Below are 57,671 nucleotides of genomic sequence, written 5' to 3'. Positions count from 1 at the left end.
GGCTGGTGTCGCTCATTTTATCAATCATCCGCTCCCTTATCTGCAGGGTGCTTAGGGCCGTTTTGCTGCCTTTTAAAATACGCAGTATATTGTATTGCTGAATAGTAATATCGGCAGGCTCCAGCAGCAGCCTTATTTTTTCTTGCAGCCAACTAGCTGTAAAAATTAGGTTCACAGTGGCTTTTTGATATTCGTTGCGAAAAGCAATTTGCTGTATTTCTTTTTCGATATTCATGGCAAGTATAGTCCACCTATTCCTTAGTAGGCGGCGTTTTTAGGTTTAAAGGTATGTGTTTTTGGGGGTTCACCACATAGGCACATAGTAAACATAGATTTATGTTGAAAAAAGAGAGAACACTTAGTTTTTTACTATATTTCCTATAAGATGCTGTACCCCAAAATTCAATATAAGCACTATGTTTTCTCTCTTTTGTCTTTTTCTTTCTATGTGTCCTATATGCCTATGTGGTAAGAATTAATTATCTATAAATTTAGTCTTCCCATACCGTAAGCCCTTCGCTGCAATTGGCACATATATCAATGTTTTTGCGGCTGGTCATTAGCTCGCTGCGGAATTGTTTGTAATTGCTATTGTTCCAAGTTTCCTTGAAACTTTGTGTTTTCAGGTTGCCAAGCTGGTGCGTGGCATCTTTGTCGAAACAGCAAGGCACTACCAAGCCATCCCATGTAATAACATTGGCGTGCCATAGCTTCCAGCAATGGTTTTGCAAGCCGCTTTTTGATTTCAGTTTACCGTCTTTCCCTTTCTTGTAACGGCTGTATTTTTCAATGGTTGGTATTAACTGGTTGGGGTCGTTTTCAAAATCATATACCTGAGCTGTTTTAAAACGCACTTGATCCACCCCTATTTCGGCACCTAGTTTTTTTATTTCTTCTATCTGGTGTTCATTGGGTTTTACTACTAAAAACTGAAAAAAGATAAAAGGTGTTTTGCTGTTGAGTTCTTTTTTCCATTTTACCACATTCCTTGCACCTTGCAATACCTTGTCTAAATTGCCACCTACCCTGTATTGCTGATATACATCTTGTGTGGTGCCATCAACAGAAATAATCAACCTGTTTAGCCCACTTTCCACTGTTTTCCTTGCTTTTTCATCGGTTAGGTAATGGGCATTGGTGCTGGTAGCTGTGTAAATGCCTTTGTCGCTGGCATATTTCACCATCTCCAAAAAATCGGGGTTAAGGAATGGCTCACCTTGGAAGTAGAAAATAAGGTACAATAATTCTTTATAAATATCGTCTATCGTTTCCCTGAAAAAATCTTTTTTCAACATGCCTGTAGGGCGTGTAAACTCCCTGAGGCCGCTTGGGCACTCGGGGCAACGCAGGTTGCAACTGGTGGTAGGCTCGAAAGAGATGGAGATAGGGTATCCCCACTGTACTGGCTTTTTCAGCAGCTTGCTATATTGGAAGCTTGCCATCACTTTAGTGGCGTTCCACAAGCGGCGGAAAGTCAATTTTTTAATAAGGTTGATGCTATCCTGCAAATTAAAATAAACCATAAACGTAAAATTAAGCTGCCTTGGGCTAATTGCAGCCAATAACAAGCCATACTTTCTTTTATCGAAAATAAATAAGTAACGTTTGCAACATAACTTTCCCCAATCGGGTTCATTCTAAAAGGTTAATTAACCGCAAAGGACACAAAGATTTTGCGCAAAGAAGCACAAAGGCAACCCTTTTTAAGGTAAACGTTTCACTTTAAGGACACAAAGTAGATTTCAAAATGGCAAATAAGATGAAAAAGGTGCATAAAAGTTTTTCGCTTTTTAGTGAAAAAACACCCTAGTGCCACCCTGCCCGCCACTTATCCCAAAAAGCCAGAACAAACACCCCACGGGCAAGAAGATGGGATGCAAAACGAGCACACTTATACAATTTCTATATTATTACTTTTTCCGGGTTTTTTATTAAAATAGTTTCAGTTTTGCCAATTTTCGGTCTTTTTTCCTATTCGCGATTTTTTGAAAAATTGTTCCCAAGCCTTTAAGTCATTGATTATCAACAATAACGGCAAAATTTTATGCGTATTTTGTGCCTATTTTGTGCCTATTTTGTGCTTATTTTTTGAGTGATCCGTGCATACTTTTTGCGTATTTCATGCTCATTTTGTGCGTACTTTTTGCGTATTTTACGGCCATCAATGCAAGGCTAATTTTTTAAGCTAAAACTATCTTAATATTAATAAAAAAAGAATTTTGATGCAAGTACTAGTTGATAGCTTGTAAAATACATTTAACCTGTTTTTTTAGCAAGTGCATTTCTGGCACAAAGATAAGGTTTTTAAAGATTGGAGAATATCGCCACAAAGCGAAAAACTTTTCTCTGTTGTACATTAACCAAAATTATACATGAGTAGTAACATAATTTATACACCCTTCCATGCTTTTTGTATTTAATATGCCACATTTGTACATTATCATTTCAAAATGGCTAAAAGCAAACCCCCTGTTACACGCAACCCAAGGAAACCTGCGGCGGCATCAACATATAGGAAAACCTGGATATATGGGCTGGTTACTGTATTGATGTTGATAACTGGCTTATTTATTACTTATGTAATAACTGTATGGAAGGCCCAAAAAGCAGAAGAAAGGGCAGAAGAAGCCATTTATAGTGCTTTTGGCATAGCCATACCAACGAACTACAGCATCCATGGAATTGATGTAAGCAGCCATCAAAATACCATTGCTTGGCCTTTGGTAAATACAATGCGCATCAACAACATAAGCATGGGTTTTGTATTTATAAAAGCCACCGAGGGGCTAAATGATATTGACAAAAACTTTGCAAAAAATTATAAAAACGCTAAGAAAGCAGGTATGGTTTGCGGGGCATACCATTTTTTCCTTTCTACAAAAAGCGGTGCGAGCCAAGCTGCTAATTATATAAAAAATGTACCGCTTAGCAAAGGTGATTTGCCCCCCGTGGTGGACATAGAAGAACTATACGGCGTGCCACCTGCGCTAATGCAGCAAAGGCTGAAAGAATGCTTGTCAATGCTGGAGCAGTTTTACAGAGTAAAGCCCATTGTATATAGTTATGTAGATTTTTACGAGCATTACCTTGGTAACTCGTTCAATAACTACCCGCTATGGATAGCCCACTACGAAGAACCAGAAAAACCACGCATAGGTAGGGACTGGCTTTTTTGGCAGCACAATGAGGCTGGGCATGTAAATGGTATTACCACCCCGGTAGATTGCAATGTGTTTAATGGCGACTCAACGGCTTTTAAAGATTTGCTGCTGCGGTAGCTGATTATTCATTTACCACAAAGGCACAAAGACTCAAAGTGGCACGAAGCTTTAAAGAAAAGAATTTAATCTTTTTTCTTTCTTAGTGCTGCTTTGAGCCTTTCTGCCTTTGTGGCTATTAACAAAATATTGAGGTAACAATAAACTATGCGTAGTATGGGCTTATCATAAAATAAACTACTGGGCCAGTAAGAGCAACATATAGCCATAATGGCCATGTAATCCTTGCGAGTTTTCTATGAGCTGGGAACTCGGCGGTCAAACCTCTGTATGCAGTAAACAATATAAATGGTAGGATAATAGTAGCTAAGAATATATGGGTACTTAAAATGGCATAATATATATACCTGATATTGCCTAGCATTTGCTTTTCATCGGCACTTACAATGCCATCGTGGTTGGCATCGCCAAACTTTGCCTCTGCTGCTAACAAATGGTGGGCAATATAGGAGACTAAAAAAACAATAGACAATACTAAGGCTGTAATCATTAATCTTTTGTGCAATAGGTAATTCTTGCCCAATTTTACAACTCCTAGAGCCGCTATTAGCAAAAATGCAGTACAAGTATTGATAAAAGCATTTAGCGTGGCAAAAAAATGAACGTTAAAACCAAGGTGAACAGACAGTTTAAATTTGCCAAGCAGCACTACTGCTGCAAATACTACCACAGAAAAAATACTGATTAACAATTTTGCCTGGCTATCATTTTTTTTGATTGTTGCGTCTAACATACTTATAGATTTCATATTTAGATTGAAATTTTTTATACTTTAAATCTATCACCCGTTTATTTTTTGCCTTTTTAGCATGTAAACAACAAAAAACACCACTGCTGTTATTACTATTGCCCACATCCATTTTAGGCTTATTATTTCTGCAAACACAGCACTTTTAGCATGTTTGTCTTTTTCCAACATTAGCAGCCCAATATCTCTAGCAAGTTGGCCTACGGCTAACGAATCTAACCCGTTATAATAGCCTCGTACAATATAATCCTTATCTAGCACTACAAAGCGATTGGTATGGACAAAATCAGAATCTATTGGAGTACCACTAAACTGGTCAACTTTAAGTTCTTCGAAAGCAAATTTTGAAATCTTTTTTTGATTGCCGGTAAGCATCCACCAATTATCATGGTTAACGCCAAATCTGTCTGCATAATCTTTCAATACAGGAACGCTGTCCCTGTCTGCATCAATTGAAAAAGAAACAAATTGTACTACAGAAGTATCAATTTTTTGCCTGATATCGCCCCCATTAATAAAAGAACGTTGCAGTTTTGCCATGTTTCGTGTAAGCCTTGGGCAAATACTGCCACATCGGGTAAAGAAGAAGTCGATAACGGTAATTTTGCCTGGTTTGTCGTAGAGGCTAACAGTATCACCTAGCTGGTTTATAAGGGTAATATTTGCCGTTTTGTGCCAAACTGTATCATTAATCCTTTTCCCATCCTTCACGCTTTCTACTACAGAGTCGAGCAAAAAATGGCGTGGCATATTCACTGCGCTTTCACTTGCTGTTTTTAAAACCATATAACACAGAACGGGTATTAAAATGGCAATGCACAACGAAAGAAAAGCTTTCTTATTCATCCAAATAATATTTTAGTGTGCATGAAGCAGAGGGAATTAAAAAACCATCGCCATTAAGCGATGGTTCTAAAATATTCATTTAACGATATACTATACATATTGTTTAAAAAGCTTTATTATTCCACTACTTTCTTTAAGCCTTCACCTTCCTCTTTCTTTTCAACGTTGGCAGGCGTATGTGCTTGCGCTTTTTTATAAGGGTCATAATTGTTCCTCAGGTTCTTGTATGAATTTCCTTCATATAAGAAAGCTGTAATAAACCATACAAATAACAACAGCGGCACACAAATGGTCATTATCAAGTTCTTTAGCTCATGCTTCAAGTGCATGAAATAACCAACTATGTAAAATGCCTTTACCATCATCAAAATAACAATAGTACCCTTAATTGCCAATCGTAAACCCGGCTGTGTTTCTGGATGAACGCTCATCATCCAAAAGCCTAAACCGAGCTCAATAAGGGTTAAAATGGTTAAATAACCAGTTACTTTCCAAATTTCTTTTACGGCCGAACCGTCGTCATGATGTACTTCTGCTGTATATTCCATAATAAATTTATTATACTTAAATCGTTAATAATGAATTAGATAAGATAAAAACAAGTGAATACAAATACCCAAACCAAGTCAACAAAGTGCCAGTACAAACCAGCTTTTTCAATCATCAGGTAATGGCCACGGTCTTCAAATTTGTCCATAAGCGTCATTACCAGCATGGTAATATTTATAATTACGCCGCTTAAAACGTGGAAACCATGAAAACCAGTAATAGTAAAGAAATAATTTGTGAAATTAGTGGAAGACTGAGTGCCATCGGCATTTAGGAAAGGGTTTGCACCCCACCAAGCACCTTCGCTATGCAGATGCCCCCACTCCCATGCTTGGCAACTAAGGAAGGCAATGCCACCAATAATAGTAAGGATAAGGTTTTTAACCACACCTTTTTTATCCATGCTATGCCCTGCATGAACAGCTAACACCATTGTTACAGAACTAACAATCAAGATAAAAGTCATTACACTTACAAATACCAACGGCGCATGTACCCCTTCTGGCGCAAATGGAAAACTCCTGAATACTTCATTAGGGTCTGGCCATCCATTAGACGAAAACCGAATGGTACCATAAGAGATAAGGAATGCTCCAAATGTAAAGGCATCGCTCATCAAGAAATACCACATCATTAGTTTGCCATACTCAACATTAAAAGGGCTTTTTCCACCACCCCACAATTTAGTGGGTACCGCTGTAGTTGTTATTGTACTCATAAGTTGTAAATAAAATTATCGCTACAAAAATATTAGCTAGTACTGAATAAATACGAATTAAAAGATTTTTTTTATAGATTATCTAGGCCAATTGAAAAATATAAAAAGGTAAATCCATAAAATATCCACAAAATGCCAGTAAGTACTTATTATTTCTAATGGCACGCTACTGTAATTTTTGATTTTACTGAAATATGCTTTAATAAAAAGCACCAAAATAGCAATGACACCAGCCAAAACGTGTACAATATGCAACCCCGTAATGATGCCTAAGAATGAAGTAGCCGAATTGCTTTTAACTCCAAATAAAGGTATTCCCCTTGATTCTAGATTATAAAAACCAACAAGTTGTAACGAGATAAATAGTACCCCTAAAAAAGCAGTAATACCAATTAATGTCCTATACTGCTTCATTTCCCTTGCAATAAATGCTTTCAAGCTTAGCTGAACGGTAATGCTGCTAATGATAATGGTAGCAGTACTATACCAAAAAACAAAAGGCAAAGAAAACTCTAACCAGTTGCTTTGGCTTCTTTTTACGATATAAGCGCTCGTTAAGCCCGCAAACATCATAATAATACTACCCATAGCTACCCAAAGGGTAAACTTATGCGGGTGTATCCGTTGTGGTTCCTTATTATTTGTTGCTGCCATCATCTTTACTAAATTTATAAACCCAGAATTTAATGTGCTTTATCTGCCAATAAACTCAAGAACACAATAGGCAAATAAATATAACTACTAAACATCACCCTTCTTGCCGCTTTAACACTCATCTCATTATATAAACGCACGCTTTGAAAAACAATAAACAGGTTGCAAGCAAGCAAAATCCAAAGGCTAACATTGCCAGCCAAATGATAATAATTGGGCAAAATACCCATTGGTATCATCAATACACTATACATAATGCACTGTATGGCTGTAAACTTTGTAGGCCCCTTATCGCTTGGCAACAACTTAAAGCCAACTTTGCTGTAATCTTGATGGGCTACCCATGCAATTGCCCAGAAATGCGGAAACTGCCAAAGGAATTGTATGCCAAAAAGTATCCATCCGCCTGCCCCAAAATCATCATTGCCAGCTACCCAACCAATCAAACAAGGTAAAGCACCAGGAAATGCACCTACCAATACGGCAATAGAGTTTATTTTTTTTAAAGGCGTGTAAATAAACGCATATAAAAAAAGGCTAAAGGCAGAAAGCAATGCAGCAGACATATTAAAATAGTACCACATCATTGCAACACCAAATATTCCTGACAAAGCAGCAAAAATATAAGCCTCTTGCTGGCTCATCCTGCCACTAGCTACTGGCCTAGTGCCAGTCCTTTTCATTTTGGCGTCTGTGTCTTTTTCCACAGCTTGGTTAATAGCGTTTGCACTACCTGTAACCAACATGCCAGCAATGAACAACAATACTACTAAAGACCAATTGTAAGTAACCAAATTAGGGGCAAACAAATAACAAATAACACAAGAAAAAACAACTGTAAAGCTCAACGTGAACTTTATCAACTGAAAATAGTCTTTCACCTTGGCTGCAATTCTGTACGAACTGGATGATTGCACATTTGTGGTGTTGGCCATTATCATTTGTCTAGTGAAAATTTATAAACGAAACCCAAAAACTTACTTTCTTAACAATAATGCCCTGAAACTTCAGGGCATTTATTTAACCTTTTATCTTTTTATTTATTTCTTTTTAATGATGGCTTTCATCAGCACCTACTGGCGTAGTCTGGCTAATAAATTCATGCCCATCTTTTCCATAGTCATAAGCCCAACGATATACTTCTGGTATTTCACCAGGCCAGTTGCCATGCCCAGGGTGTATTGGCGCAGTCCATTCCAAAGTATTTGAACCCCAAGGATTTTGAGAAGTAAGTTTCCTTCCTTTGAAAATAGAATAGAAGAAATTGCAGATAAACAAAAGCTGGGTAGCAAACACAATCATAGCCACGGTGCTAATAAACCTGTTTAAGTCTGTGAATTGTTTAAAACTTTCCCAGATACTATAATCATAATACCTACGAGGCATACCAGCAAGCCCTTCATAGTGCATTGGCCAGAATATAAGATACGCACCGCAGATTGTAATCCAAAAATGGACATAACCCAATGTATTATTCAAGAACTTGCCATACATTTTAGGGAACCAATGGTAAATACCTGCAAACATGCCAAACATACTAGCAACGCCCATTACTATATGGAAGTGAGCAATTACAAAATAAGTATCGTGCAAGTGAATGTCTAAAGCTGAATTGCCCAACCAAATACCCGTTAAACCACCAGAGATAAACAAACTTACAAAGCCTATTGCAAACATCATTGCTGGCGTAAACCTAATATTACCTCTCCATAGTGTTGTTAACCAGTTGAATACTTTAATAGCAGATGGAACCGCAATCAACAAAGTTAGCAATACGAAAATAGAACCCAAGAAAGGATTAAGCCCTGTAACAAACATGTGGTGTGCCCAAACCAAGAAAGCCAAAATTGCAATTGCAAACAAAGACCCAATCATAGCCATATATCCAAATATAGGCTTACGGGAGTTGGTACTCAATATTTCAGAAACCATGCCCATTGCTGGCAACAAAATGATATATACTTCAGGATGACCTAAGAACCAGAATAAATGTTGGTACAAAATAGCACTGCCACCTTCATTAGGCAATGCCCCCACCCCATTTACATATATATCAGACAAGTAAAAACTAGTACCAAAATTCCGGTCGAATATTAATAAGATAAAACCAGAAAAAAGAACTGGGAAAGACAAAACGCCTAATACAGCAGTAAAGAACAAAGCCCAGATAGTTAATGGCAATCTTGTCATGCTCATGCCTTTGGTACGCATGTTCAACACAGTGGCAATATAATTCAAACCACCTAGCAACGAAGAAACTACGAATAATGCCATGCTCACAATCCACAAATCCATACCCGTCTTAGAACCTGGAGAAGCATCGCCCAAAGCACTTAACGGCGGGTATGCAGTCCAACCACCACTAAAAGGCCCAGTTTCAACGAAAATAGAAGAAAGCATTACCAAGCCTGCTATAAAGAAGAACCAAAAACTAAGCATATTCATGAACGGAGAAGCCATATCCCTTGCACCAATTTGCAATGGGATAAGAAAATTTGCAAAAGTACCACTCAAACCAGCAGTCAATACAAAGAAAACCAATACAGTACCGTGCGTGGTAACCAAGGCATAATATGCTTCTGCACTAATGTGGCCACCTTTTGCCCATTTACCCAATATATCTTCCAACCATGGGAATGTGGAATCTGGGTAGCCGAGCTGCAGACGGAACAAAACACTCATCAAGCCACCCATTACAGCCCAAAACATACCAGTTATCAAAAACTGTTTAGCAATCATCTTATGATCCATGCTAAAAACATATTTCGATATAAAGCTATCATGATGTTCGTGATGGCCATGGTCGTGTAAATCGTGCACTGCATCATGTGCAGGCGCAATAATGGCTGAATGCCCCTGTAAAACAACTTCGTTACTCATAAAATTATCTTTACCAATTTATTACAATCAACTTACTTCAAAGTTGAAAATCTTAACTAAATAAACCTAAATTTTTACTTCTGCTTTTGCTGGTACTACTACTGGCACTTTAGCAGTTGCTGGTTTAGCAGAATCCATGGCTTGCTTAGCAGAAGGGTCTTTTTCCGGGAATGCTGCAAAATAGTAAGGCTTTTGCTTGGCCTGCCATGCATCAAACTCTGCTTGGGTTACTACTTGTATGATGCCTTTCATGGAATAATGACCATTGCCGCACATTTGGTCGCAACTGATTTCATACTGGAAATTTGGGTTCTTCGTCCTGTCCTGCATTTCCTTAGTAGTATATTTAGGCGTGAACCACATAGTAGTAGGAATACCTGGAACAGCATCCATTTTCATCCTGAAATGGACCAAACCTACGTCATGTATTACATCACGGCTTCCAATAATAAATTTTACAGGCTTTTCTTTTACTACATAAACAGTTTGTTCCGTTACAATATCGTCATGGGTCATTTTATCGTCCCAAACCAAGCCGAGACTGTTGGATGCATTATCAATATTTTTATAATACTTTTTACCTAATTCTTTATCAGCACCCGGATAACGGAATATCCAACCAAATTGTTTACCAGTAACTTCTATAACCTGAGCATCTTTAGGGGCTTCGCCAGTAAAAGAAAACCAGTTACGCAACCCAATTACAACCAACACGGTCAAAACAATAGCAGGAACAACCGTCCATAATAACTCTAGGTTAGTATTGTGCGGGAAGTAAAAAACTTTGTTGTTCTCTTTTTCTTGGTATTTATATGCAAACCAAAATAACAGTGCTTGCGTACCAACAAACACAGCACCAGTAACCCAAAGTGTTAACATTAACATTGAGTCAACCTTTTCGCCTTGCACGCTAGCAGCTCCCTGAACCAGCAATGTTTTTGGATAGTAAAGCTCATTGCAATACCAAACGCCAACCAAACCAGCTACCAAGAAAACTACCATTAGAAAGCCATTAATCTTGTTGCTTTGTTGCTTGCTATTTTTTTCGCCTTTCAATACAGCAACATATTCACTAGCTTTTGCTATCTGGAATATCACCAGGAAAAACAAAACTATAACAGCAATTACTAAATAAGTACTCATAAAAAATAAATATTTTTAAATTAGGTAGCTTCTATTGAAGCATAAAACTAAACTAGGTATGGTGTATGATACTTTCTTTCAAGAAAGGGTGGTACTTAGGTATCAATGGCTTGCTTGCCAGTGCACTGCTAACACCGAGTATCATCAGGCCTATGAAGAAACTCAAAATCCCGAAATCCAACCAGCCAAGCGTGATATGATTTTTGCTGATGCTACCAATTACCATTTGGTAAAAATCTATCCAATGCCCAAAAATAATCAATACTGCCATGAAGGTAACCAATGTATAATTCCTTTTAGCTGCACGCTTCATTAATATTAACAACGGACAAAGGAAATTGATTATCAAGTTGAAGAAAAATATTCCTTTGAATGCACCTTGAACCCGGGTTTTAAAATAAATAGTTTCTTCCGGAATATTTGCATACCAAATAAGCATGTATTGAGAGAACCATAAATACGTCCAAAATATAGAGAATGCAAACATGAATTTTCCAATATCGTGCAAATGCTCTTGTGTTGTATATTCCAAATAGCCTTTATTTTTCAAATAAATAACCCACAATGCCATCAAGCTGATGCCGCTTACAAAAGAACTAGCAAATGTGTACCAGCTATACATGGTACTATACCAATGCGGGTCAATGCTCATCATCCATAACCAAGGTATTGTAGAACCAACCGTCAAGCCAAACCAAGCCAAAAACATAGAAGCACGCACTGTATTTTGGAAAATGAATTTTGTACCACTCACATTATCAAATGCTTCCTTATCAGCCTCATTGCTAAGCAAACGCATCCTGTAACCCAACAAACTCCATAACCCAATAGCCAAAGTAGTCCAAATAGCAAAAAACTTGACATTCAAGAAGCCAGATTTTCCGCTTAATATGGTATCTTTTAATACCGCTTCGCTATCCAACCAATGGTAAACTTCATGTTTACCTGTAAAGACAACAAAAAGCAATACTACCAATGTGATAGAACCAAAAATAGGCACCATGGTAGAAATAGCTTCTGGCACACGCCTGAAAGTTTGCTGCCAGCCGCCCATTGCCAAAGTAGTAACACAAAGAAAAAACATACAGGCATTGCATATCAATGTCCAAAATATGGTATTGTACATGATAGTACCTATAAATACGGCTTGCTCGTGTTCATCTTTGCTCATGCCACTTTTTACAAATCCGAGTATCAATGCTAACAATCCAATCCCTATCAAAGAATAAGACCACGTTTTTAGCTTACTAGGAATTTCAAACTGTAATTTTACTGATGCCATTGTATGTCTTTTGAATCTGTATTGGCTATGCCAATATTAATTTAAGGAATTATTTTGATGCAGTTGCCATTGCAGCAGCAGGCTCAGCAGCTTTTACCTGCTTTGTCTTAATATATTTAATCACCATCCACCTTTGCTTGCGGCTCAATTGCGAAGCATAGCTTCCCATCAGGTTTTTGCCATAAGCCACAGAATAAAACATTTGCCCTTCTGGCATGTTCTGATACTTTACATCGCCAGCCAAATTAGCAGGCTTTGCAGGATAAGGTCCATTGCCATCTTTGTACAAAGGGCCGTTGCCATCCAAATTTTTTCCGTGGCAAATACCACAGTTTATCAGGTACAAGCGTTCTGCCTCTTTTAAATCAGTAATTGACAAACTATCAATCGGGCTTTTTGCTTGCTTTGCAGCTACGTAATTAGCCGTATCGCCTGCCGCATCTTTAGTATAGGGGAAAGGAAATTCTTCGCCTCTTGCGATAGTACCCTTTACAGGCTGGTTGTTGTAGTTAATACCAGCAGCAGCTAAATTACTATGATCAGCATAAGATTCATAAGCCCTGCTATACGCCATGTCGGGCATATAAATAGTTCCTGGGTCACGCTTTACATCGCTGCAACCAATTATAGTTAACAGCGAACCAATAATTCCAAATATGAATATGTATTTCTTCATTTTTACTAAAATTAAGCCGCTACTACTGTTTTGTTTTCGAATGGTAATTCATCAATATCATATCTGCCAACCCACCAATCTGGTTCTGCTATTTGCAAATCTGTTTCTATTGCTCCAGCGTTACTCAAAAAAACTTTTAAATCATCGGTATTTGTTTTGTCTGTACATTCTATCACCATTACAAACAAATCATCGGTAGCCCTCAAATGAAAATGGTGTTTTTTCACGAAAGGGGCCAATTGACATAGGTAACAAAAAGTAAGCACCATTCCCACAGCTGCAAACAATACAGTTAACTCGAAAGTAATAGGTATCCAAGCTGGCAATGCAAAGTGTGGCTTGCCACCAATATTCAAAGGCCAGTCTTTTGTAAAAATCCAGCTAATGCAGCTTAATGCAGTGGTAGTACCTGTGATGCCATAGATAAAACCAGCAGTATGCAAACTTGTTTCCCTCAAGCCCATTGCATGGTCGAGGCCGTGCACAGCAAAAGGCGTATAGATGTCATGGAGTTTGTACCCCGCAGTGCGTACTTTTTTTACAGCCGGGAACAAAGTGTCCTCTGTATCAAAGCATCCAACTACAAATTTCTTTTTTGCCATATTATTAATAATTGAGTTGCAAACCAACGGCAACAGCTCGGATAATAAAATTCATTTCGACCTCACCACAACCTCTCTCCGAAAGAGAGGGGAAAGCCCATACACTAGTGAGCGTATTCGTGTGCAAAATGCTCTGCACTTTGCACTTCCACAGTACCCATTTCTTGTTTGTAATTATCACCAGTAATCTTCAATACATACTTAATTTCTGCTACCGCAATTACAGGGAAATATTTGGCAAAAAGGAAGAAGCAAGTGAAGAACAAGCCAAATGTACCTAAGTAAAAGCCTATCTCGAATGTGCTTGGGCTGTAATAAACGCTCCAAGAAGATGGCAGGTAATCCCTATACAACGAAGTAACAATGATTACAAAACGCTCGAACCACATCCCAATGTTTACAATCACGCTCATAAAGAAGGTTACAAACAAGTTGCGGCGCATTTTCCTGAACCAAAATATTTGCGGGCTCAATACGTTGCAAGTCATCATGCCCCAATAGCTCCAGCCATAAGGGCTGAACAAATAAGCACGGCTATACCAGAATGTATACCCTTCATATTTGTTTTGGCTATACCAACCCATGAATAGTTCCGTTAAGTATGCAATACCAACTATAGAACCAGTTAATACAATTACTTTGTTCATGGCTTCAATGTGGCCAAGGGTAATATAATCTTGCAAGGCAAACACTTTTCTTACAATCAACATCAGCGATTGCACCATTGCAAACCCAGAGAAGATAGCCCCAGCTACGAAGTATGGAGGGAAGATGGTTGTATGCCAACCTGGTATTACAGATGTGGCAAAGTCAAAAGATACAATAGTATGTACAGACAATACAAGCGGAGTAGATAAACCAGCCAATACCAATGACAGGCTTTCGTGGCGCTGCCAGTGCTTAGTACTACCTGTCCAGCCGAAAGCTGCTGTGCCGTATAAACGCTGGCGTAATTTTGTTTTAGCCCTGTCCCTTACTGTTGCAAAGTCAGGCAATAAACCACTATACCAAAATAAAAGGGAAACAGTAAAGTAAGTAGAGATGGCGAACACGTCCCAAAGCAATGGAGAGTTAAAATTCACCCATAATGGGCCACGAGAGTTGGCATAAGGCAATACAAAGAAAGCCATCCAAACCCTACCCATGTGGAATATGGGGAACTGCCCTGCGCACATTACCGCAAAGATGGTCATCGCTTCTGCCGCACGGTTTACACCCGTCCTCCATCCTTGGCGGAAAAGCAACAAGATAGCCGAAATCAAAGTACCTGCGTGACCTATACCTACCCACCATACGAAGTTGGTAATATCCCAGCCCCATCCAATGGTTTTATTTAAGTTCCACTGCCCAATACCATAGGTAACTTCCCTGTAAACAGAATAGACACCAAACATCAACAAGCAAACTGCAATGTAGAAACCGATGTACCATAAACGGGTAGGCTTTGCTTCAATGGGGCGTATAATATCCTCAGTTACCTGATGATAATTCTTATTCCCTTTAACAAGAGGCTCCCTAAGCTGTGATTCGTACTTTAAGTGCATTTGTATATGATTATTTTTCAGTTGAGGATTTAAAACCCGTAATCCTTAGCGTAATATAATTATGAATAACTATTGCATCCTGTATCAGGATAACAACCGTCCTTTATCATTCTTTATGCTTTTGCCCCTTCTTTCTTTGCTTCTTTTCCTTCTTTCGCTTCCCCTTCTTCTATGTTCCTCACCTTTGCCAAATAAGTAACATTTGGCAATACATGCAATTGCTCTAAAGAAAGGAACAAGCGGTTAGGGTTGTCTGCCCTATGTGCCGTAACTGCACTTTTCTTATCGTTTGCATTACCAAAAATAATAGCGTTTGAAGGGCAAGCTTGCTGGCAAGCCACTTTAATATCACTGTCAACCATTGGCCTGCTTTCTTTCTTGGCATCCAATTTAGCAGTTTGCAAGCGTTGCACGCAAAAAGAACATTTTTCAATTACGCCTCTTGAACGCACCGTAACATCAGGGTTTAAAACCATTCTAGTTAAGTCGTCGTTCATATTCAACACCACATCGTTCAATACTTCTTTTTGGTTGTCTGGGAAGCTGTCTGCACCTGTATAATCGGCCCAGTTGAAACGGCGTACTTTATAAGGACAGTTGTTGGCGCAATACCTTGTACCAATACAACGGTTATAAGTCATTTGGTTTAGCCCTTCGCTGCTGTGGTTGGTAGCTGCTACAGGACAAACGTTTTCGCAAGGCGCATTGTCGCAGTGCTGGCACATCAATGGCTGGAACACCACTTTCGGGTTTTCCAAATCTGTACCGCTATAATACCTATCTATACGCAGCCAGTGCATTTCGTGACCACGCAATACTTCTGGCTTGCCTACAACAGCAACGTTGTTTTCTGCATTACAAGCTACCACGCAAGCGCCACAACCAGTACAGGTATTTAAATCCACACTCATGCCCCACTTAATACCCGGGCGGTCGTTCATGGAGTTAGGGTAAATAGTGCCTTGTGCTTGGTAGTTAGCCAACCCACCATAAGGTTTTGCTTCCGCTTCCCTGTCTTCTAATATTTCGTCAGGCTTGTGCTTATACTCAGCCAAGGTAATTTCTTTCATTACCTCTGTACGGTTGCCTTGGCTAGTATTATATATATTGTGCGTTTGCGTAAGTGCTACGGGGTATTTTTCTTTTGTATCAGTTAAAGCAACTTCTGAAACACTAAAACTTACAGTGCCATTCAACAAGGATGCAAAAGGGAAAACATTTGCTCCACGGGTAGTGCCTTCATCATTAACAACAGATTTGCCCAATTCTTTTGCACGGCCATACCCCAAAGCTATACCAACAGTATTGGGGTGTGTGCCAGGTATAATTAATGTTGGCAATTTTACAGAAATACCATTGGCTTTTATTTCTACCACATGCTTAGGTGGTTTTACCTCATAAGCATCAGCTTGGCCATTATTCTTTAAATCAATACCCAATAAAGTAATTGCCATTGCAGGAGAAACGATCAGGTAGTTGTCCCATGTTGCTTTGGTAATGGGGTCTGGCATTTCCTGCAACCAAGGGTTAGCAGCACCTTCGCCAGCACCTATAGCTACTTTTTGGTAAAGGAACAATTCAGTACCCGTTACTTTTTTATATCCACCAATTGCTGAAACAGCAGTAGCCACACTTGAGCTACTAAAACTTGAGGCAGAAGCAGCCACAACAGTAGGGTTTATAACGCCATCTTGCAAAGCCTTGTCCCAACTAGTTTCGCCACCAACTTTTGCTGACCAGTATTGTTTTACAAAGGCAAGGTAATCAACAGTTGAACCCGACCATTTCAACAAGCTATCCTGCCATTGACGGGTTTTGAACAAAGGGTAAATGGTAGGTTGTATAAGGGAATATTGGTTTGTTTTTATTTCTGCATCGCCCCAACTTTCCAAGTAGTGGTTATTAGGCAGTACATATTTGCACAATTGGGTTGTTTCGTCTGCCTTGCCGCTGAATGAAATGGTAACTTTTACTTTCTTAATGCCTTCAACAAATTTCTTGCTGTCGTACCAAGAATAAGCAGGGTTTGCTCCATAAACCAACAATGCACCTACTTTGCCAGCATTTAAGTCATCTACCAAAGTAGCAAAGTCGGCATCTACACCTTGTTTTGTATTGTAAGTGGCAGACCAATCAATTGTTTTGCCACCAGCTTGCAATGCTTCGTTAATAGCATTTACAACTATTTGCACGTTTACATCGTTGCTCCCGCTTACTACAAGGGCTTCACCTCTTTTAGCAAGCAATTCTTTTGCTGCTTTTTCTATGCCCTCTTTTAGTTTGGCATTTTCAATACCTGAAACAGCTTGACCATTGATAGCTGCTAACAAGGCAACAGCAATTGCACCTGTTTCTGATGGGCGGTGCAAGAAACGCTCGTCTGCATTGCTACCTGTAAGGCTCGATACACTTTCAAAGTGTATATGCTTGCTCATTTCAGGTTTGCTTTCATTTATTTTCTTGCCCGTTGAATATTGCTTTGCAAATTCAATAGGGCTAAGCCATGTGCCTAAAAAGTCAGCAGCAAGGCTTACAATTACTTTTGCATTGTCGAATCTGTAAGAAGGTATGGCTGTTTTGCCATAAGTAGCTTGATTGGCCAATAAAATACCGCTATATGAAACAGCATCGTACGTTACATGCTTGCTACCAGGATTTTTTGCCAAGAACTGGACAATAATTTCTTTGGTAGTTGGCGAAACAATAGAACTGGTTAATACTACTATTGAAGCACCACCTAAATCTTTAAGTGACCCTGCAATAGCATTGTCAATATCAGCAAAAGTTACTTCTTTCTGGTCGATGGAAGGGAAACGCAAACGGGCAGTATCGTATAAATCTAAAACCGAAGCCTGAACCCTTGCAGAAGTGCCGCCTTTGGTGATAGGACTAAGTTCGTTACCTTCTATTTTAATTGGTCTGCCATCCCTTACTTTGGCAATAACACTTACTGCATCGCCATCTTGTATGTAAGTAGTAGCATAATAATTAGATATACCCGGAACAATATCCTCAGGCTTATTGGCAAATGGGATTGCTTTTTTTACAGGTATCTCGCAACTGGCAGCTATTGCAGCGGCTGCAGTACTAAAACCTAGGTATTTCAAAAAGTCCCTTCTTGGGGTTTTGCTTTCTAGAAAGCCTTTGTCATCAGCTTCCATTGGAAGTACTTCCTGAAACTCATCGTTCACTGATTGCTTAAAGGCATCAGAATTATTCAATTCACCAAAGCTTTGCCAATGCTGTTTACTCATAATATAATAATTCTTCAATGTGCCATCTGGTTATACAGGAAAACCCTATCCACCCATCAACACATCAGCAGGTTTGCTAATTAATTAATTTTAATAATGACATTTTTGACACTCTGTACCACCAATCATTTCTACAGTAACACCTTTGGTACTATCTAACTTACCGCTTTTGAGGTCGGCATGGTATTTTTCGTAGATGCTGTAGAAGCCATTGTCTTTAAACTGCACTTTGGTTTCCCTATGGCAGTTTACGCACCAGCCCATGCTAAGCTCAGCAAATTGCTTCACTTCTCCCATTTTTTGTATTTCACCATGGCAGGTTTGGCAAGCCACTTGGCCAGCCTTTACGTGCTGTGCGTGGTTGAAGTAAACATGGTCTGGCAGGTTGTGGATGCGCACCCACTCAATTGGCTTGGCTTTTGTAGCGTCCCATGGCTTGCCTTCTTCAAAGCCAGCATATTTGTATAGTTCTTTTATTTGTGCAGTACCATTTACTTCCTCGCCTTCTTCCGTATAAAGTTTCTCGCCCTTGTATTCATTTATAGCCATGTGGCAGTTCATACAAATATTTACAGAAGGTATGGTAGCTTGCTTGCCTTGATACACGCCTATATGGCAATATTGGCAATTGATTTGGTTAATGCCTGCATGTACTTTATGCGAATAATAAATAGGTTGTTTAGGCTGGTAGTTTTTGGTACGCCCAAAACCGATAGCACCTTTAGTAGTATAGAATCCGCCTACAATAAATAGTATTACAACTATCATGGCGATGTAAGACTTGTTTTTCCAAAAAGGGATAGGCTCAGCCGAAATAACACCTTCTTTATCGTCAGCTAATTTCTTAAGATTGCTATTGACTTGTAATAAAACCAATGCTATCACAGCCAATATCAAAGTCAATAAGCCAAACAACAATGAATTATCGCTTTCGCCATTTTTTGCATCGTTAGGGTTTCCACCTGCGCCGGCAACAGAACCGGCAGCAGCTTCGCTAGCTGTTTTTTTCACATACCCCAATATCGCATCAATTTCCTTGTCGGCCAATTGAGGGAATAGGTTCATAGCCGTTTTATTGAACTCGTTGTACAAGTTATTGGCATATGGATCACCTGTTTTCAAAAAAGCTGCACTGTTGTGGATCCAGGCATGCAATTTGGTTTTATCTGGCCAGCGGTCTTCCACGCCAGCCAATGCAGGACCTGTCAGTTTTTTGTTTACTGCGTGACAAGAAGCACAATTCTGGGAAAACAAAGCCTTACCATCCTGAGCCTTAGCTGTATTGATAAACAGAACTGCCAAAAGCAGAATTGATGCTATCAGGATTGATTTGGAGAAACCTTTAAGAAATGCCATATTCACAGTCGGTTGATTCTAATGTGGAAAAAATATCCCTTTGAGGGTGCAAAAATATGACACGCGAATGACAAACCATCAACATTTGAAAAATTTTTTTCAGTTTTTTTCCTTTTGCCATTTATTTTGACTAATGAATTTTTTATTGAATAAACGCCTATATTATGCCGCTTTCAACAGACATGCAAAGGGGTATTATTTTGTAATAATTGACTAATTTCTGCAATAAATCTTTCATTTTTTATTAATATACACTTTAAGTACATAACTAAAAAAGGAAATAAAATAAAAAAAATAAATTTTTGTAAGCTGTTAGTTACAATTTTAATACACAAAATATGATGTAGATATATGCGAGTAAAAAGAAAGGAACCAAAATTTTTCGCTCCTTTTCGATCTTCTTTAAAAATGTGTAGGTACAAAAAAACATAAAATAGCCCCATATTTTCTCTCTTTTTTCTTTTGCTTGCCCATAATAAGTTTAGTATAACTGTTTTTTGGTAGTTTTATTGCGTGATTAAGAAAGATATAGCCCGAACCACTGCCAGGATTATAATGCAGGCACTTACCATTGTGATAGGCTTATGTTTTTTAATGGCTTGCATGGTGCCATGGCTTAGCCCAAAAAATTGCTGGTGGATTGGATTTGCAGGGCTGGCTGCTCCTTACTTAATTGGTTTATTGATATTCGCAATAATTTTTTGGTTATTGGTTAAACCTAGGTGGGCGTTATTGCCAATAACCTTATTAGTATTGGGCTACAAGCAGTTGGATGTAGTGTTTGCTTGGCATTTTAAAACTAGTTTTTCAGATGCTAAAAGCAATGATGCTATCAGGATATTGGATTGGAACGTGCGAGGCTTTAATGGCCTATCGGAAAGCGCAAGCAGCAAAAAAATAATACGTACAGAACTAGCAGAAAGCATCTTGAAACAAAACCCAGACATTATTTGCCTACAGGAGTTCAATCATTCTTACGGCACAGCTGGCCACCCAAACCTTCAGGCAGACAATATTGGGTTATTTACAAAAACGCACCCCTATTACTATTTCTCAAGGGATTATAAAACAGCAAACGGCTATGCCTCTGGCAGCATCATATTTTCGAAATACCCAATTATCGATACGGGCAAATTGAAATACCCAAAGGGTGAGAGCATCATTTTTGCCGACATGGTTATAGGTGGCGACACTTTGCGCATATACACCACCCATTTGCAGTCGTTCAAGTTTAAGAAAGGCGATTATGACAATATTGATAAAATTGCAGACAACGAGGATGATGCCCTGCTTGCATCTAAAAGCGTGTTCAATAAAATGAAACCCGCTTTCAAGCGAAGAGCCGAGCAGGCAGGCCTTGTAAAACAATGGCTGGGCAATAGCCCATATAGAAGCATTATCACAGGCGATTTTAACGACGTGCCCAATAGCTATACTTATTTTACCATAAAGGGAGATAGGCAAGACGCTTTTTTAGAAAAGTATTTTGGGTTTGGGCGAAGCTATATATCCCTTGCCCCTACTTTGAGGATAGATTATATATTGCCAGATACATCCTTCCTGGTACAGCAGTTTGACATGGAAGACGAGGGCCTAAGCGACCATATCATGCTAATAAGCGATGTAAAGTTAAAGTAGGCATATCATTTCGCTACAACAGTATCAATTCGCTCCGTTAAAAAGAAGATAAAGCTATTTGTAATCATTTCAACTGGTATGGGCAATAGTTATATTTGCTACAATGAAAAAAACTTTACCCATTATTGTTGTTTTAATCACGCTCTCGCTTTTAGGTTTGATTGTTCTCCAAGCGTCTTGGCTGAACAACCTGCTGGTTTTGAGGAGGGGGCAGTTGAACAATAAAATTAATGAAGCAGGGGTTGCTGTAGCGGTGGATTTGTTTAAGGGCATGGGCACAGCACCTAGCTTTAAACTGCAGCGGAAAATGAGTTTTGGCAGGTTTAGCAACGACATATCCATGCTGCTGAAACCGCCAACCATAGAAGAAAAATACAAGCTAGAAGACGTGCAGAAAAAACTACAAGCCGCATTTAACAAAGAAGAACTGCACCATATTAATTTTGAATTTGCCATTATCAACAGCTCGGAAGACTTTGAAATGCGTACCCCAAATTTCGAGAAAGCCTATTGGGATACCATTAGCAACAAAAGGCTTTTTGTAGGAATAGGCCCAGAAACCGCAGCCGACCTTGACGGGATTAGCTCGCCAGAGCACTTGATTATTATTGTACCCGATTTTACAAAGCAGGTTTGGGGCTCGCTGAGATGGATAATTGTAGGCGCTGCTGGGTTCATGCTCATCATTATCGCTGCTTTTTTTGTTACGCTCCGCACCCTTCTTAACCAAAAAAAACTAAGCGAGATAAAGAGCGATTTCATTAACAACATGACACATGAGTTCAAAACCCCGCTTGCTACGATTTCACTTGCGGTAGATGCTATAAAAAATGAAAAAGTACAAAACGACAAAGAAAAACTCGCCTATTTCACAGGCATAATAAAAGAAGAAAACAAGCGCATGAACCTGCATGTGGAAACAATATTGCAGGCTGCGCTGCAGGAAAAACAGGAACTGCAATTGAAAATAACAGATGTGCATGCAAATGAAGTAATCAAGCAAACGTTGGACAACTATGTATTGCAGCTGGCCGAGAAAAAAGGCACGGTAGAATACCACTTGAATGCCAAGACAGACTTGATAATGGCAGATAGGCTACATTTCTCCAACCTGTTCTCGAACCTGATAGACAATGCCATCAAATACGGCAATGAAAATTTACATATCAAAATAACCACGCACAGCACCCCCCGTTATTTCATTATTAATGTGCAAGATAATGGCATAGGCATGGCGAAGGAAAGCTTAAAGCGGATTTTTGAAAAATTTTACCGTGCCCACACGGGCAATGTACACAATGTAAAAGGCTTTGGCTTAGGAATGAGCTATGTGAAAATGGTAATTGATGCCCACAAAGGCAATATAAAAGTAGATAGCACGCTTGGGAAAGGAACAACTTTTACCGTGGAAATGCCTAGGGTACAGCCAGTGTAAGTACTTTTTTTACTATTCAAAAACAATCCCTTATTTTTATTTCTTTTTTCCCGCCTGTGTTCTTTTGCATAGGCGGGTTTTTTATTTAAAACCCATTTTAAAAAAATATTGATTGTTTTATATTTAAAACTGCCTTACTTTTACGTTATAAATATTATTGTCAATTATGAAAAAATTAGTTCTACCTATCATGGCTGTAACAGCCTTTTTTTCAATTGTTTCGGCACAAACTAGCAGCCGCATTTTTGCTATCACAGGCGATACCAAGGGAAATGTAAACTGGAATGCGGTAAGGGAAGTCAGCAGCAAAGACGGCTCCTTGAAGTCAACTTTTTACACCCCTTCTGCCAATCAAGCCCTACGTTATGTGTCCTCAATCAATAAAAACATCACACCTTCAGCAGAGCCTGCAATTTCTGCAATTGCTGCTACTGCTTATGATTCAAAAAACAATAGGCTGTATTTTACCAACATGCGTGGCAATACGCTAAACTATGTGGACTTGAGCCAGCAAGGCTTCACGGTGGTAAGCAATGCCGATGGTGCTTTTAACACAGGCGACAAGTTTAAAAGCGAAGCCGCAATCATTACCCGCATGACATTTGGAGCAGATGGTGCAGGATATGCCCTAAGCAACGATGGCGAACACCTGATACGCTTTACCACAGGCAGCAGGCCTATTATTTCCAATTTGGGAAGGCTGATTGACGCTAGCGAAAATGGAAATACCTCCGTGCATAACCAATGCACTAGCTGGGGTGGCGACATGGTGGGCGATGCTTTTGGCAACCTATACTTGATTACCATGCACGCTAGTGTTTATAAAATAAACACCCAAACCCTAGTTACAAAATTAGTAGGTACAATTAAGGGCTTACCCGCCGAGTTTACTACCAATGGCGCAGCTGTAAACGAAGATGGCGATTTAATTGTTAGCGGTGCTGCCTATACCGAAAGCTATTTTAAAATAGACTTTGGCACATTGCAAGTTGTTAGCCCAGTAAAAAGCGAAGGAGGGGTGTACAATGCGTCTGACCTTGCTAGTGCAAATTTATTGTACCAAGCCAAAGCAACAACAGTTGCCACTGCTGCAATAGCTGCCACTGAACAAGTAAGTGTCTACCCCAACCCAGCAGTGGGCAGGGCTTTCCAAGTAAAAATTACTAAACCAGCTTCTGAAAAGTATGCCGTGCAGGTTACAGATATTAGCGGAAAAGTAGTTTTGCAGAACAGTACAGCCGTTGGCAACCCGTCTTTAAAGGTAAATTTACCTGCAGGTACACCAGCAGGGGTTTATTTGCTAAAAGTTACCAATACTGCTAAACAAACGGTTTACAACAACAAGCTGGTTGTGGAATAACATACGCTTATAAATACAGAAAAAGAGGCAGCCTATTTTATTTAGGCTGCCTCTTTTTTTTAGCTGCACACCAAATGGCTAACTATCTTTTATATAGAGACGTTTTATGTAGAGACGTTGCATGCAACGTCTCTACATAAAACGTCTCTACTATTGTATCAATTTAAAACAATCCTTTAAAATATCAACTTGCAACTGTGATGCAGTAGCCGCAGGTTCGCCATCAATATGCAATGGGGCAAGTTTTAGGTTCTGAATAGAAAGGCTAGGCGTTTGGAAATACAGTACATTTTTAGTGCTTATTTCGTTTACTAGGCTTTGCAATTTATTGTTCCCCCTAATTTGCCGAAGCACTGCAAAAGGCAATTTTGCCTTGCTCATTTTTTGCACAATTACTACATCAAGCAACCCATCGCCAAGGTTGGCCTCTGGTGCAATGGTTACATTGTTGCCAAACTGGTTGCCATTGGCAATACTTATAAAATAAGATTCTGTAAAAAAAGTAAACCCATCTACTGTTATCTCAAATTGGTATGGCTGGGCTTTAAAAAAATTAATTAGGCTTTGTTGGGTGTAAGCAAGCAGCCCCCGGGAATTGCCCAATGCAAAATCATGAGCTACCTGTGCATCAAAACCCACGCCGCTAAGCATACACGAAAACTTATTGTTGATGGTAAATGCGTCTATATATTTTGGGTTGCCCGTAAACAAGTGGTTAATAGCGTCTTTTGGCTTCTTGGGTATGCCAGCCGCTAAGGCCAGCCCATTGCCAGAGCCAGTTGGCACAATGCCAAAATTAATGTCCACGGTTTTGTAAAGCGCACTTATCACTTGGTTCACCGTGCCATCGCCACCTACTATTGCCAAGTCGGTTATTTGCTCGGTCTCTATTTTGTCTTTCAAAAAGTCGTAATTGCCACTTGCATTGGTATCTATTATTTCAAATGGCACTTTGTGTGCAAGGGTAATATCGTTAATAAGTTGCCTTACACCTTCTTTTTTGCTGGTACCCGAAATGGGGTTTATTAGATAAATAATTTTACCAACTGGCATAAGCAATCTTTTAATTGAAGCGGCAAAAATAAGGCATACTTTGTATGGCGTTTCTTTTTTGCAGCTTTGTATGCAAGGTAGTGCCTCTATAATGGTATCAATTAACAAACACTTAGGCATAAAACATAAAACAGCAGTGGTTAAGCCTGGAATTTGAAAAAAATATAGATGGCTTCCTTTTAACCCGGATTTTGCAGTTGACTTCGTTATGAAAGGCTCAAATGCAATAAAGACAAGTATTTGAGCCGAATTTTTGGTCGAAAACATAGTGTACTATGGCAAGGCCAAAAAATCAAGCAAATGCTTGTGTTTGAAGTATTTGGGGCTTGCAATAGATTTCAACTGCAAAATCTGGGTTTAATGCAATAGTATTGATACTTTTTTATAGCTTTATATTTAAAAGGTTAGTTGTGCTTGCGTACTGTTGTCAAAAAAATAAATGCTTGTGCTCTTTATCCCATTTTAATAAATCCCTTTCACCTGCTGGGGTTCAATCATTAAAATCATGCAACTCTGTCCATCAGTGGCATAAAATAGTTTTAAAATAGTTTTAATGAACAATCGCTCGCTTAAATTCAGTTATGTGCTTTCGCTTACGGCCATCGCTTTGATTTTGATTATGAATTATATAATCGTAAATCACCAAATGATTAAAACCGAGCGTACAGGTAATTTTATCAAGATAGCCATAGAGCAAAAGAGCCTTTCGCAGGAAGTAGCTTTAAATTGCTTCCAGCTACTAAATGGGGAAGGCGATAGGCAAAGCATATTGCTGCAGCTAGAAAGCAATATACGCTTGCTGGAAAATGGGCACAACCGCTTGATGAAAGGCTTTGCAAGCCTTGATGCTGTTAATAATTCGGCCAAACGGCAAATTTATAACCAAATAAACCCCGCTTATCAAAGCCTGCTTGCCAATGCCAAGCAATTGGATGCAAATAACTCAAGGAAGGAGGAATTGCTTTTGACCATCTCCCAGCAAGAGGCCACTTTTTTAAAAGGAATGGAAATGACTGTTAATGAATACAGTAGCGAGGTGGAAGCCGACCTAAAAAAAGTGCAGCAACTAAGGCTTTTATGCACCTTGGGTTTATTGTCAGTTATTGTTTTTGAAGCATTGTTTATACTTAGGCCAATAGGCAAAAGGATTAACAAATATATTGCTGAGATAGAAAACCAGAACCAGCGCCTGCAAAACCAAAATATAGTATTGCAGGTTGCCAATGAAAAAGTAGAACAGATAGAATTGCTGTTTAAAAAACTTTCCATTCACATTCCCGGCGTTATTTACCAGTTCCAGCTTTTTGATGATGGACGTTCTTATTTCCCATACATTTCAGAGAGGGCAACGGAAATTTTTGAGCTATCGGGCGAGGAAATATTCAGCGGCGGAAAAAAAATTTTTTCTTATGTCCACCAAGATGATGTAGAATTATTTAGCAAGGCAAGGCAATACTCGAAAGATACGCTTGCACAACTTGATTGTGAGTTCAGGATTGTGCTGCCAAACAAAGGGCTAAGATGGATACATACGCAGTCAACACCAGAACGCTTGCCCGAAAGTGTATTGTGGCATGGCTATGTACAGGACATTACAGAACGCAAAAAAATTGATGAAACACTTGCCAAAAGCCAGCAACTGCTTAGCCAGGCAGAAACAATTGCAAAAATTGGAAGCTCGGAAGTCGATTTTAAAACAGGGAAATTTTTATGGTCCGATGAGTTTTACCGCATACACGGGTTGAAACCACAGGAGTTTGAACCCACGCCAGAGCTTAGCGAGCCTTTTTTGCACCCAGACGACCGCTATAAAATAAAGCTGTTTGAAGAAGCAGCAGTAAACAAGGTTGACCATCTGGAATTTGATTCAAGGATAATAAGGACTGATGGCGCAATTAGGGATATTAGCTCGTATTGGAAATATACATACGACTCAGATGGTATTCCCCTAAAAATGTATGGGGTTGTACAGGATATTACAGAGAAAAAACAATTAGAAGCAGCTTTAAAACAAAGCGAAGCTCAATTCAGGGGTGCATTCCAATATTCTGCCATTGGTTTTGCATTGGTAAACCCCGATAAAACCTGGAAAGAAGTAAATGAGAGCTTTTGCAGCATGTTGGGCTATACAAAGGAAGAATTATTAAAACTAACTTTTGAAAAAATAACGCACCCAGACGATCTTTCGCTGGACTTGCAGTATTTGCAAGAGCTGGCAGAAGGCAAAAGGGATAGTTACCAAATGGAAAAAAGGTATTTCCATAAAAATGGCAATATTATATGGGTGCTGCTTGCCGTGTCTATGATAAAAGATGAAAATGGGGGGGCTATGCAATTTATTGCCCAAATCCAAAATATAACCGAGCGGAAAGTGGCAGAAAGGGAACTTGCAGAAAGCAAGGCAGCGTACGAGTCGTTGTTCTATCAAAATACTGCGGCGGTGTTTTCATTAGACCTAGAAGGCAACTTTACTAGTGCCAATAAAGTGCTGACTGAAAAAGCAGAATGTAACATAGAAGCTATTTTAAAAATGCATTTTGTAGATTTTGTTTATCCACAAGACCTTGCACAAACAATTGCTAACTTCCAGTTTGCGAAGCAAGGCATTGCCAAGGAATTTGAAATACGCATTGTAACAGCTACAAAAAAAATACTGTCTATTTCATTAATTAGTATGCCTATTGTTGTAAACAACACGATAAAAGGCGTTTATGTAATAGCCAATGATATTACTGCTCAAAAAGAGCAGCAGGAGCAAATAGTAAAAATAAAGGCAAACCAAGACGCGTTGATTAATAGCACAGACGACTTGATGTGGCTAATTGATAATAACTTCAACCTAATTACCTCAAACAAATCTTTCTCAGAAAAAGTATTTACCAGTATGCGCAAGCACCTGCAAGAAGGCGATACGGTATTGCACCCAGAATTTGGGAATAAAGTGAATGAAAAATGGAGAATTATTTATGAACGCGCATTGAAGGGTGAAAAATTTAGTTTCAATGATGGTGAATACAATAGTTTAACCAAGCTGCCCGAATATAACCAGGTAACCCTGAACCCCATGTTTAATAACATGGACGAAGTGTATGGGGTGGCTTGCTATTTGAAAGATATTACCAATTATGTAAACCAGCAAGCCGAGGTAGTAGCTACAAGGAACGAGTTGCTAAACATCATGGACTCTTCCCCAGATGTTATCTGTACCATAAGCAAGGAAGGGCGGTTTTTAAACGTTAGCGCAGCATCAAAAAGAATTTGGGGCTATGCACCTGAAGAGTTGAGTGGCAAGCCATTTATAGATTTTGTTGCCGAGGAAGACCGGGAGAAAACCATCTTAATTGAAAAGGACATTAAAGCAGGCAACCCAGTTACTAATTTTGAAAACTGCTATATACGCAAAAACAAAGAAATAATACCTATAGTATGGGCTTGCAGGTACGATGAGGCAGCCCAAATAATATATTGTGTAGCAAGGGATGCAACGGACAAGCAAAAACAAGAATTGGCCATGGAAAAACTAAATAGTCAATTGACAACAAGGGCACAGGAACTATCAGAGTCTAATTTAGAGCTAGAGCGTTTTGCTTATGTGGCTTCGCACGACTTGCAGGAACCATTGCGCATGGTGAGTAGCTTTTTGCAACTATTACAAAAGCGGTACAATAATAGTTTAGATGCAAAAGCAAACGAGTATATCAATTTTGCAGTTGATGGTGCCAAAAGGATGAAGGAATTGATATTGGACATGCTGGAATATTCGCGTATAAATACCGGCGAGGTGGTTTTTGAGGAGATTAACCTAAATGATGTGTTCCAAGAAATAGCCGTTACGCTTTCCCCAAGCATAAATGGCAACAATGCCACCGTTATTGCTTCCCGGCTTCCTGTAATCCATGGCATAAAATCGCAAATCATGCAATTGCTGCAAAACCTTATTGGCAATGCGTTGAAATACAAAGCCGAGGGCGTGCCGCCACATATAAGCGTAATAGCAACCAACAAAGGCACTGAATGGGAAATAATGGTAAAAGACAATGGCATAGGCATTGCACCACAGTTTTTTGAAAAAATATTTATTATTTTCCAGCGGCTGCACAATAAAAGTGTCTATACTGGCACAGGCATAGGGTTGGCGATTTGCAAAAAAATTGTTGACAAGCATGGTGGCAGGATATGGGTAGAGTCTGAAGTTGGCAAGGGCAGCCAGTTTTATTTTACCATTCCCAGCAAAGAAGCTATTGTGTAGGGGGGTACTTGCGGTTGCCCCTATGGGCCTTTTTTATTACAACTTTAATTTTTAGTTTTTGTTATTATAGTAACTTGCCAATAAAATATAGATAGGGAGGCACTGGCTAAAATGACTGGCTATTGTTATCTAAAAAAATGTTCCTTAAAAAAATAACACATGAAAGGCCTACGCTTTATAAAATTTGACCCGAATGAAAATACAAAAAGCAAGTTTGAGCAAATGCTCGATTTGTTTACCCAATTGCTCACCTATACCAATGGCGATGCTGGCGAAGCACTAAGCTGGATGAACCAACTGGACAAAAAATACCAGTTTTCTAACAATGAATACGGCATTGGCGACTTTATTGAAGACCTAAAACAAAATGGTTACCTAGACGAGAACCCTGTTGATGGGAATATAAAAATAACCAGCAAAACCGAACAATCGATCCGCAAGAAAAGCTTGGAGGAAATATTTGGCAAACTTAAAAAATCACGCCAAGGCAACCACCAAACATTCAAGCCCGGGCAGGGCGATGAAATAAGCCCCGACAGCAGGCCATTCCAGTTTGGCGACATGCTGGAGCAGATAGACTTTACCGAGAGCATACGCAATGCCCAAATAAACCATGGGGTAGAAAGTTTCAGGATGCAGGAAGATGATTTGCAAATAAGGGAAAACGACTTTAAAACACAAACATCAACCGTGCTGATGATTGATATATCGCACTCTATGATTTTATATGGTGAGGACAGGATAACCCCTGCCAAAAAAGTAGCTATGGCACTAAGCGAGCTTATCCAGACAAAATACCCCAAAGACACATTGGATATAGTAGTGTTTGGCAACGATGCCTGGCCGATAGAAGTAAAAGACTTGCCCTATCTGCAAGTAGGTCCCTACCATACCAACACGGTAGCTGGCTTGGAACTGGCCATGGACATACTAAGGAGAAGGAAAAATGCCAACAAGCAAATTTTCATGATTACCGACGGCAAACCAACCTGCCTAAAAATTGGCGGCAAATACTACAAAAACAGTTTTGGGCTTGACAGGAAGGTGGTAAACCGTTGCATTAACCTAGCCGCACAGTGCAAAAAACTAAAAATACCCATTACTACGTTCATGATAGCCAGCGACCCTTACCTGCAAAAATTTGTGCAGGAATTTACAGAGATGAACAATGGCAAAGCATTTTTTGCCAGCCTAGACAAATTAGGGGCATTTATTTTTAAAGACTTTGAGAGTGGTAAAAGGAAAACGGTGTATTAATATTGTAATGGGAGTTATGGGCAAAAAAAACGGCTTTATCACCAGCATCTTATCTGGGAGCGGAAGTACCGGGACAGCATACTAAAAATATACTATAGTTTTGTGGGTAGAACAAAGCTATAGGGTGTATTTCAAAATTTCGTTTTTTTTGTTGTTTTCAATTTGGCAGAATCACAAATTATTTAATCCTGCTTATATATAAGTCAATACATGCTGTTTGCTCAGGGTAAACGCATCAAAATTCTTTTTACTCGAATCTTCGAGTTTGACACCAGTCTTGGCATAAACCACCTTATTTTATCCGGTTTTGGCGTAGCCAAAATTGAAAAAAATGCGCAGCATATTTTTTTCAAAGGATAAAATAGAGTGGCGTTGCCAAAGCTACCCTCGCCTTTGGAGAGGGGCTGGGGGTGAGGTTGAAGCCCGCTGGCTTTGAGGCAAAAGGACTAAAAAGAAGCATTTTAGGATAAAAAAGGTAATTAGGCATGGAATATTTTTGATGCGTTTGCCCTGGCTGTTTGCTGCCCAGCGAGCATCCTATATGGGGGAAATTTTGGATGCCCATGGGGGCATATTTCCCCCATATAGGATTTTTATTTTGGGCTATATACATATCCATGCTTACTTTACATTAAAACAGGAACTAGGGCATCTTGCCCTTTCCTCCTGCAACGGATGGTTGGCTTAGGGAAATGATAATCCACCATTAAAATCTTATCAGTTTCTTATCAATAAACTATCATTTTACTTTAATAAGACTATCATTCCATTATCAATAACCTATCATAAAATTCACATAAATTATCATAAAAAATGAGGCTCAAAAAAACACAAACAACTGAATATCAATGAGTTACAGGCAAAAAAGGAAAACAGCAAAAAAAAATTAACCACCGAAAAACAAAAAACCAAGCAAGTGCTTGTCTTTCAACTAGTGGGGGCTTGCAATAGATTTCAACTACAAAATCCAGGTTAAACCCGGATTTTGCAGTTGACTTCGTTAAGAAAGGCTCAAATGCAATAAAGACAAGTATTTGAGCCGAATTTTTGGTCGAAAACATAGTGTACTATGGCAAGGCAAAAAAATCAAGCAAATGCTTGTGTTTGAAGTATTTGTGGCTTGCAATAGATTTCAACTACAAAATCCGGGTTAAAGCTTCTTCTAAATAAAAAAGGCCAACAAAAAGAGAAGATTTGAAATGCACCCAAGCTAGAACAAATTTTTTCCATAGGGATGTCTATACTTTTCGCTACACGGTAAATGCCGTTTTAAGTACTACTAAACTGTTATATTTGTAACCCTTTATTAAATAAATATAGATGGTGCAGTACAATAGGTTTGTTTTGGATAATGGCTTGCGGGTGTTGGTGCATGAAGATACGAGTACCCCAATGGCAGTAGTGAATGTGATGTACGATGTAGGGGCAAGGGACGAAAACCCTGAAAAAACAGGATTTGCACACTTGTTTGAACACTTAATGTTTGGCGGTAGCACGCATATACCCGACTATGACGAGCCATTGCAACGTGCAGGTGGCGAGAACAATGCCTATACCACAAACGACCTTACCAACTATTATTGCAGCCTTCCTGCCGAGAATATAGAAACAGCCTTTTGGCTGGAAAGCGACCGTATGCTAAGCCTTGCCTTTAGCAAAAAAAGCCTAGAAGTGCAACGGAAAGTAGTGTGCGAGGAGTTTAAAGAGCATTATATCAACAAGCCTTATGGCGATGTTTGGTTCAAGATGCGGCAACTTGCTTTTACCACCCACCCTTATAAATGGATGACTATTGGCCAAGAGCTGAGCCATATAGAAAACGCTACCATTGACGATGTAAAACAATTTTTCTTTAAGCATTACCGCCCTGTGAATGCTATTTTGGCAGTGGCGGGCAATGTAACTACCGAGCAGGTAAAAGCATTGGCAGAAAAATGGTTTGCTCCTATACCCATGGGCGAAAAATATGAACGCAACCTGCCTGCCGAACCCACGCAAACAGAAGCAAGGCAGGCTTCGGTATATTCCGATGTGCCACTAGACTGCCTTGTAAAAACATGGCATATAGATGCCCGGCTAGAGAAAGGGTATTATGTGGCAGATTTAATTACTGAAATATTGGGTGGTGGAGGCTCGAGCCGCTTGTACCAAGCATTGGTGAAGGAAAAACAATTGTTTTCTAACTTAGACTGTTACCATTTTGGCAGCATAGACAAAGGGCTACTAGCTATAGAAGGCAAACTGGTAAAAGGCGTGAATATGGAGGCTGCAAATACTGCCATCAACGAAGAATTAGAAAGGATACAAACTGAGTTGGTGGACGATAATGAATTGCAGAAAGTGAAAAACAAAACAGAAAGCGTTATTGCTTTTGAAGACATGAGCATCATGAGCCGTGCCAGCAGCCTTGCCAATTATGAATTACTAGGTGATGCCAATTTGATGAACACTGAACTAAAGAGGTACCAGGATATTACAACCGCAGATATAATGGAGTACAGCCGCATTATTTTTGACCATAAGAATAGCAACACGCTTTATTACCATAGTAAGAATTAATTTATTTGCTATTGTATGAATAGCTGAGAACAGACCTTAGAAGAATAATCATGTTAAACAGAAAAAAGAGCCCTAAAATAATAGATACAGTAGAGCTAAGCCTACAGTTGAAACCATATACAAAATTTACTTTGGACAATGGCGTGGAGGTTTATAACATCAATGCTGGCGCACAGGAAGTGGTGATGGTAGAAATGGTTTTTTTTGCAGGCAATTGGCACGAGGAAAAAAACATTGTGGCAGCTACTACCAACTTCATGCTGAAAAATGGCACTAAACGAAGGACTGCTTTTGCCATCAATGAACACTTCGAGTTTCATGGGGCTTACCTAAACCGGAGTTGCCAAAATGAAACAGCCACATTTACCCTGCACACGCTTGGCAAGCACTTGCCTAAGCTGTTGCCCGTGATGGCAGAGTTGCTAACAGACAGCATTTTTCCTGAGGAAGAATTGGCTATCTATAAGCAAAACCAAAAGCAAAGGCTGGCCATTAACCTAAAAAAATGCGACTTTGTTGCCAACCGCCTAATAGATACCTACTTATTTGGGCAGCAGCACCCTTATGGCCGCTTTACCTCCGTAGAAGACTATGACGCTTTGCAAAGGAAAGAACTAGCTGCTTTTTACGAGCAGTTTTATACCCATGGAAAATGTATCCTTTTTGTGGCGGGCGTGTTGCCATCAGACATAGAAGAACAATTAAACAATGCTTTTGGCTGCTTGCCCCTCAACCAATCAATTCTGCCAGAACACAGTTTTGAAGCAAAGCCATTTGCCGAGAAAAAGCACGAGGTAATAAACGATGCTAGTGGCGTGCAAGGTGCTATACGCATAGCCAGCCCATTCCCCAACAGGCACCACCCCGACTTTTCCAAGGTACAGGTGCTGAACAATGTTTTTGGCGGCTTTTTTGGGTCACGGTTAATGAGCAATATCAGGGAAGACAAGGGTTATACTTACGGCATACATTCCTATCTCCAAAACTTGATACAGCAAACTGCTTGGTTGGTTAGCACCGAGGCTGGCAGGGATGTTTGTGCCGCTACCATAGCAGAAGTATATAAGGAAATGGCCCGCCTGCGGGACGAACCAATTGATGCGGAAGAATTGCACTTGGTACGCAACTTTATGATGGGCAGCATATTAGGCGACCTAGATGGCCCTTTCCAAATTATTGCCCGGTGGAAGAATTATATTTTAAATGGCCTTGATGGGCAATATTTCTACAATGCACTAAATACCATTAAAACAGTACCTGCAGAAGAGCTACAGGTACTGGCAAAAAAATATTTGAACGAAGAAGATTTTTATGAGCTGGTAGTGATATAAGTGGTAAGTCATAGGGCGGAAGTGCTACTTTTTTTAATTTGGTAACTTTCCAAAAGTTACCAAATCTAACAGTTGCTAAAAACCCTGCAAGGGTTGAACAACAGTAGCCACGGGCGAAACCCGTGGTATTCTTAATGGAGCGCACCCATTACGTTTTATCTGCGGTTAAAAGCAAGTAGCTCATTCGTACAACATTACTTTTGATAACAAGCCATAATGTACAACAGGCTTCAAAGCATATTGCTTTGAAGCCTGTTTTTATTGTATTTGTTTCAATCTGAATAAAATCTGCCTTAGAATATTACCTTATCAGGTTTACCGAACCTGTTTTCGTGGAAGGCGTGCCGTCTTGTGCCACGGTTTGAACTACATAAATGTAAACCCCCATTGGTTGGTCTTTGCCTTTAAAAGTGCCATCCCAGCCTATATCGCCAACAACGTTTGAATGGTAAACCATTTCACCCCATTGGCTAAATACCTTCATGTCGTAGTTTTTGACATAATTGGTATAAATCTTAAAATAACGGTTCTTGCCATTAGGCCCAGGCGTAAAAGCATTTGGCACTAAGACACCAGATTTAGGATAGTTGCCAGTACCTGTACCCGTAGAAATTTCACAGCCAAGCAACCCAATAGCCTTCACTATGATACTCCGTGAAGGATTGGTAGATATGCCGGGGATACTATAAGTTGTGCCTGTTTGGGTAATAGGTGTACCGCCGTCAACCGATACCTGATAGCTTACAGCACCAGGCACCGGAGCCCATTTAAACCGCATAAAGTTAAACGAAACACTGTCTAGCTTCACAACAGCAGTATCTAGTGGCCCCACTATTGTTACCAATTTTGGCGTATCCACATAGCATCCAATATCGTCTATTGCTCGCAGCGTTACTTTATATGTACCCGTGTTGGTATAAGTAAAACTAGGGTTCTTTACAGAATCGATTTTGCTGTTAAACCCAAAATCCCATTTCCAACCCACGATGCTATGACCAGAAACATCGGTGCTTTTGTCCGTGAATTTCACTACTGTATCTATACAATTTCTAATGATTGTTGTAAAATCGGGTTTGATAACGCTCGACAATACATTCACACTAAATGGTGGAAACGCTACAGAATCTGATGCAGCCGTGCAAGGGTCGGTACCCAGTGCCAGCAAATCGCTACTGAATGCAGTAAGCAACACAGGATAACTGCCCGCTGCGGCAAATTGATAAACAGCCGGTTGGTTATTTACATTTTTTATGGTATAGTAATAAATGGAATCGTTGCCCACTTTGCGCACGCTGTCTGGCACAGGGTTTTTCTGTAGCACAGGCGTGTTGGGAGATATGTTTGCGTTGCCATTAAAACTCCAGCGCAAACTATCTGCCCTGAACGTAACCGCCGCAGACAAATTGAGCGGCAAGCCGGCACAGGTACTAATACCTGCAGAGCCAGCAGATGACTGAGGCGGCCCATAAGTGTTTTTAAGCGAAACACTAGCTACAGTGGTAAGGTTGTTCAGGTTGGTGCCTGCATTAAAACCATAACTTTCTCCTTTGTCCATGCCATAAGAAATAGCATTGAACTGTGAGTTGGATGTGAGGGTATATTGGCTACCTGCATCAACTTGGAACTTTGCAAAATAATAATTGCTATTCCCAGGATATGGCTTAAATGCACTATCAATAGTAGTTAAGCTATCGGCTGAAAGATATGCTGCCCCTGGCGTATAACTGCTGGCACCTGTGTCAACCAGTATAATGCTCGTGTCGTTGAACATCTTGTATTTCAGCCCGAATGAAGTCCTTAATGTTGCACCAGCCGTATCGGCCAAGTTCACTTTGTTTATGTCTGAAAATATTTTAAAGCTTTTTACGCCTTCTTTCTTAATGATAACATTGATGTAATTACCGCCACTTGCACCGTTTTTAAACCTTGGCGAAAGCACCGTAACATTGCTAATTGCTTGTTGGATAGGGCTAAGCACTATCATTTCAGGGTCGCCTTTGCCGTTGTTGCCAATGGCAGGCGCACCGCCAGCATTTACATCGGCTGATATGGCTCCTTCTACTATAAACTGGGCTACATTAATTGCTTTGCTGCCCGAAATATCATAATACTGGTTACCAGACATTTGGTAGTAAAGGTTGTTTACAAGTGTCGCAGGGTCTAGAGCAGTGCCGTTCACTTTAACCACCGTTTTAGGATCCTGTACATAAATCCTGAAATAATTAAACTCCATTGTTTTTGTAGGCACAGTCAAGTATTCTTTGCCCCAAGCCACCGTAGGGAACATTTGCTGCATCATATTGTCGGAACCACTATTGTTGCTTGGGTCTGTTGTTTGTGGGTAGGTAGTTGATGTATCTACCAAGCACCTGCCATTGCCGCCAAATACCGCAATTTTTTTATCACAACTTGTTTTAACTGTTGTGCCAGAAAGGTCGCCACTAAATGCATTGCCAGCACCTATGCCCTTGCCAGTACCAGTTAGCACGCTCATGGCATTGAATACCTGCCCACTATCCAAAGTGATGTTGAAAGGTATATTTTTGGGATATTTTACCGACCCAGCGTTGTTATCTTTAAAAATCGTGGCTGTGGATGAATCTGCAATATCTGCCGTAGGGGTGATAGTTATTTGCGTATTGTTGCTTTTAGCAATCACAAAGAAGAAAGAATTAGGAAGGGGTTGGTTGGAAAAACCACCAAATGCCTGCACGGTATAAGCAGAATTCCAAGTATTAGTTGGGAAGTTCATGCAACCTGCTGCTGTATTGTCTTTGGCAGCAGTATAGGTCCAAGCAGATACTGGCACACCATTGGTGCTTTGAATATGCACAGCCCTGCCAGTGATGCCAGTATAATAAAGACGGCTATCGGGCAAGTGAGCAGCATTGTTTTTACCATCACCTTGAGGGAAACCTGTAATTTCTTGCACGGTATGTGCAGGTACCGATACTATCTGCGGAGCAAATGAAGGCACGCCCGGTATATCCACCTGCACCACGGCATCTTGGTCGCCAGCGGCTACATAAACTGACATGGAAGTGCGATTGCCCGAAACGTCTGACATTTCCTGTAAGTACCCATAACCAGTCCAAAAATCTACACCTTGGTTAGAAGCAACATCTGGAGACTGTACCGAAGTACCTGTAACATTTAGGTTGTCAATACCTACAACAGTTGCCCCGCCACCTGATAAGGTAACTGTAAAATTTTGAGTACCGAATACAGTTGGCCTGAAACGGATATAAACCAGGGTGGCTGGCAATGCTCCCCCTGAATATTTAAACGCTACAGAAGGCCCAAAACCACCACCGCTGGTAGTAGATATTTCATAACCTGCTGGCACAGATACATGGATAGAATCTGAAGCGGGTGTTAGCGCACTAGCAGCTACTGTAAAAGATTTTTCGCCAGAAATGGTATTGATAACCACATTGCCAAAATCAATGTTCAGCGGCGTAGCCGTGATAGAAGCTATTGGAGGGGCAGTGGTAAAAACAACATCGCTGCTATACCCTGTGCCAACTGAGTTTTTTGCATAAGCCCTTACATGATAGGTGGTGCTTGGCGTAAGCCCAGTTAAGAAGCTGGTGTATGGGCTAGTGGCACTTGCACCATTTATATAAGTAAAATCACTGGTGAATGGCGTAGCCCCTGCTTTCCAGCAAATGCCTTTTTCTGTTATGTTAGCTGCACCACTATCTGTAATGGAACTAGTAGTATTTGCCTTTGTTGGGCTTGTTGGGTTGATAACTGGTGTTGCAAGAACAGGCAGCGTTGGTGGCAACGCATTGAAAATAATTGCTTTTCCATATATGGTATCTAGGGGCGTGATAGCATAAGCCCTAACTGTATAATTTATGCCAGACGCAAGTCCAGTAAAAGAAACTGTGTAACTAGTGCCGTTAGTAGCATCTACCACTTTTGTATCTGTTACTGTTGGGGTAGCACCAGACTTTAAGCATACGCCCCTTTGGATATAAGCAATAATGCCTGTGCCACTGGTTACGCTTGCCGCAACATTTGCGGCATACTGGGTAATGGAAGCAGTAACAACACTATCAGTTGTAACTGTTGGCGATACTGCTGGCGGCGAGGTGGTAACCCCTGTAAACACGGCATTTTTTACATATACCGTCCTGTTGTTTTTAGGTGGGGTATTGTCGCCATAAATATATAAACGCACTACATAAGTATGCTCGTTCAAAAGGGCAGTGTTCAACCCGTTGAATGAAATAGGTGTAGTGCCAGCCAAGGTTTGCTGCGACGTGCCAAACATTATCCACGAACCTTTGCCGTCAACTTGGTATGCTAGGGCAAAAACGCTTTCGCCGCTGCTGTTCGATTTTTTTGCTGAAAAAGCAAATGAATTTAAGATAGCGTCATTATTTGGAGCAGGGGATATTGGGAAATCAATATTGTACCCTACAGTAGTATCAGTAGGCCAATCGCCAGCCGTGGAAACCAACTGGCACTTAAAACCATCTGTATTGTGGCCGCCATTGGCAACAAACATAGCACCAGGCACCATGGGGCCAATGTTTATATTAGCCTGTTGTACCCCTGCTTTTACACCTGTTTTATTAGCAGTCAAGGCCCATGTTGCAGTAAACTGTGCCAAAATGGTATTTGTTGCAAACAAACCGGCTATCATTAGCACTAATGCAGCTACCGTTTTTCCAGCCAAGCGTTGTGATAATACTTTTTTCATAATATATATAAATAATTATACCAATAATTAAATGATTTGACCTTTTGAGATTTGGCAACTTTTAGAAAGTTACCAAATCAACAAGCCCTTTTAACAACCTATAAATAAGATATTTTAAATTCTACCCTTCTGTTTACTTTTCGTGCTTCTGGGTTGTCTTTTCCATCTGCTGTTGTTTCAGGCACTATAGGGCAGCATTTACCATAACCTTTAATCGTCAGGCGGCTTGCTTCAATCCCTTTCTGCACCATGTATTCCATACAGGCTTTTGCCCTTGCCTCACCTAGCTTCACATTGTATTCCACAGTACCTATTTCATCGGTATAACCACCAATTTCTATGGCTAGGTGCGGCTCCCTTTTCAGCAACCCAGTCAGGCTATCCAGTGTTACAAACATTCCCTTATCCCTCAGCTTAGCCTCGTCAAACCCAAACGGACCAACTTCTGTTCTTTTAGGCTCGGCTTTTACTATTTCCGGCTTAGGGGTGTCTATAATTATTTTCACAAGGCATATACCAATATTGGCAAGCGTGTCCATATCATCCGAAGGTTGTGTTGCTGTTATTTCTGCACTGTTGTACCCATCTTTTGCTGCCTGTATTTTTATGGCTTGGCTCAACCCACTTTCAAAAAGGTACTTGCCCTGGTCGCTGCTTTGCTGCGATGCAAGTACTACTTTACTGGTAGCATTGTCCTTGGCACTTATCACTGCACCCTCAATAGGTAAATTTGTTTGGCAGTCCGTTACTACGCCCGAAACATATTTCCTGTATAGCTTGTCGGCAGAAAACAATTCAAGGCAGCAGGCAGATGACCTGTCTGAGCTTAAAAAGGCATTCTTCAATAATTTGCCAGTTCCAGTATTGTAAAAATAAATATCGTCTTTTACCGAGTTAATGGGAGACCCTAGGTTTTTTGGCTCTACCCAAGCAGCCCCGATATTCCCTTTGCTTTCAAAAAGGTCAAAGCCGCCCATGCCTACCTTGCCATTGGTAGCATATACCAGTGTGCCAGATGGCTGGTGGTAAAAAGGTGCTTCATCGTCTGCTGCCGTGTTGATGCTGCTGCCAAGGTTAGTGGCTTTGCCAGCCTGTGCGCTTGCATCAAGCGGTGCATACCAAAGGTCGAACTTGCCATAGCCACCCGGTTTGTCAGAAGCAAACAAAAGTGTTTTTCCATCTGCCGAAACATTTGGCTGCTGCGAGCTGTAGCCTTCTTCGTTCACGCTTGTGCCTAGTTTTACAGGCTCGTCCCACTTGCCATCTTTTTTATGGCTGGTGTAAATGGCGGCCATATTCTTCCCGTCTTTTTTTACCCAGCGGGTAAAGAAAACCTGGTTGCCATCGGCAGTAAAGGAACTTACCCCTTGTTCAGCATTTTCAGGTAGTGCAATAGTTGTTTTTTCTAAACTGCTACCTGCTGGTAACTGATATATATTATTGACGTATGGGCTTTTCTTTTTATTTTTCAGCAATGCACTGTCTGGCCTTGTGGAAGTAAATACAAAAGTACTGCCATAGCCAGATGGTGCATAGTTGGCCCCTTGTGGGTTGTAGGTACTACCGAGTTTCTGAACGGTATATAAGGCAGCGTCTTTACGCTTTTGGTGCCCTTGTATAAACTTGCAGTTGGCCAGTTCTTTTTTGGCCAGCTCGGTAGTGGCATCGCTTGGAGTATGTTCTTGCAAATAGCTTTCAAACTGCTTTTGAGCCTCGGCATACTTGCCATCGGCACGCAACGAAATGCCATAGTTTAGTTTTGTGTCAGGATAAAGTGTTTTGTCGAAGTTTACAGCCTCGGCATACCTTTTTTCTGCTTTGGCAAAATCATTTATCTTAAAATAACTATCCGCAATGCGGTAAACAACCTGATCATAGCTGCCCGGCTTTGCCTTGGCTGGCTTTGCAGTGCTTGCTTTCGTTACTTGGTAAGGGTCGAAGCCTGCGGCATCTTTCTTGCCTTCTAGGTATTTTTCGTAATAAGTGGCGGCAGAAAAATAATCTTTCTTGGCATAAAAATTATCTGCGTTCTTTTTATAATCGTAGGTAAACTGTGCCTTTGCCATCACGCAACAACTAAGGGCAAGGGCGAACAAGGTTGGTTTATAAAAACGGGAAGCGTATAAGAAAAAAGTTTGCATAATATAGGGGATGTAGGCTCAATAAATAATGGTTAAGTAAAAGCTACCTTGCAGGTTACAACCTCGGGCATACAAAATGCTCGCTCGAATATTTTTTCGATTTATGTCCGGTGTAAGAAAGGGAGAACTCGAAACTGTTGGTACCGCTCACGGCTTTGCCAAGGTCTGAATTGTTGATGTCGTAGCTAAACCCAAACACAAGGCTATTGTAATACAAACCCAGAAACGGCGAAATAGCATCTTTAACCCGGTAGTTTACACCTAGCAATAGTTCAGTTGCTTCGGTTGCTTTTAACTGCGCATAGGCACCGACCATTTTTTCCTCGGCACTGCCTTGCTTCAAATACAACAAATTGGGCGTAAGGCTTAGCACTTCTGACAATGTAAGTTTTACCCCCCCATGTACCGTGTAGCGCAAAGGCAGTTTCTCGCCAGTACTGCTAGAAAGCAAGGGGTCTTTGGGCTGGGTAATATGGAAGGCCGAAAAGCCTAGGTAAATATTTGCTTTTTTAGCAGGGTCTGCGTCAAAATAAACCGCACCTGCGCCAGCATCAAAAACAGTAGCGGATGTTTTGGGAAATGCTTCCATCGTGCCGCCATCGAAGCTGCCATTGGTTAAATTAACTTGGTCGCCAAATTGTAGTTTTGAAGGGTTTATTTTGCGCTGCACAATGCCACCCTGCATCCCCACTGCAATGCGTTGGTAGCCTTGGCTGCCAAACTTGATGCCTGTGTAAGCGAGAGACACATTACCCGTAAGGTAGGTATAGCCGCCATCGCCAGCAGTTTGCTGTAAAATGCTGCCCCCAATGTTTATGTTTTTGTTGGTAACGGCTTCGCCAGCCAAGCCTATGGTAGAAAAACCATTGGCTATGCCGCTCCATTGGTTGCGGTAGATGGCTGAAACACGGTAGTCGCCATCAATAGCCCCTGTTAAAGCAGGGTTCAGCCACGAGGGGTACACGTAGTATTCAGAAAAATGGGGGTCTACCTGTGAGTATGCACGTTGCAACGGCACTAGGCAAACCATCATCAAAAAACAAAAGGCGATTTTTTTCATACAGGCGTTCGTATTTTATGGTAATAGCAATCCAGTAACACATTATTGCTGTGTTGCTCGTAGATTTATTGTTATGGGCTAAAGCAAAAACATTTTCATTTGAGTTGAAGCAACCATCCCAAGCAAACCTTATGCAAGCATATCAATAATGCAGCCGAAAAACATTCCCGGCTAGGGTACAAGATTACGCAGTTTGATTTGGCGAACTATCCTGCACAATGCTGCTTTGAGCGAGGTGCTGGTGAGCGCCAGCCTATTAGCATTACTTGCAACCTTGATGGGGCAAAGCGAAACCTTTTATCACCCATTATAAGGGGCATTGCTACCTTGTTTTGGCTGGCTTTTGGCGCCCTGAATTTAATTTTTAGGTGTTCCTGCATCATAACTCATTGAAATACAGTGCTTTTACGTTTTTTTAGATGCGTGTTTTGTGAGTGTTTTGTGAGTGTTTTGTGAGTGATTTATGAGTGATTTGTGAGTGATTTGTGAGTGATTTCCGAGGAAAAGTGAGTGATTTCTAGGTGTTTTTTGAGTGCGGATGTTGTTCATAATAATGTTTTTTTTGTATGTTAAAAATAAGCCCCACGGGGTAGAGAGCTAAGTTTAGGCTAACCACAAAAAACCTCGGAGGTAGGCTGTTCAGAATAGGCTCTAAACACTTCGTACATTTTTAAGCTATTCATTCGCTTTCTGCATCGTCGTCATTTCGAGGCACGAGAAATCTAATCGCAAATAGCGTTTCTATTGTTTTATAAGGCTAAATCCTTCATAAAAATCAGTCGCTACTACATCCGGTTAGATTTCTCCTATCGTCGAAATGACGGGGATGGGGTGCTTTAAACGCAATAATTCAAATATAAAGAGAACCCAAAACTGTACTCAAATACCCCGTTAATTCTGTACAGCCTACCTCGGAGGTTTTGAATACAGCGATTGAACCAAGAAAAACAAGAGCCATATACTACAAAGTTGGGATTGCTTTGGGACCCGTGCAAAAGGACAATCCTATATGGGGGAAATTTGGGATGCTCATGGGGGCATATTTCCCCCATATAGGATTTTATTTTTGGGCTATATACCTATCTATGCGAATTTTACAGTAAAGGAGCAACTAAGGCATCTTGGCCTTGCCTCTCGCATCGGATGTTAGTTGGCTTAGGAAAATGATAATCCACTACCAAAATCTTTTCAGTTTCTTATCAATAAATTATCATTCCATTATAGTAAAACTATTATTCCATTATCAATAAATTATTATAAAATTTACTTAAATTATCATAAAAAAAGAGGCTAAAAAAAACATAAACAACTGAATATCAATGAGTTATAGAAAAAAATAGAAGTAGCAAAAAAAATAAATCACGGAAAAAGAAGGAAAATAACCCATTTAAAATCTTCGCTTAGGTCTTCAATTTCCCCTGTTTCCTTCTCCACCTCCCTTTGGAGAGGGCTGGGGTGAGGTTGGGTGTAGGGGGCGGTTTAGGTATTGTAAGACAAGAAAATTAGTGATGACTTGAAATGCACCCACAATCAGGGCAAACGCATCAAAATTTATTTTAGGCCTAATCGCCTATTTAACCCGGATTTAATTCAAAAATGCCACTTTTTAGTCCTTTTGCCTCATAGCCGGCGGGCTTCGTCCAGGCAACGCCACTCTATTTTATCCTTTGAAAAAAATATGCTACGCATTTTTTTCAATTTTGGCTGTGCCAAAACCGGATAAAATAAGGCGGCTTATGCCAGGACTGGTGTCAAACTCGAAGATTCGAGCAAAAAGCATTTTGATGCGTTTGCCCTGCACCCACAATAAAACCTTCAATACTAATATAAAGAACTATGTTTACTATACCGCACATATAATATTTAGCCATTGTTGGTAGGGGCAACTATGTTATAACAGGTTAGTGCATCACCCATCTGTGAATCTTTTAACGTCACCATGCAATGAGCCTACAACATTTTAACCTCCTGCTTGCTGATGACGACCAGGACGATTGCCTTATTTTCAAAGACGCATTAGATGGATTAATTTTCCCTTTTGAAGTACACGTTTCCATCGTAAATGATGGGGAGCAACTGATGCGCTTGCTTGCAAAGCAAACAACAGTACTGCCTCATGCCCTTTTCCTAGACCTGAATATGCCCCGCAAAAACGGCATTGAATGTTTACTGGAAATAAAGGCAAACGAAAAATTAAAATCCCTCCCCGTTATTATTTTATCTACTTCTTTCGAGCAAAAACAGGGCGACTTCCTTTTTAAAAGCGGTGCCCAATACTATATCCGAAAGCCGATTGACTTTACGCAATTAAAAAAAGTGCTGCAGCAAGCACTTACATTGATAGCGGAAGAGCATATTCCACCACCTTCAAAAGATAACTTTTTACTTACAGGCACATAATACATCCACCCATGAAAGAAGCCAAAGATGGCGCAAAAATAAAATCAGCCAACCTTTTTCCGGTGGTGGGCATAGGCGCATCTGCAGGTGGGCTTGAGGCCTTTAAAAAATTGCTGAAAGCCATACCCGAAAATTCTGGCATAGCCTACGTGCTGGTGCAGCACTTGGACCCCACGCACGAAAGCATGTTGCCCAGCTTGTTGCAAAAGGCTACCAAACTGCCCGTGCTTGAAATTACGGATGACATTAAAGTGCAGCCAAACCATGTTTACATTTTGCCCAGCAATAAAATGATGGTGGCCAATGACGGTGTATTAGAGCTTAGCCCCCGCACCACCAATAAAGGCGAACTGAACCTGCCTATAGATTTGTTTTTTAATTCGCTAGCAGAAGTGCACCAAAGCCGTGCCATAGGCGTGGTACTTTCTGGTACTGGCAGCGATGGCACCAAGGGCTTGAAAGCCATTAAAGAAAATGGCGGCATCACCTTTGCGCAAGACGAGGAATCTGCTGCTTATGAGGGTATGCCCAATAGTGCCGTGCTGGCAGATGTGGTGGACTTTATACTGCCGCCAGAAAAAATAGTGCAAAAAATACTGGAAGTTACTGCTATGCTTGGCAAAAGCGATAGCGTAACAGAAAGCCTGTCGCAGCAATATGAAGATATGTTCCGGCAAATTATCGCCGTGATACGCCTGAGGAAAGGGACTGATTTTACTTACTACAAGCAAACCACCATCCGCCGAAGGATACTCCGCCGGATGACGCTCAATAAAAACGAAGACCCCGGTGCTTACGTTACCTTCCTAAGGGAAAACAAAGCCGAGCAGGACATACTGTACCAGGATTTGCTGATACCGGTTACTTCTTTTTTTAGGGACCACCATGTATTTGTAAACCTATTGGAATCGGTTTTTCCACAAATAATAAAAAACAAAAATACAACCGACCCCATACGGATATGGGTGGCCGCCTGCAGCACGGGGCAAGAAGCCTATTCCATCGCTATTGCTTTAAAGCAATTTTTGGGAACCGGTGAAGAACGGGTGCAAATATTTGCCACCGACTTAAATCCACAGGCTATTGCAAAGGCCAGGACGGGCATTTATGGAAAAAGCGAGCTAGATGGGCTATCGACGCAGCAATTAAAAGATTTTTTTACGAAAACAGATGGCGGCTACCAGGTAAACAAACAAATAAGGGATATGTGCCTGTTTGCCGCCCACAACTTTTTAAAAGACCCACCTTTTGGCAAGGTGGACTTTATAAGCTGCCGCAACGTGCTGATATACATGGAGCCTTATTTGCAAAAAAAAGCATTGACCACTTTTCACTATGCACTAAACCCCAAAGGTATTTTGCTGCTGGGCAAATCGGAAACCAGCACGGGCGTGCCAGACCTTTTTTCACCTTCTGGCACCCATGAAAAGATATTTACCCGGAAAGACGTGCCGGGCAAGTATATGCTTACTGCAAGCAATAGAAGCGAACAGGACATGCAAAAAACCTACGACAGTGTTAAAGGCGAAAACCTGCGTACCGATTTCCAAAAAACGGCCGATGACATTATACTCAGCAAATACACCCCTGCCGGAGTGGTGGTAAACGATGCCATGGACATAGTGCATTACCGTGGCAAAACGGCCAGCTACCTAGAACAAATGCCCGGCAAACCCAGCCAAAACCTGTTGCAATTGGCAAAAAATGGGTTGGCTTTTGAACTCCGCAACCTTTTGTACAAAGTAAAAAAAGAACAAGCCACTGTTTTAAAAGACAATATACTAATAGTAGAAAACGGCCACCAACGGAACATAAGCATAGAGGCAATGTTATTGCCCGATACCATTGAACCGCATTATTTAATCCTTTTTCATGATAATAGGTCGGCCAATAGCCAGCAGCTGCTGGTTGGCACTAAAAAAAGCATTTCGGGCAAGGCAAAAAAAGATGCCAACAACCTGCGCATAGAGCAACTGGAGAAAGAACTGGCGCAAACCCGGGAAGATATGCGTGGCATAACGGAGGACCAGGAGGCCGTGAACGAAGAACTTCAAACAGCCAATGAGGAGCTGATGAGCGGCAGCGAGGAACTGCAAAGCTTGAACGAAGAACTGGAAAGCAGCAAAGAAGAGCTGCAAAGCACCAACGAGGAACTAACCGTGGTAAACCAGGAAACAATTGGGCTGAATGAACAAATAACAGAGGCAAAGGACTATGCAGAAGCCATTATAGCCACTATACGGCAGCCCATGCTGATACTGGACAAAACCTTGCATGTAAAAACAGCCAACAAAGCCTATTACGAACTGTTTAAGGCAAAAGAGGCAGATGTGGAAGGCAAATTAATTTTTGATATAAGCAACAAGCAATGGGATATACCTAAATTAAAATCGCTGCTGGAAAAAATATTGCCCGACAAGTCGTATTTTAACGATTGTGAAATAACAAAAGCCATCTCACTTAATGAGTCCCGCACATTCTTGATGAATGCAAGGGAAATAATTAAGGAAAAGAAGACAGAAAAATTAATCCTGCTGTCTATTGAGGATGTAACCGAAAAAAACAATGCCTGGAAAAAAATAGCAGAAAGCGAAAAAAAATTCAGGTTGCTTACCAATGCGATGCCCCAGAAAATAACCAATGCTGATGCAGCAGGCAACGTTACTTTCTTTAACCAACAATGGCTGGACGATACAGGATATACATTTGAAGAACTGAAAGACTGGGGATGGGAAAAAGCAATGCACCCAGACGATCGTGAGCTTACAAAAAAAAACTGGATAAATGCTGTTGCCACAGGCAATATGTTTGACATGGAATGCAGGATAAAAAACAAAAATGGGCAGTATAGGTGGCATTTGAGCAGAGCCGTGCCTATTAAAGACGAAAATGGAAAAATAACCATGTGGGTAGGCAGCAATACCGACATACAGGAGCAAAAAGAATATGAAGCAACACTAGAGGCAGCCGTAAAGGAACGAACCAAGGAATTGGAACTAGCCAATAAAGAGTTGGCCATTCAAAACAAGGAAAAGGAAAAAAGGGCGGCAGCCTTAATTGTTGCCAATGATGAGCTTACCTATCAAAATGAAGAGAAGAAAAAGCGGGCAGCCGAATTAACCATTGCAAATGATGAGCTTACTTATCAGAATGCGGAGAAGGAAAAAAGAGCGGCTGAACTAGCTATTGCAAACGATGAGCTTACTTATCAGAATGCTGAAAAAGAAAAAAGGGCAGCTGAACTAGCCATTGCAAACGATGAGCTTACTTATCAAAATGCAGAAAAGGAAAAAAGGGCAGCCGAACTGGCCATTGCCAATGAGGAGCTTACTTATCAAAATGCGGAAAAAGAAAAAAGAGCCGCAGAGCTAGGTATAGTAAATAACGAACTAGTGGCTTTTACCTATGTATCTAGCCACGACCTTCAAGAGCCGCTCCGCAAAATACAAACCTTAGCAAGCCGTATCCTAGACAATGAGCATAAAAACCTATCCCCAACTGGCAAAGATTATTTTGCTAGGATGCAGTCCTCTGCCGGAAGGATGCAGCAACTGCTGCAGGACCTGCTGGCATACGCCCGTGTAAACAATGCTGAAAGGGTGTTTGAAAGCATAGACCTGAATATTATCATGGAAGATGTGATACACGGCTTGAAGGAAATTATTGAGGAAAAACACGCTACCATAGAGGCCTACGATTTGTGCGCTGCAAATATTATCGCCTTCCAATTTCACCAGTTGATGCAAAACTTGATTACCAATGCGCTCAAGTTTTCAAGGCCGGGCATACCGCCGCATATTGTTATCAAAAGCGCCATTGCAAAAGGCCGTGTACTAAACAAGCAAAATGCCGCTTTGGCACCAGGCAGGCTTTCGCCTAACAAAGATTATTGCCATATATCGTTTGCCGACAATGGCATTGGCTTTGCCCCCGAGTATAGCGATAAAATTTTCCAAGTATTCCAACGGCTGCATAGCAAGGACGAATATACAGGCACGGGCATAGGGCTAGCAATAGTGAAAAAAATTGTTGAAAACCACTATGGTGTTATCACTGCCACAGGCGAAGTGAACAAAGGTGCCACATTTGATATTTACACGCCTTATAATGTAGATTAGATAAGCTACTATTGTTTTTTTACCGAGGTAATATCATCAATGATATAAGCATATCTTTTTTTGCCATCGATGGTTTCACCAAGGTAGCTCGCTATTGATTTTAGGTAACGGGTGCCATGCTCATCAATGCGTTCATGTTCAAAATGCACGGGTTTGCCTGTTGCTTCCGCTTCTTTGTATCGTTCTATCCATTTGGCAATTACTTCTTTCGATGCGCCCATTTCAGAGGCATAGCGGTTGGCTATTTCTGCTTCGCTTATGCCCAGGAAATCGGTAACGCATTTGTTTACTTTTACATAAAAAACATCGTCCTCCGTTAGTTCCACTACGCCAATCATCACAGGCGCATTGTCGTAAACATTGCTTAGCAATGCTTCGTTTTCAATAATAATATTTTCCCTTTTTTTCTTGCTGTCTATATCTTGCAATGTACCATAAAGCCTTTTGCATTTGCCATTCGAAAATTCTGCCACGCATTTTATTTCTACCCATTTCTCGTTGCCTTTAAAGCTAATCACTTGCAATTGCAAATCGAATGCAATCCCATTTTTTATTGCCTTGGCAATGGCATTTTCAAGCAAGTCCCTATTTGCCCCTTCCTTATAAAAGCCAATCATTTCTTTTAAGCTCAATTTGTAAAAAGGAGGTATTTCATATACGCTACTGGCAATGTTTGAGAAAAAATTATTGCCCGTAAGGAGGTTTATTTCCCAATTGCCAATACAGGTAAGGCTATTTAATGTTTCAAGGAACACTTTGGCATAAGCTAGGTCGGCCTCTTTTTGCTGGCGGAATTGTAAATAGGTTTTAATAAACCAAAACACAGCCACAAATAAAAATGAATTACAAGCAAGCAGGGCATAAAGGGTATTGTAAAACTGATTGATGATTGTATTGTTTTCTTGCTCCCTCTCTTTTAGTAATTGCGTTTCTGCTTCTTGTATAGTAGTAATGAGCCTGCTTACTTTGTATGTATAAGCCTGCCCTTTTTTAATATAGTCAATCATGCCTAGCGTTGGCGTGCTGTGCAGCTTGGCTAATTGGAAAACAACATTTAGTAAAATAAGCCTGCTATGCACTAGGCTTTTAAGCGTATCTATCCTTGCTTGCTGTTTTGCATTTTTTTTAGTAAGGCTTTTTAACTTGCCAATATCGGCAAGCAGCTTGCTGTAGTTAGCGGTATCCCATTTTGAAAAAGAAGTGTCCCCTGTAATAACAAAGCCCCTGTTACCGCTCTCAATGTTCCTTAATGCAGAAACTATTTTTTCCGATTGATAAAACACTTCCGCTGTATGCTTTGCCAAAACATCTGTTTCTTTATATTTTTCGCTGGCTTTAAAGGTAAAATAGCCTACCAAAACCGTTGCAGAGAATAAGAATGCAAAAACGATAAATATTTTCCGTTCAAAAGATACGTTCATTCAATATTTATTTATAAACAGCTAATAAAACTAAACCTTCTTTTTTCAATTAATTACTAACCCTTTGCCAATTTTTTTATATGATTGGCTTTATTATTCTTTATATGGCAATTATAGGGGATAAAAGTAATAATTCAATAAAAGCAAAGCGAAAAATTTACTTTGTAAATGCATTTTATAAGGCTGGATACTAAACTTTGTTTATCTAGTACCTATATTTTGGCTTAGTAAGCCCTGATTCTTTACTTGAATGCCCCAAAGGGCAACTACCAAATCCAAAAAATTATTTTATTGAAATAAAAAAATATTTCGTTGGTAATAATATTCCTGTTACTTTTGTCCTGTTAGTTTTGGTTGCGGCTCCGGTTTCTACTGGGGCCAATTTTTTTTCTGACAAATATTAGCCACGCAAATACAAATAAATTTCACTGGTTAAAGATTGCCTCAACTGTTTAAAACTACCACATTCAAATCCTTTACACCGCTTCTAGTAGGCCTCGGTTTTGTTCTTTCCTGTGCTTGAAAAAAGTAGGGGTTACACCTGTTATTTTTTTAAACTGGTTTGATAAATGAGCCACGCTGCTATAATGTAGCTGGTAAGAGATTTCGGTAAGGTTCAGCTCGTTGTACGAAAGCAATTCTTTCACCTTCTCTATCTTATGGAGGATAATATAGTGCGCAATGCTTACGCCAGCCGACCTAGAAAACACATTGGAAAGGTAAGTGTAATCGTACCCTGTTTTTTGGCTGATATAATTGGAGAAGTTGTTGTTAGGGAACTCATCCTCACGTTGCACCATATCCACGATAACGTTTTTTATTTTCTCTGTCAGCTTTGTATTTTTATCGTCCATCAATTCCAGGCCTGTTTGCTCAAGGGCTATTTTCAGCATATCATGTTGCTCCGGAGTTATTTTCCCATCCAGCTCTACTTCGCCAATGCTTACCAATTTGTAATGCAGCCCTATTTTATCCAGTTCTAGCTGTACTACTATCTTGCAGCGCAGGCTTACCATGTGTTTTATATAAAGTTTCATATATGCTTCTTTGCAATAGTTGATGCAAAAAAGCAGCCACACAAAACTGTTATTCACTATTTAACACATAGGCACAAAGCACTGAAAACAAAAAAAGAGAGGGAACATAGACTATTTCGCTGTTTAGTCCCTTAAATTAATTCGGAAGAAAAATTTGAATGAATTGTATTATTTCGGTTCTTTCCCATTCTCGCCTTAAAATCATTTACCTAATATGGTGAAATTGTACCCAAGTTTTAGCAGAAAAGTGGGGCAATTATGCCCCACTTTTGCTTACTCATCCGTTAAAACCTGGGTTTCATCAACAATCAATTTATTGTCCACCGTCTGCACGCCAGGCGTATTCCATGCCACACGGCCAGCTTCTTCTTTTTTAAATAATGATTCTACCACGCCGCTAATTATTGCTTTATTGCCAATAACTTCCACTTTAATGTGGTTGTCGTACATGGATGCATTGCGTTTCAAGGCGTGTTCAATAGCTGCCTTGCAGATATGGTTACTTTGTTCTGATTGATGCGACATTGTATATTTTTTAGGGTGATTATTTGTTTTAAAGACCTCACCCCAACCCCTCTCCGAAGGAGAGGGGCAAGAACGAAACCCTCTTATAATTATATTAAGATAATTATGGCTTATTACTTAGTTCTATTTTTCTTAACCCTTTGTGCTTCTTTGTGTATTCGTATCGTTGTGTCGAAATAATTTTCACTTTGTGAGGAAGCCTTCCTTTATCATTTGCCTGTAAACAACCTCCGAAATTTCGGCACTCATCTTTTTCACGCCGTTTGGGTTGGTTGTTTTTGTAAGGGCAGTCCAAATTATTTTGTCTTCTTTTATAGAGAAAACATTGGTTTCTACCGTGTAGGTCTTGGTAGTGGCATAATAGCCAGGTTGCTGGTAGTAGGCAAAGCTTCTATGGTAATACCCGCTAAAATTACTCAGGTACACGGGGTAGGTTTGTATGTTGCCGGGCGTATATACCCTTTCCTTGTCCACGTCTATCAGCCGCATGGTTACCGCCCCGTCAAAGCCATCTGCCTTTATTTTTTCACGGATAACTTTTTCGTTGCTGGTGCTTATGGAATCGTTCAGGTAACTGTACGACACGATGCCTTTGTGGTTCAGGTACTTAGCCATCTCGTCCTCCGCTTTGTGGCTTTCTGTTATTGTTTTAAAAAAAGCTACTACCAGCACTTTGTTCAACGCATCTATAGACACTGCTTTGTTTGGCTCTTTCCAAGTAGTATCTATTTTAGTAGCTGTGCAAGAAACAATTGCGGCTGCTAGCAGCAAGTAAACAATTATTCTATTTGTGTTTTTCATGGAAGGTATAATTAGCGATGTTTGAGATTTGGTAACTTTTTGAAAGTTACCAAATCAAAAAAAACAACTATAAATAGGTGTGCTATGTTTTAGAAAGCACCACCACCTTATGTGTCTTTTTTGTAATTTTTTTGATGGCTTTGTGGATGCCCTTTTCCATTTTGTCGTTTATAGCCGTGCTATTGTTTGCCAATACTTTTTTCAAGGCAGCAAACAGTTTTAGTTGCAATGCTTTTCTTAGCTTCTTTTCCATAAAATATATTTTCCGTTTTTATATCGAGCTTACTATTATCACGATGCCGCAAAGGTCGAATGAATGGAGCAGCTAGTTGTTATACAATTGAGGGAAATGATTGTATCATTCACACATTTGGTAGAATTATAATGTTTTTTCATCGAGGTTTTTATTAAAATAGTTTCAGCTTTGCCATTTTTGCGGGCTTTTTACACTGTCGCTTTTTTTCAAAAAACGTTGCTACTCATGTAAGCCATTGATTATCAACACTAACTTAAAATTTTTGTGCGTGTTTTGTGCGTATTTTATGCATACTTTTTGAGTGTTTTGTGCTTATTTTCTGCGTATTTTCTGCATATTTTTGAGTGCTTTATGCTTATTTTAAGGCCAAAAATACAAGACCGAATTTTGGGACTACTACTATTTTAATATTAGCAAAAAAAGAACTACGATTTGGATGCCGAGACACTAGTTTTGAAATTAGTTTGTATCAAGTGCAATTCTGCCACAAAGATAAGGTTTTTGTAAATTGGAGGGAGTTGTTGGTAGGAGTAACACAGGGCAAACGCATCAAAATTATTTTATGCCAAATTGCCTATCTAATTCTACAAGATTTCAGTTTAAGGACTTTTGCCTCACAGCCGGCGGGCTTCGTAATTGCACCACCACTCCATTTTATGCTTTGAAAAAAATTTCGTACCGATTTTTTTCAATTCCGTCTTCGACGGAACCCCATAAAATGAGGTGGCTTGTGCAATTACTGGTGTCAATGCGCAAATCTTACCTCTAATAAATTTAGCTGCGTTTGCATTGAGAAGCAACAGTGTAGGGCTACAAGGCTTGTATAGCAGCGTTAGATTTTAGAACCAAAGAAACCACCCCGGCCTACGGCCACCCCTCGAGAGGGGAATTGTGTAGGGCACCCTAGCTAAGAGGAGGGAACACAAAGATTTAAACCCAAATCTTGCAGTAGGGCGTTTTTAGAATAATCTGTCAAAAAAACAGCACTATTTTTCAGAGCCATTTGTTTAAATTTATTACTGATATTCAGTGAGTTAGATATTTATTTTCTAACTGCTATGCAGTTGGAAAATTCCCCAAAAACTGCCAATATGTGTCTATTGCAAAATTTGGGTTAAAAGAAGATTTGAAATGCAACAGCTATAAGCAACAGTATAGGGTTGCGAGGCTAGAGCTACTTAGAGCAGACAGACTTTATCTAAGCGATTATCCTATCGTAAGACTTGCGCCAGATAAAAGTGCACCTGCGGTAGCAGGGACTCCACGGAAAATAGAAAAGGGTTGCCCATCTCACAAAAGATGGACAACCCTTTTTATCGGAAAAATCTATAAGCCTTCAAAATCCTCATAAGTTTTTTATACCTACTGCTTCACAAACCTTCCTTGCCAGCTATTGCTTTCTGATTTCACTTGGAGGGTATAAGTACCATTAGCAAGTATGCTAATAGGCACTGTTGTTTTATTTTCCCCTACTTGCAAGGCAAGGGACATTTGATTTACCACTTGCCCCGTAGCATTCACTATTTGCAATACCGCTTTTTCTTTTTTATCGGTGTTGATTTTCATAGTCAACGCCTCTTTTGCAGGATTGGGGCTCAAAGTAATAGGTTGTAAGTTGTAGGTAGTAGGTAAAATAACCGACACTACTTTGCTATAGGTGAAACTACCATCCTTATCCACCATTTTCAAGCGATAATAGTTGATGCCTATATTGGGATTATTGTCTGTGAATTGATAAGCATTTGCGCTTGAACCGATGGCTGCAACAGTGCCTTTTGCAGTAAATGTTTTGCCATCGCTGCTTTGTTCTACTATAAAATGACTTGTATTTACTTCGGTGGCGGTTTGCCAATTAAGTGCTATTTGCACCCCTTCAGGGGATGGGGGCAGTGCTTTGGCAGAGAAGTTGGTGAGGGTAAGTGGAGTGGTAGTACTGCTGTATTTGGCTACATAATAGGTTTCGTATCTAACATTTGGAAGGGTAAACCCCCCAACAGCGTAGAGGTTTCCGCTGGCATCGGCTGACAAACTGTAAATAATATTGTTAAAAGTGGAAGTGTTGATGCCGCCTACCTCACTCCACACACTACCATTCCATTTCGCTACATATCTATAGACGCTTCCGTTGTAGAAATACCCTGCTGCGTAGAGGTTTCCGCTCGCATCGGTGGTCAAGTTGTTTATATAGCTATTAAAAGTTGAAGTATTGCTGCCACCTACCTCAGACCAATCGCTCCCGTTCCATTTCGCTACATAATACTTGTTGCTTCCATTGGTAAAATCCCCTGCTGCGTATAGGTTTCCGTTGGCATCGGTGGACAAGCTGTTTATCAAATTGTTAAAAGTAGATGTATTGGAACCACCTAATTCATTCCAAGCACTCCCATTCCATTTCGCTACATAATAATTGCCGTTGCTGTTTGTGAAATTCCCAGCTGCATAGAGGTTACCGCTGGCATCGGTGGATAAGCTAAGTATACCTTCGTTAAAGGTAGAAGTATTGGCACCTCCTATCTCACTCCACGAACTCCCATTCCATTTCGCAATATAATACTTGCCACTTCCGTTAGTGAAAAAACCTGCTGCGTAGAGGTTTCCGCTTGCATCGGTAGACAACTTCCATATAATACTGTTAAAAGTGGATGTGTTGATGCCACCTACCTCACTCCAAACATTTCCGTTCCATTTCGCTACATAATATTTTCCATTGCCGTTTGTAAAATAACCTGCTGCGTAGAGGTTTCCGCTTCTATCAGTAGATAAACTCCTAATAGAACTGTTAAAAGTGGATATGTTGGTGCCGCCTACCTCAGACCATGTACTCCCATTCCAGTTTGCTACATATTGCTTGCCGTTGCCGTTGGTGAAAGACCCTGCTATGTAGATGTTTCCACTAGCATCGGTGGACAAGGTTAATATACTACTGTTAAAAGTGGAATTGTTGGTGCCGCCTACCTCAGACCACGTGATCCCATTCCATTTCGCTACATAATTCTTCCCACTACCATTCGTGAAAGCCCCTGCTGTGTATAGGTTGCCGCTTGCATCGATGGATATGCTCGATATATAACTGTAAAAAGAGGAAGTGTTGGTGCCGCCTACCTTACTCCACGCATTCCCGTTCCATTTCGCAACGTAAAACTTTCCGCTGCCGTTTCTGAAATTCCCTGCTGCATAGAGGTTTCCAATAGCATCTGAGTACAAGGTGCTTATTAAATTGTTAAAAGTAGAAGTGTTATTGCCGCCTACTTCGCTCCACGCACTACCGTTCCATTTCGCTACATAATTATTGCTTTTTCCGTTGGTGAAAATCCCCGCTGCGTATAGGTTTCCGCTGACATCCATAGACAAGCTCAAAATAGGATCGTTAAAAGAGGAAGTGTTGGTGCCCCCTATCTCGGACCATGCGCTCCCGTTCCATTTAGCAACATAACAATTCCCGTTTCCGTTGGTGAAAGACCCTACTGCGTATAAGTTTTCGCCGGCATCGGTGGATAAGCTCTTTATAACATTATTAAAAGTAGAAGTGTTGATGCCGCCTACCTCAGACCACGTACTACCGTTCCATTTCGCTACATATTGCTTGCCACTGCTGTTGTTGAAACTCCCTGCTGCGTATAGGTTTCCGCTAGCATCGTTGGACAAGCTGTTTATACTATTATTAAAAGTAGAAGTGTTGGCGCCGCCGACCTCACTCCAAGTGTTCCCATTCCATTTCGCTACATAACATTTGCCGCTGCCGTTGGTGAATTTCCCTGCTGCATATAGGTTGCCGTTGGAATCAAACAACAGGCTATATATATTATTGTTAAAAGTGGAATTGTTGGTACCGCCTACCTCGGACCACGTGTTCCCATCCCATTTTGCTATATAATACTTGCCGCTATCGTTGGTGAAATACCCTGCTGCGTAGAGGCTTCCGCTGTTGTCTTTTGTGAGACACAGGACAGTGTTCGAAAAGCTACCGTTATAATGGGGATAATTACCAATGGGGTTCCATTGGGCTTGAACAGGGTTCTTTATCAAAAAACAAAAAGCCATTAAGCCTACTAAAACTTGCGTAACATTCTTTTTCATGGGTCAATTTTTTGATAATTTATTTGTTTCAACTGCTATATTAAGGATTTTTTGGGGAATTTTGGTTCGTCATGGCTCTGTTTGGCGTAGAATTCCGGAAATAAAGAAAATGCTGGGCGTATGTCTCCAGACTACGCCCCTGTGTTTTCAAAAATGCTGTTTTGTATATCCACCATCCGGGCATGATGTTAGCGAAACGCATCATGCCCGGACAAACAAATGGTATTTCCAAATCCCACACTCTGCCAAAATCCTATATGGGGGAAATTTGGGATGCTCATGGGGGCATATTTCCCCCATATAGGATTGTCGTGTTGGGCTTTATACATATCCATGCCAACTTTGTATTAAAGGAGTAACTAGGGGCATCTTGGCCTTGCCTCCCGCATCGGATGTTAGCTGGCTGGGAAAATGATAATCCACCATCAAAATCTTATCAGTTTCTTATCAATAAATGATTATTCTACTATAATAAAACTATCATTCTATTATCACTAAATTATCATAAAATTCACTTAAATTATAATAAAAAAGGAGGCCTAAAAAAATAAAAATACCTGAATAACAATGAGTTACAAGTAAAAATAGAAGATAGCAAAAAAAATAAATCGCGAAAAAAGAAGAAAAACAACCCATTTAAATTTTTCGATTAGTTCTTTAATTTCCCCTGCCCAAAAGGGTTTGTAGGGTATATAAACTTCCCGAAAGTTTT

The 57,671-nt window shown here is 40.3% G+C and carries 36 protein-coding genes (1 of these 36 running past the window's edge); 10 read left to right on the top strand and 26 right to left on the bottom strand.

Translation table 11 applies throughout. From position 1 onward, the window contains the following. Positions 1-235 carry the 5' portion of a MarR family winged helix-turn-helix transcriptional regulator gene (locus ACHFIY_RS14650; protein ID WP_410846857.1) on the bottom strand. 212 nt of this gene lie to the left of the window's left edge, so 235 of the gene's 447 nt are visible here — the first part of the coding sequence; the start codon lies at positions 233-235; its stop codon lies off the left edge, out of view. A gap of 256 nt (positions 236-491) precedes the next feature. Then, positions 492-1,523: a radical SAM/SPASM domain-containing protein gene (locus ACHFIY_RS14645; RefSeq protein WP_410846856.1), complete on the bottom strand. Its 1,032-nt coding sequence runs from the start codon at positions 1,521-1,523 to the stop codon at positions 492-494. A gap of 927 nt (positions 1,524-2,450) precedes the next feature. Between ACHFIY_RS14645 and ACHFIY_RS14640 the strand changes: the two genes are divergently transcribed. Continuing rightward, positions 2,451-3,278, top strand: coding sequence for a glycoside hydrolase family 25 protein (locus tag ACHFIY_RS14640; protein WP_410846855.1), 828 nt, complete (start codon positions 2,451-2,453; stop codon positions 3,276-3,278). 145 nt (positions 3,279-3,423) lie between these two features. On the opposite strand, the gene ACHFIY_RS14635 is transcribed toward ACHFIY_RS14640, so the two are convergent. From ACHFIY_RS14635 to ACHFIY_RS14570, 14 genes are all read right to left on the bottom strand, one after another. Further along, positions 3,424-4,026, bottom strand: a complete 603-nt coding sequence (locus tag ACHFIY_RS14635; protein ID WP_410846854.1) for a DUF420 domain-containing protein — start codon at positions 4,024-4,026, stop codon at positions 3,424-3,426. Between the two features lie 33 nt (positions 4,027-4,059). Continuing rightward, positions 4,060-4,872 carry an SCO family protein gene (locus ACHFIY_RS14630; protein WP_410846853.1) on the bottom strand — a complete coding sequence of 271 codons (813 nt, stop codon included), beginning with the start codon at positions 4,870-4,872 and terminating at the stop codon, positions 4,060-4,062. A 116-nt stretch (positions 4,873-4,988) separates the two neighbouring features. Continuing rightward, positions 4,989-5,420, bottom strand: coding sequence for a cytochrome C oxidase subunit IV family protein (locus ACHFIY_RS14625; protein ID WP_410846852.1), 432 nt, complete (start codon positions 5,418-5,420; stop codon positions 4,989-4,991). Positions 5,421-5,455: 35 nt separating this feature from the next. Further along, positions 5,456-6,139, bottom strand: a complete 684-nt coding sequence (locus ACHFIY_RS14620; protein WP_410846851.1) for a cytochrome c oxidase subunit 3 — start codon at positions 6,137-6,139, stop codon at positions 5,456-5,458. 78 nt (positions 6,140-6,217) lie between these two features. Further along, the gene (locus ACHFIY_RS14615) at positions 6,218-6,796 is read right to left on the bottom strand and encodes a cytochrome c oxidase subunit 3 (protein ID WP_410846850.1); all 579 of its coding nucleotides are present in this window, start codon (positions 6,794-6,796) and stop codon (positions 6,218-6,220) included. Positions 6,797-6,822: 26 nt separating this feature from the next. Further along, positions 6,823-7,734 (bottom strand): heme o synthase, encoded by a 912-nt coding sequence (cyoE, locus tag ACHFIY_RS14610; RefSeq protein WP_410846849.1) that lies wholly within the window; start codon positions 7,732-7,734, stop codon positions 6,823-6,825. A gap of 109 nt (positions 7,735-7,843) precedes the next feature. Beyond that, on the bottom strand, positions 7,844-9,673 hold the full coding sequence (locus tag ACHFIY_RS14605; protein WP_410846848.1) for a cytochrome c oxidase subunit I: 1,830 nt from the start codon (positions 9,671-9,673) through the stop codon (positions 7,844-7,846). Between the two features lie 66 nt (positions 9,674-9,739). After that, positions 9,740-10,816, bottom strand: coding sequence for a cytochrome c oxidase subunit II (locus ACHFIY_RS14600; RefSeq protein WP_410846847.1), 1,077 nt, complete (start codon positions 10,814-10,816; stop codon positions 9,740-9,742). A 52-nt stretch (positions 10,817-10,868) separates the two neighbouring features. After that, positions 10,869-12,098, bottom strand: a complete 1,230-nt coding sequence (locus tag ACHFIY_RS14595; protein ID WP_410846846.1) for a quinol:cytochrome C oxidoreductase — start codon at positions 12,096-12,098, stop codon at positions 10,869-10,871. Between the two features lie 49 nt (positions 12,099-12,147). Then, a complete protein-coding gene (locus tag ACHFIY_RS14590) occupies positions 12,148-12,774 on the bottom strand; it encodes a c-type cytochrome (protein WP_410846845.1) in 627 nt (208 codons plus the stop codon). An 11-nt stretch (positions 12,775-12,785) separates the two neighbouring features. Beyond that, entirely contained in the window at positions 12,786-13,376 is a 591-nt protein-coding gene (locus tag ACHFIY_RS14585; protein ID WP_410846844.1) for a DUF3341 domain-containing protein, read from the bottom strand. A 104-nt stretch (positions 13,377-13,480) separates the two neighbouring features. After that, entirely contained in the window at positions 13,481-14,920 is a 1,440-nt protein-coding gene (nrfD, locus tag ACHFIY_RS14580) for an NrfD/PsrC family molybdoenzyme membrane anchor subunit (RefSeq protein ID WP_410846843.1), read from the bottom strand. 113 nt (positions 14,921-15,033) lie between these two features. Continuing rightward, a complete protein-coding gene (locus ACHFIY_RS14575; protein WP_410846842.1) occupies positions 15,034-18,174 on the bottom strand; it encodes a TAT-variant-translocated molybdopterin oxidoreductase in 3,141 nt (1,046 codons plus the stop codon). 90 nt (positions 18,175-18,264) lie between these two features. Continuing rightward, positions 18,265-19,476, bottom strand: a complete 1,212-nt coding sequence (locus ACHFIY_RS14570) for a c-type cytochrome (protein ID WP_410846841.1) — start codon at positions 19,474-19,476, stop codon at positions 18,265-18,267. Between the two features lie 567 nt (positions 19,477-20,043). On the opposite strand from ACHFIY_RS14570, the gene ACHFIY_RS14565 reads away from it, so the two are divergent. The 3 genes from ACHFIY_RS14565 (at position 20,044) to ACHFIY_RS14555 (ending at position 23,963) form a co-directional block, all read left to right on the top strand. Further along, positions 20,044-21,168 carry an endonuclease/exonuclease/phosphatase family protein gene (locus ACHFIY_RS14565; protein WP_410846840.1) on the top strand — a complete coding sequence of 375 codons (1,125 nt, stop codon included), beginning with the start codon at positions 20,044-20,046 and terminating at the stop codon, positions 21,166-21,168. A gap of 103 nt (positions 21,169-21,271) precedes the next feature. Then, positions 21,272-22,603, top strand: coding sequence for a sensor histidine kinase (locus ACHFIY_RS14560; protein WP_410846839.1), 1,332 nt, complete (start codon positions 21,272-21,274; stop codon positions 22,601-22,603). 166 nt (positions 22,604-22,769) lie between these two features. Beyond that, complete coding sequence (locus ACHFIY_RS14555; protein WP_410846838.1) at positions 22,770-23,963, top strand: T9SS type A sorting domain-containing protein; 1,194 nt, start codon at positions 22,770-22,772, stop codon at positions 23,961-23,963. Positions 23,964-24,113: 150 nt separating this feature from the next. On the opposite strand, the gene ACHFIY_RS14550 is transcribed toward ACHFIY_RS14555, so the two are convergent. Next, on the bottom strand, positions 24,114-25,016 hold the full coding sequence (locus ACHFIY_RS14550) for a diacylglycerol/lipid kinase family protein (protein WP_410846837.1): 903 nt from the start codon (positions 25,014-25,016) through the stop codon (positions 24,114-24,116). Positions 25,017-25,569: 553 nt separating this feature from the next. Between ACHFIY_RS14550 and ACHFIY_RS14545 the strand changes: the two genes are divergently transcribed. From ACHFIY_RS14545 to ACHFIY_RS14530, 4 genes are all read left to right on the top strand, one after another. Further along, a complete protein-coding gene (locus ACHFIY_RS14545; protein ID WP_410846836.1) occupies positions 25,570-29,265 on the top strand; it encodes a PAS domain S-box protein in 3,696 nt (1,231 codons plus the stop codon). A gap of 159 nt (positions 29,266-29,424) precedes the next feature. After that, positions 29,425-30,522 carry a vWA domain-containing protein gene (locus tag ACHFIY_RS14540; RefSeq protein ID WP_410846835.1) on the top strand — a complete coding sequence of 366 codons (1,098 nt, stop codon included), beginning with the start codon at positions 29,425-29,427 and terminating at the stop codon, positions 30,520-30,522. A gap of 1,320 nt (positions 30,523-31,842) precedes the next feature. Continuing rightward, positions 31,843-33,081 carry a M16 family metallopeptidase gene (locus ACHFIY_RS14535; protein ID WP_410846834.1) on the top strand — a complete coding sequence of 413 codons (1,239 nt, stop codon included), beginning with the start codon at positions 31,843-31,845 and terminating at the stop codon, positions 33,079-33,081. 50 nt (positions 33,082-33,131) lie between these two features. Then, positions 33,132-34,412, top strand: coding sequence for a M16 family metallopeptidase (locus tag ACHFIY_RS14530; protein ID WP_410846833.1), 1,281 nt, complete (start codon positions 33,132-33,134; stop codon positions 34,410-34,412). Between the two features lie 301 nt (positions 34,413-34,713). Here ACHFIY_RS14530 and ACHFIY_RS14525 read toward each other — a convergent pair whose 3' ends face one another. From ACHFIY_RS14525 to ACHFIY_RS14515, 3 genes are all read right to left on the bottom strand, one after another. Next, positions 34,714-39,123, bottom strand: coding sequence for a T9SS type B sorting domain-containing protein (locus ACHFIY_RS14525; protein WP_410846832.1), 4,410 nt, complete (start codon positions 39,121-39,123; stop codon positions 34,714-34,716). A 98-nt stretch (positions 39,124-39,221) separates the two neighbouring features. Next, positions 39,222-41,264 carry an OmpA family protein gene (locus tag ACHFIY_RS14520; RefSeq protein ID WP_410846831.1) on the bottom strand — a complete coding sequence of 681 codons (2,043 nt, stop codon included), beginning with the start codon at positions 41,262-41,264 and terminating at the stop codon, positions 39,222-39,224. A 55-nt stretch (positions 41,265-41,319) separates the two neighbouring features. Continuing rightward, a complete protein-coding gene (locus ACHFIY_RS14515; protein ID WP_410846830.1) occupies positions 41,320-42,324 on the bottom strand; it encodes a PorP/SprF family type IX secretion system membrane protein in 1,005 nt (334 codons plus the stop codon). Positions 42,325-44,268: 1,944 nt separating this feature from the next. Here ACHFIY_RS14515 and ACHFIY_RS14510 point away from each other — a divergent pair. Together ACHFIY_RS14510 and ACHFIY_RS14505 are read left to right on the top strand one after the other, a co-directional pair. After that, positions 44,269-44,724: a response regulator gene (locus ACHFIY_RS14510; RefSeq protein ID WP_410846829.1), complete on the top strand. Its 456-nt coding sequence runs from the start codon at positions 44,269-44,271 to the stop codon at positions 44,722-44,724. A gap of 11 nt (positions 44,725-44,735) precedes the next feature. Beyond that, positions 44,736-48,842: a chemotaxis protein CheB gene (locus ACHFIY_RS14505; protein WP_410846828.1), complete on the top strand. Its 4,107-nt coding sequence runs from the start codon at positions 44,736-44,738 to the stop codon at positions 48,840-48,842. 8 nt (positions 48,843-48,850) lie between these two features. On the opposite strand, the gene ACHFIY_RS14500 is transcribed toward ACHFIY_RS14505, so the two are convergent. The 6 genes from ACHFIY_RS14500 to ACHFIY_RS14475 form a co-directional block, all read right to left on the bottom strand. Next, the gene (locus tag ACHFIY_RS14500) at positions 48,851-50,263 is read right to left on the bottom strand and encodes a CHASE3 domain-containing protein (RefSeq protein WP_410846827.1); all 1,413 of its coding nucleotides are present in this window, start codon (positions 50,261-50,263) and stop codon (positions 48,851-48,853) included. Positions 50,264-50,739: 476 nt separating this feature from the next. Next, complete coding sequence (locus ACHFIY_RS14495; protein WP_410846826.1) at positions 50,740-51,300, bottom strand: helix-turn-helix domain-containing protein; 561 nt, start codon at positions 51,298-51,300, stop codon at positions 50,740-50,742. A gap of 273 nt (positions 51,301-51,573) precedes the next feature. After that, positions 51,574-51,825, bottom strand: coding sequence for a BON domain-containing protein (locus ACHFIY_RS14490; protein WP_410846825.1), 252 nt, complete (start codon positions 51,823-51,825; stop codon positions 51,574-51,576). A gap of 183 nt (positions 51,826-52,008) precedes the next feature. After that, entirely contained in the window at positions 52,009-52,626 is a 618-nt protein-coding gene (locus ACHFIY_RS14485) for a hypothetical protein (protein ID WP_410846824.1), read from the bottom strand. A gap of 82 nt (positions 52,627-52,708) precedes the next feature. Next, positions 52,709-52,879 carry a hypothetical protein gene (locus tag ACHFIY_RS14480; protein ID WP_410846823.1) on the bottom strand — a complete coding sequence of 57 codons (171 nt, stop codon included), beginning with the start codon at positions 52,877-52,879 and terminating at the stop codon, positions 52,709-52,711. A 1,365-nt stretch (positions 52,880-54,244) separates the two neighbouring features. Beyond that, the gene (locus tag ACHFIY_RS14475) at positions 54,245-56,959 is read right to left on the bottom strand and encodes a T9SS type A sorting domain-containing protein (RefSeq protein WP_410846822.1); all 2,715 of its coding nucleotides are present in this window, start codon (positions 56,957-56,959) and stop codon (positions 54,245-54,247) included. Between the last annotated feature and the right edge of the window lie 712 nt (positions 56,960-57,671).

Origin of the sequence: Parasediminibacterium schistidii (genome assembly GCF_046546515.1) — a bacterium.
Taxonomy (GTDB): domain Bacteria; phylum Bacteroidota; class Bacteroidia; order Chitinophagales; family Chitinophagaceae; genus Parasediminibacterium.
Note: the sequence above shows the minus strand (reverse complement) of the source record. Positions and strands in the feature narration are given on the sequence as shown.

Bases quoted from the DNA above. Each gene is read 5' to 3' on its own strand.
- ACHFIY_RS14495 (WP_410846826.1), bottom strand. From the start codon at position 51,300: ATGAAACTTTATATAAAACACATGGTAAGCCTGCGCTGCAAGATAGTA.
- ACHFIY_RS14520 (WP_410846831.1), bottom strand. From the start codon at position 41,264: ATGCAAACTTTTTTCTTATACGCTTCCCGTTTTTATAAACCAACCTTG.
- ACHFIY_RS14535 (WP_410846834.1), top strand. From the start codon at position 31,843: ATGGTGCAGTACAATAGGTTTGTTTTGGATAATGGCTTGCGGGTGTTG.
- ACHFIY_RS14550 (WP_410846837.1), bottom strand. From the start codon at position 25,016: ATGCCAGTTGGTAAAATTATTTATCTAATAAACCCCATTTCGGGTACC.
- ACHFIY_RS14510 (WP_410846829.1), top strand. From the start codon at position 44,269: ATGAGCCTACAACATTTTAACCTCCTGCTTGCTGATGACGACCAGGAC.
- ACHFIY_RS14545 (WP_410846836.1), top strand. From the start codon at position 25,570: ATGAACAATCGCTCGCTTAAATTCAGTTATGTGCTTTCGCTTACGGCC.
- ACHFIY_RS14525 (WP_410846832.1), bottom strand. From the start codon at position 39,123: ATGAAAAAAGTATTATCACAACGCTTGGCTGGAAAAACGGTAGCTGCA.
- ACHFIY_RS14630 (WP_410846853.1), bottom strand. From the start codon at position 4,872: ATGAATAAGAAAGCTTTTCTTTCGTTGTGCATTGCCATTTTAATACCC.
- nrfD (WP_410846843.1), bottom strand. From the start codon at position 14,920: ATGCACTTAAAGTACGAATCACAGCTTAGGGAGCCTCTTGTTAAAGGG.
- ACHFIY_RS14615 (WP_410846850.1), bottom strand. From the start codon at position 6,796: ATGATGGCAGCAACAAATAATAAGGAACCACAACGGATACACCCGCAT.
- ACHFIY_RS14595 (WP_410846846.1), bottom strand. From the start codon at position 12,098: ATGGCATCAGTAAAATTACAGTTTGAAATTCCTAGTAAGCTAAAAACG.
- ACHFIY_RS14640 (WP_410846855.1), top strand. From the start codon at position 2,451: ATGGCTAAAAGCAAACCCCCTGTTACACGCAACCCAAGGAAACCTGCG.
- ACHFIY_RS14575 (WP_410846842.1), bottom strand. From the start codon at position 18,174: ATGAGTAAACAGCATTGGCAAAGCTTTGGTGAATTGAATAATTCTGAT.
- ACHFIY_RS14485 (WP_410846824.1), bottom strand. From the start codon at position 52,626: ATGAAAAACACAAATAGAATAATTGTTTACTTGCTGCTAGCAGCCGCA.
- ACHFIY_RS14560 (WP_410846839.1), top strand. From the start codon at position 21,272: ATGAAAAAAACTTTACCCATTATTGTTGTTTTAATCACGCTCTCGCTT.
- ACHFIY_RS14605 (WP_410846848.1), bottom strand. From the start codon at position 9,673: ATGAGTAACGAAGTTGTTTTACAGGGGCATTCAGCCATTATTGCGCCT.
- ACHFIY_RS14600 (WP_410846847.1), bottom strand. From the start codon at position 10,816: ATGAGTACTTATTTAGTAATTGCTGTTATAGTTTTGTTTTTCCTGGTG.
- ACHFIY_RS14555 (WP_410846838.1), top strand. From the start codon at position 22,770: ATGAAAAAATTAGTTCTACCTATCATGGCTGTAACAGCCTTTTTTTCA.
- ACHFIY_RS14590 (WP_410846845.1), bottom strand. From the start codon at position 12,774: ATGAAGAAATACATATTCATATTTGGAATTATTGGTTCGCTGTTAACT.
- ACHFIY_RS14500 (WP_410846827.1), bottom strand. From the start codon at position 50,263: ATGAACGTATCTTTTGAACGGAAAATATTTATCGTTTTTGCATTCTTA.
- ACHFIY_RS14490 (WP_410846825.1), bottom strand. From the start codon at position 51,825: ATGTCGCATCAATCAGAACAAAGTAACCATATCTGCAAGGCAGCTATT.
- ACHFIY_RS14515 (WP_410846830.1), bottom strand. From the start codon at position 42,324: ATGAAAAAAATCGCCTTTTGTTTTTTGATGATGGTTTGCCTAGTGCCG.
- ACHFIY_RS14530 (WP_410846833.1), top strand. From the start codon at position 33,132: ATGTTAAACAGAAAAAAGAGCCCTAAAATAATAGATACAGTAGAGCTA.
- ACHFIY_RS14475 (WP_410846822.1), bottom strand. From the start codon at position 56,959: ATGAAAAAGAATGTTACGCAAGTTTTAGTAGGCTTAATGGCTTTTTGT.
- ACHFIY_RS14480 (WP_410846823.1), bottom strand. From the start codon at position 52,879: ATGGAAAAGAAGCTAAGAAAAGCATTGCAACTAAAACTGTTTGCTGCC.
- ACHFIY_RS14585 (WP_410846844.1), bottom strand. From the start codon at position 13,376: ATGGCAAAAAAGAAATTTGTAGTTGGATGCTTTGATACAGAGGACACT.
- ACHFIY_RS14645 (WP_410846856.1), bottom strand. From the start codon at position 1,523: ATGGTTTATTTTAATTTGCAGGATAGCATCAACCTTATTAAAAAATTG.
- ACHFIY_RS14540 (WP_410846835.1), top strand. From the start codon at position 29,425: ATGAAAGGCCTACGCTTTATAAAATTTGACCCGAATGAAAATACAAAA.
- ACHFIY_RS14625 (WP_410846852.1), bottom strand. From the start codon at position 5,420: ATGGAATATACAGCAGAAGTACATCATGACGACGGTTCGGCCGTAAAA.
- ACHFIY_RS14505 (WP_410846828.1), top strand. From the start codon at position 44,736: ATGAAAGAAGCCAAAGATGGCGCAAAAATAAAATCAGCCAACCTTTTT.
- ACHFIY_RS14635 (WP_410846854.1), bottom strand. From the start codon at position 4,026: ATGAAATCTATAAGTATGTTAGACGCAACAATCAAAAAAAATGATAGC.
- cyoE (WP_410846849.1), bottom strand. From the start codon at position 7,734: ATGATAATGGCCAACACCACAAATGTGCAATCATCCAGTTCGTACAGA.
- ACHFIY_RS14620 (WP_410846851.1), bottom strand. From the start codon at position 6,139: ATGAGTACAATAACAACTACAGCGGTACCCACTAAATTGTGGGGTGGT.